Genomic DNA, 57671 nt, shown 5'->3' on the forward strand with positions numbered 1-57671 from the left:
TGGATGCAGTACAGTTTATCCCGCATCAAAAGCCAATGGTTTTTGTGGATCATCTCATTGAAGCTAATGAACATTTTGCCATCGCGGAACTGGTGATTCGACCTGAACTGATGTTTTGTGAAGCTGAAGGTTTACCGACATGGACCAGTATTGAACTGATGGCGCAGACCATCAGCGCCTACGCAGGACATAAAGGTCAAATGCTTGGCTTGACACCAAAAATTGGGTTTTTATTGGGTACCCGTAAAATGCAGTTGCCTGTGCCTTATTTTGCTTTGGGGGAAACCGTGCGGATTAAAGCGGAACAAAGCTATTTGCATGAGGGGTTGGGGCAGTTTAACTGTGAAATCGAATACCGAGAGCATCGTTTTAGTGCCATGTTGAGTGTGTTTGAGCCGCCGGAAATTGAAAAAAATATTGGGAAGTCACAGTGAGTAAAAGAATTTTAGTAACCGGTTCAAGCCGTGGCATTGGTAAAGCCATTGCCTTGCAATTGGCGCAATCCGGCTTTGATGTCACCGTACATGCGCGATCCAGACAGCAAGAAGCCGAGCAGGTGGTACAGGAAATTCAGGCCTTGGGTCAATCCAGTCATGCGCTTTTATTTGATGTTAATGACCGTGAAAACGTCATGCAATTGCTTGAGCAGGATGTGGCGGAACATGGTGCATTTTATGGGGTGGTATTAAATGCCGGTTTAACCCGTGATGCTGCCTTTCCAGCTTTAACCGACCAGGATTGGGATGAAGTCATCTCGACTTCGCTGGATGGTTTTTATAATGTATTGAAACCACTGGTAATGCCGATGATTCGCTTGAAACAGGGTGGACGTATTGTGACCATGTCTTCTGTTTCAGGGTTGATAGGCAACCGCGGTCAGGTCAATTACAGCGCGGCAAAAGCCGGTTTAATTGGCGCGACCAAAGCTTTGGCGCTGGAACTGGCGAAACGAAAAATCACCGTCAATTGTGTAGCCCCGGGCTTGATTGAAACCGAAATGGTGACTGAAGAAGTTAAAGAGCATGCATTGAAGATGATTCCGTTGCAACGCATGGGACAGGTCGATGAAGTGGCCAAAGTGGTGAAATTTTTATGCAGCGATGATGCCAGTTATATCACTCGACAGGTGATTTCAGTCAATGGGGGATTGATTTGATGAAGCGTGTTGTGGTCACGGGTATGTCAGGCATTACTTCTTTAGGTGAAACGGCAGATCAGATTTTTACTCAGTTTGAACAGGGTAAAAGTGGCATTCGCTATATGCCGGAATGGGAAGTCTACACTGACCTGCGCAGCAAACTGGGCGGCCCAGTCAAATCCTTTACCATCCCCAAACATTTTAATCGTAAAGTGACACGCGGCATGGGCCGAGTTGCCCTGATGTCGACGGTGTGTGCTGAAAAAGCTCTTGAAGATGCAGGCCTATTAAATGATCCAATCTTAAGCAGTGGTCAAGCAGGTGTGGCATTCGGCTCATCGGCCGGGAGCATCGATGCAATTGGCGAGTTTGGCAGTATGTTGCTTGATAACAACATGAATAGAATGAATGCCACCACCTATATCCGTATGATGTCGCATACCAGTGCGGTAAACATGACCGTGTATTTTGGCTTGAAAGGCTTGACGCTACCGACCTCAAGCGCCTGTACCTCGGGTTCCATGGCTATTGGTCAGGCCTATGAAGCAATTAAATACGGCAAGCAAACCGTGATGCTGGCAGGGGGTGCCGAGGAACTCAGTGCCGCAGGTTCGGCGGTGTTTGATGTTTTGCTGGCCACCAGCGGTCAAAATGAACATCCGGAAAAAACACCACGTCCATTTGATGCCAAACGTGATGGCCTGGTGGTGGGTGAGGGTGCAGGCTGTTTAATTTTAGAAGAATATGAACATGCCAAAGCTCGTGGTGCCAAAATTTATGCAGAAATCATTGGCTATGGCAGCAATACCGATGGTCAGCATGTCACACGTCCAGATTCAGACATGATGGGGCGCTGCATGCAACTGGCATTGGCTGATGCGCAAATTCCGGCAGACCAAATTGACTATGTCAACGCGCACGGCACATCGACCGATCAGGGTGATATTGCAGAAACTCAGGCTACTGCCAGAATTTTGGGCAAGAAACCGATCAGCTCACTCAAAAGCTATTTTGGGCATACTCTAGGAGCGTGTGGCGCTATAGAAGCTTGGCTAAGTATTGAAATGATGCAACGTAGCCAGTTTATTGCGACCTTGAATTTAGAAGAACTAGATGCAGCATGTGGCGATCTGGATTACATCGTGAATGATGCTAGAAATATGCATGCTGACATTATTATGAGCAATAATTTTGCTTTTGGAGGAATCAATACCTCACTTATTTTTAAACGGATTTAATAACAAAAGAGTAAAAATCATGCTGATGAAAAAATGAATACTTATGGCAGCATTTTATTTAGCTGAGATCGTTTCAGCTCAGGCTGCCGATATTGCAGATAATCTGGATGTTAAAAGTGCAGTTGAGCGTGCTGTTGCAGATGGTATCTTGGATGGTAAAGATGAATTAATTTTCGAGACCATTTTTACTTTAATATCAAAAAGCCCATCCGAAGATGGGCTTTTTGATGGCAATTCAAAGCTGATTAGCTGTCATAGCAGGACTATTTAGGAATTTCTTCTTCTTCTTCTTCTTCAAATTCAGGTTTAACCTGAACAATGAAGTCCTGACGGTTCAGACCACGCCAAAGGGCAAAGGCTGTACCAATGTAAATTGAAGAATAGGTACCGACAAATACCCCAATAAACATCGCGACAGAGAACCAGTGTAAACCATCACCACCTAAGAACATCATTGCAAGAACCACGAGCAATAAGGTCATTGAGGTATGAATGGTACGGCGTAAGGTTTCAGTCAAAGAAATATCAACAATTTCAAGCGGACTTGCACCACGGATCTTGCGGAAATTTTCACGAATACGATCCGATACCACAATATTATCGTTTAGCGAGAAGCCTAAAAGTGCCAGAATGGCAGCCAGTACGGTCAAGTCAAACGGCCATTGCATCAGGGCAAAAATACCCACTGTTACAATGATGTCATGGAATAATGAAAGCACCGCACCTAAAGCCAGCTTGAATTCGAAACGAATGGTGACGTAAACCAGCATTAATAACATTGCCAATCCAACAGCACCTGCAGATCTAATATATAGCTCATTGCCGACTTGGCCACCGACCGAGTCCACTTTATGTACTTCAGCAGTATTGTTCGGTAATTGCGCGGCTTTGGTAATTGCGTTACTCAAGTCTTCCACTTCAAGATCTTGCGGAGGCATACGCACCAAAAGGTCTTTGTTGCTGCCGAGGGTTTGCACCACGGCATCTTTAAAACCGGCTTGATCTAAAGCTTTAACCACGTCAGCCTGGTTGGCAGGCTGTGCATAGTTTAATTCTGCAGAAACACCACCGGTAAAGTCTAAACCGAGGTTTAGACCTTTGGTCACAATAAAGAACAGGCTTGCAATCGTCAGGATGATGGAGAAAATTGCCGCTGGTTTGGCAATTTTCATAAACGGAATTATCCGTTCATCATCAGGACGACCGTATTTTTTTGAATCAGGTTGAGTCATATCAGTCATCATAGATCTCCTTAAATGCTCAACTTCTTCAAGTTGCGTTTTTTGCCATAAATGAGCTGTACGATTGCACGGGTTACTGTAATTGCAGTAAACATCGAGCAAATAATACCGATCATTAAGGTTACGGCGAAGCCTTTGATTGGACCTGTACCGATGGCAAAAAGAATAAACGCAACCAGGAACGTGGTTAAGTTGGAGTCAAAAATGGTGTTATAGGCTCGATCATAACCCGCGACAATTGCCTGTTTGGGCGAGGCTCCCCATTTCATCTCTTCCCTTATTCGCTCACAGATCAGTACGTTGGCATCGACCGCCATACCAATGGTGATCACGATACCGGCAATACCCGGAAGGGTGAGTGAAGCACCAATCCACGACATGACAGTCAGGATCATGGCTAAGTTGGCAATCAGGGCAAAGTTGGCGATGACACCGAACAGGCGGAAGAACACCACCATCCAGATTGCAACCAGAAGGAAACCGATTTGTGTCGATAACACACCTTTGTCAATATTTTCTTGACCCAGGCTCGGACCAACCACACGTTCTTCAACGAAGTACATCGGTGCAGCCAAAGCACCCGCACGAAGCATCAGCGCAAGTTCAGCCGCTTCTTGTGGCGAATCCAGACCGGTAATACGGAATTGTGAACCTAATACGGCTTGAATGGTTGCTGCATTAATCACGACAGATTCTGCATAAGGCGTACGTACTTCAGTTTGTGCACCGGTTACAGGATCGGGTACATAGCTGATTTTCTGCTTGTTCTCGATAAACAATACTGCCATGCGTTTACCAACCGCAGTGCGTGTTGCATCTGACATCAGCTTGCCGCCAGCGCTGTCTAAAGTAATATTCACTTCAGCACCACCGCCATCTTGGCTAAAGCCACTTGATGCATTTTGTACACGTTCACCAGTCAGAATACGGTTGCGGTTAAGCAGTAATTCGCGACCACTATCCAGTGATTCATAAGCAAAAAGTTCTGTACCCGGAGGTAATGCCTGACCTGTCGATTTACCGGTATACGGATCGATATATTGGTCATTCAAATCAGACACCAGACGGAATTCCAGGTTCGCTGTACGACCCAAGACACGTTTTGCTTCAGCAGTATCCTGAACACCCGGAAGTTCAACCACAATGCGGTTGCTACCTTGGGTTTGAACCAATGCTTCCGCTACACCTAACTCGTTAATACGGTTACGTAAGGTGGTTAAGTTTTGATTCACCGCATACGACTGAATTTCTTGCTTGCGTACATCGGTATAGTTCAGGCGTAAAGTTGAACCCGAGCTTGATGCAATCGCCTGCTGAGTATACTCATTGCCATTGCGACGCAAGAAGTCCATGACCGCATCACGATCACTGTTGCTGGCAAACTGCACAGTAATGGTGTTGGTATTCAAAGCCAGGCTATTGAATTTCAGTTTGTTGTCACGCAGTTGACGACGCAAATCAGTCGCAGATGTTTCCATACGCTGACTGATGGCTTTGTCCATATCCACTTCTAATAAGAAGTGCACACCACCACGTAAATCCAGACCCAACTTCATTGGTTTAGCACCAATTTTTTGCAGCCATTCAGGAGTGGTTGGAGCCAGGTTTAATGCAACAACATAATTGTCACCGAGTCCACGACGCAATACTTCTTTGGCTTTTAACTGGGCTTCTGAAGAATCGAGACGCAAAAGGGCAGCATTATTGCTAAAGCTGTTGTCATGGCTTGGAATTTTTTCACTTTCTAATAATTGCTCTGCTTTTTGTACGATGCTTTGGTCAATTTGGGTGCCGGCTTTGGCACCCGAAATTTGAACAGCAGGTTCATCGGGATACAAACTAGGCAGGGCATATAATGTACTGATCATCAAAACCACGACGATCAGCAGATATTTCCATGCTGGGTAACGCATTTATTTTCTTCTTAAAATGAAAAAGTCGTGCGAGAGCACGACTATTTTTGATTAGAGATTATTTAATGTGCCTTCAGGAAGAACTGAAATCACACTGGCACGCTGAATTTTTACTTCTACGCCACGACTTAATTCAACCACTGCAAAATCACCTTCAAGTTTAGTGATTTTGCCCATTAAACCACCGGCAAAAACCACTTCACTGCCTACACCTAGGCTTTCAACCAGCGTACGGTGTTCTTTAGCACGTTTTGCTTGAGGGCGCCAAATAAGGAAATAGAAAATTGCGACAAATACTGCAATCATCAAAAGATTAGTGACCAAACTTGGCTGGGTTGCAGCTTCACCCGCTGCGTGAGCAGTAGAAATAAAAAGGCTCATTTCATTTTCCTAAAATAAAAAAACTGTATATCAACAAATATGATGATAAATAAAATAACTTGTTCAGCAATTTACCCTGTCTTTTTCTTCAGCGCAAATACTGAAAGATTAATCTTCAGGGCAAGGAGGAACTTCTAAACCGCGACAGGCATAAAATTCTTGGACATATTGATCAAAAGTACCATTATCCAACGCATCACGGATGTCTTGTGTAAATCTTTGGTAATAACGCAGGTTATGAATGGTACCCAGCATAGAACCGAGCATTTCACCGCATTTTTCCAAATGGAATAAGTACGAGCGAGTAAAATTCTGGCAGGTATAACAGTCGCATTGTGGATCAAGCGGACTTTGGTCATGACGATATTTGGCATTACGAATACGCACCAAACCATCTGTCACAAAATAATGACCGTTACGTGCATTACGGGTGGGCATCACGCAGTCAAACATGTCGACACCACGACGGATCGCTTCTACGATATCTTCAGGTTTACCCACGCCCATTAAGTAACGCGGTTTGTCTTCCGGCATTTTCACCGGAAGATAATCCAGTACCTTAATCATTTCTTCTTTCGGTTCGCCGACCGAAAGACCGCCAATGGCAAAACCGTCAAAATCTATTTCTTTTAAACCATTCAGGGATTCATCACGAAGGTCTTCATACATGCCACCCTGAATAATACCGAACAGGGCATTTTTATTTTTAAGCACATCGTGATGTTGGGTTTTACAACGTTTTGCCCAACGTAAGGATAGCTGCAATGATTTTTGCGCTTCTTCATGCGTTGCTGGATAAGGCGTGCATTCGTCAAAAATCATCACGATGTCTGAATTCAAGGTATGTTGAATATCCATTGAAATTTCAGGAGACAAGAAGACTTTAGAGCCATCAATCGGCGAGCGGAAAGTCACACCATCTTCTTTGATCTTGCGCATTGCACCCAAACTGAACACCTGGAAGCCGCCTGAATCGGTTAAAATCGGTTTATTCCATTTCATGAACTCGTGTAAACCACCATGTTCACGAATCACATCTAAACCTGGACGTAAATACAGGTGGAAGGTATTACCCAAAATAATTTGCGCTTTAATATCTTCAATATCGCGTGGCAGCATGCCTTTTACGGTACCGTAAGTACCGACAGGCATAAACACAGGCGTTTCAATCACGCCGTGTTCAAGTGTTAACCGACCACGACGGGCACGACCCGACTGACCTAGTTTTTCAAACTTCATAAAATATCCTGAACAAGAGCAAAGCACTGCGTGCAGTGCAAGAGCGAATAAACAGTTCGCCGCTAAAAGTTGGCTATTTTCCTAGATTACGCACATAAACGCCAGTGTTGGCGAATTTTAACTTGATACTTTACTTATAAAGCAATGTTGGAAGAGTGAGGCTGCTCCAGCAAAGTCTAGGTGGGGCTGGCATGATAAAAATGTTCAATCCGTTCTAATCTTTCATTTTTTAAGGTAAAGCGCTTCAAGCAATGCATATTTGAGAAGAACCTATGTTCTAACATGATGATTATTTTTTTATGTGAAGCTCGTATTTTTTAATGAATGTTTTTTTAGTTATAGATTTGGACTTCTTGCCGTTATTGCTAGATGGCGAATGCAAGAAGTCCTGATGGATTAAAAATTAGGACGATAGTCAAAATTTTGGGTAACCGCTTGATCGCGAAAGGGACGAATGGCTTTTTTACCCAGGGTCATGGTGTTGACGATGTTATTGGGGAAAATCTGAATATGGTTATTAAACAGCTCTACATTACGGTTGAAAATGCTAATCGCTGCACCGACATTTTCATTTTGTTCCTCAATTTCATTCATCATTTTTAGATAAATTTCATTGGCTTTCAGTTCGGGATAGTTCTCAACTACTACATTTAGACTACGCATCAATTCTTTATTCAAGCTTTCGATGCGTTGTAATTGCGAGACATCGGTATTATTGACATTCAAATTTAAAATATTCTGACGCAATTCAGTCACTTTTTCTAAAGTGCCTTGTTCAAAACTTGAATATTGCTCAACCAAGGGTTGCAGACCATCCAGAATTTTAATTTTCTGACGTTCATAGCTGGCCACATCTGACCAGGCACGGATAGACGCATTGTGATGACGAACAATATTATTGCGAATCATGATACATGCGACGACCACGGCAATAATCAATAGCAAAAAAATTAACAACCCCATGTATATGTCCCCAAAACATTCATTATTGCTATTTTAAAAAGTGCGTTAAATCACGCTGTAAGTTCTCTAAATAAGGTAATTTAAAAGTACGTAAGTGTCCACGTAATACAGAAATATCTTGAATGTTTTTGGCTTGGGTCGATATTTTAAATAAATCGGCAGGGCCTAAAAAGCATAAGGTATGACTGGTCGGATGGAACATTAAATCGCCCTGACGCTGGGCAAAAAAATCAGCCAGTTTCAGTACAAATGCCGGTGAAAGTAATTTAGCAGTTTGCATTTCATTGCTGCCAAAAATATTTAGTTTTTGATTGGTCTGAATATCACTGGTGTGCCAGGGAAAGCTATAAGGATAATAAAAGTTCTTGCGTGCCGTGGTAATTGCAAGTCCCTGGATTTCTACATCGAAAACAAAGACACCCCATAAATCCTTGTGTACTTCTTTAACTTTGACATCACTGCCATCTTTATCACGGACGCGAACCTCATTAACATAATGGTATTGAAATACCATGACCTGATGTTGTTTGCCTTCCTCATCTGTCCAGACTGTGCTGGCATAATAAGGAATATCGTTAGCGAGGGTGCCCTGATTAAACAACGGAAACAGCTGTTTTAAATGCGCAATAAATAATAGTGGTTGCAGCGGAACAGAAATATGTTGCGGTTGCTGCCGGAAGCCGAGCTGGTATTTTTTAGCAATGGTCTGTTGTTCTAAATATTCAATCACATCATCAATCGGTTTTTTATCTTCATAACTAATATAAGCCCAGAACATCATCAATAGTCCGCTCACCAGACAAAGCTGGAGCCAGATATTGGTCGGGCCAATAAAAATCAGCAGCATAAAAAAAAGTCCTAGCGCAGCCAACAACAGCGGTAGAACATTTTCAAATTTAAGCACAATCGGTGCATTCCACGGATGCAAACGATCTAAGATATCTTGCTGGGTTTGAGCCTGACGACCAATTTCCCAGAGCCGCGCAATATTCTGAAAAACCCGTTCATTTTTTTTACGTCGAATATGAATCGAATGTTTAACAGTATCGAGCGGCATGGTGTGCTTCTTTTATGGGTAAATATTAAGACGTAATTTTATCAATCAGCATGGCATCGCCATAACTAAAGAAGCGGTATTTTTCTTCCACAGCATGATGATAGGCATTTAAAATATTATCACGATTGGATAATGCTGAAACCAGCATCAATAAGGTGGATTCAGGTAAATGGAAGTTGGTAATTAAACGATCAACCACTTTAAAGTCATAACCCGGATAGATGAAAATTTGGGTATCACCTGTCCAAGCATTTAATGTTCCACCATGCGCTTGAGCTGCACTTTCAACGGCACGGGTTGCTGTGGTTCCGACCGAAATGACTTTATTGCCACGGGCTTTGGTTTGAAGAATCAGTTCAACCGTATGTTGTGGAACATCACACCATTCGCTGTGCATGATGTGATTTTGAATATCATCTGTACGTACTGGTAAGAAGGTGCCTGCCCCGACATGGAGGGTCACAAAGGCTTTTTGAATACCTTTAGCTTCAAGTTTTTCTAACAAATCTTGGTCGAAGTGCAGGCTAGCCGTGGGTGCTGCGACACTTGCCAGTTTGGTCGGATCATTAAATACCGTTTGATAGCGTTCGGTATCAATGGCTTCTGCTTCACGGTTGAAATAAGGGGGAATTGGCAAAGCACCGTATTGATCCAGAACATCTAGAATCGGTTGTGAAAACTCGACAATAAACAGGTTCTCGTGACGACCTTGCACCGTTACTTTTACCGCATCTTCACCCATAAAAAGTTCAGCACCTGCTTTAGGCGAGTTGCTGGCTTTAATGTGACAGTGGGCAATAAATTTGTCCTGCATCCGTTCCACTAAAACTTCAACAGCACCACCAGAGGCCCGTTTACCTTTTAAGCGTGCTTTCATCACTTTGGTGTCATTTAAAATCAGTAAGTCACCGGCATCGAGTAAATCAAGAATGTCAGTGAAATGACAATCGTGGTATTGCCCTTGATGATCCAGGTGTAAAAGGCGTGAAGCACTACGGGTATTTAAAGGGTAGCGCGCAATGAGTTGGTCAGGGAGATCAAATTTAAAGTCGGAAAGTTGCATCTTCAATGTATAAAAATAAGAAAAACGTCCGCATTATAGTCCTGAAAAGGGCAAACGAGATGATATCTGATGCTTTTTAAGACAAAGTTTTTGTTTTTGCTATAAAAGTGATCAATTGAATGAATTAGATAATTGACAATTCAGAGTTTGATAGTAATATAGCCACCACAAGCTAATGCGCTTGTAGCCCCTTTCCCGAGGTGGTGAAATTGGTAGACGCGGCGGACTCAAAATCCGCTGTCAGAGATGACGTGTCGGTTCGAGTCCGACCCTCGGGACCAGATTCAAAAGACCCCAAGCCCATATTAAAAGCTTGGGGTTTTTTATTGGCTTAAGAAATTTTTACTTACATTTAAATACGGCATTCGTAGGATAAAACAAACAAATGTGGCTTAAATAGTCATATTTGTTTTTTTTATGCACTTTTCCATTGTGCAAATTGTGAAAATTTGTTAATAAAGTTAGGCGTGATAATTAATTTTTACAACAACAACAATAGTGATTGGATGACTCTGATATGAAAATGCAATTGCTTGAAATAGGCTCGGAAACTGAGCAGCTTAGTGCATGTAAGCTTTCACTATTGTTAGGTGTTTTTACAGCAACCAATCAGGTTGAGCGTTTTTTAAGATTTTCACGCAAGATACTTGGTGCACAGCAGGCTGTGCTGGCTTTCCATAATGAGCCTTATATTTGGTATTCCTCAAACCATGGTTTCAAGGCGTTCTGCTCACCGGGTGAAACTTGTCTAAGTCCTTATTTTGAAGGACGGGCTTTTATTGATCATCAGCATGCTCAATATCCGAATCTGGTACAGCATGTGAGTCATTTTGGGGTCGAGGCTAAGCGTTATGTGGCTTTTGATCTGCGTCTCAGTGATGGTGTTTCAATTGGTCAGGTACTTTTTTTTGATTTACATCAAGAATGTTTTAATCTGGAAGATATTATCGCTGTTCAGGATTTTACCAATAGCCTGACCCATCTCGTTGAGCTGAAAGCAGATTATACCGAACTCAAAGAAATGTATGAGCAGCAAGTTGCACTCAATTTCAGTAAAACCAAATTTTTCCAGATTATTGCACATGACTTGAGAGCACCCTTTCACGGTTTACTCGGGTTTTCGGAAGTGTTGGCGCAAGAACGTGAAACACTTGATGAATCCAGTGTGCAGAGTATTTCTGAATATTTGTACGAAACGGCACAATCGACCTATAACCTGCTAGAAAGTCTGCTGAACTGGGCAATGGCGGAAGGCGGGCGTTTTATTTATCATCCAATTAACTTTGAATTAAAACAGTCGACCAAAATTGTCTGTGATGTCTTAAATAGTCTGGCTATAAAGAAAAATATTCAGTTAATTGACCAGATTGAAGAAGATCTCAAAGTCTATGCTGACATCAACATGATCACTTCAGTGATTCAGAATTTGGTGTCGAATGCGCTTAAATTTACCCCAATCGATGGCACTGGAAAAGTGACCATTAGCGCAAATAAATCTGATACCGGTGTACATATTGCTGTTCGCGATACAGGTCTGGGAATGAGCCAGATACAAATTGATCAACTGTTCCAAGAGTCTGTCACTGCCAGTATCAAGGGTACGGCGGGAGAAAAAGGTACAGGGCTCGGTCTGGTATTGTGTAAGCGATTCATTGATCTAAACCATGGTGAAATTTGTGTGGAGTCTATAGAAGGGCAGGGAACAGTTTTTAATGTCACCTTGCCGATAGCCACCAGTACCCATCAGGCTTTAGTTCAAGATCCGGTGCATATTGAAAAAGTAAAAGTATAGAAAAATAAATTTTCTTTTCCCCTATTTATCTTCAGCTGATATAACTAGAAAAAACTCGGCTGAAGGTTTGAAAATGAATGCGGAACAATTGCAAAAAATATTACGTGCTAGCCAATATGCAGAACAGGTATTGGCAAATCATGCAGAATTACTTGAACAAGATTATGCAATTGACCAATTTCTCGTTCCTTTAAGCACCACGCAAATCCAGAACTTTATTGATGCTGCCTTAGATCATATCAGCGATGAAGCAACATGGATGCGTGTGCTTCGTGTACTGCGTGCACGTTTGATGTTTCGCTGGATTTGGCAAGATGCCAATCAACTCACCGATGTGGTGACCTTAACGCGTGAGCTTTCAGACTTTGCCGATGCATCCATTTGTGCAGCCAAAGATTTCGCACGCGTCCCTCTGGTTGCAAAGTACGGTGAACCGATAAGTTATAACGGTACGGTGCAAGATTTAATTGTGGTCGCCATGGGTAAACTGGGTGCTCAAGAGCTTAATCTTTCAAGTGATATAGACCTTATCTTTGCCTTTGATGAGCAAGGTGAAACCACTGGTCGTAAATGTATTGATGTGCAGCAGTTCTGCATTCTGTGGGGGCAGAAACTGATTTATCTACTAGATCATATGACTGCTGATGGTTTCGTATTTCGTGTCGATATGCGTTTGCGTCCATGGGGGGATGGTTCAGCTCTTGCCATTAGCCACGTGGCGTTGGAAAAATACTTAAGTCAGCACGGGCGTGAATGGGAACGATATGCCTGGATTAAAGCGCGTATTGTGACTGGTGGAAAAGAAGGCAATGAATTGCTGGACATGACCCGGCCTTTCGTGTTTCGTAAGTATGTCGATTACACCGCCTTTGAAGCCATGCGTGAAATGAAAGCCATGATTGAACGCGAAGTGCTGCGCCGTAATATTGAAGATGATATTAAACTCGGTGCAGGCGGTATTCGTGAAGTCGAATTTATTGTGCAGGTTTTTCAACTGATTTACGGGGGATCCAAGCTTGAATTGCAAGATCGCCAATGTTTAGTCAGCCTGCATCATTTGGGTGAGGTGGGGTTGCTTGAAATGCAGGCCGTGGCTGAACTGGAAGATGCTTATTTATTCCTGCGCCGTGTTGAACACGCTATTCAGGCGTTGAATGACCAACAAACCCAGTCCTTGCCAAGTGAGCCTGATTTACGTCAGCGTATGATTGAAACTTTAGGTTTCGCTGATTGGGAGGTTTTCATCGCATACCTGAATCAGAAACGTGCCAAAGTTATTTTTCAGTTTGAACATCTGATTAAAGAAAAAGAACCCGATCCTCTGATTGAAAGTTTTAGCTTGCTGGAAAAACGGCTGAATGAGGTGTTGGATGAGAATGCAAAAAATCTCATCCATGAATTTTGGTATGGGCATGCGCTAAAAAAATTGCCAGCAAAGGCCGTACAGCGTTTAAAGACCTTTTGGCCGCATCTGATTGAAGCTATTTTACAGTCGGACAAGCCGCAAGTAGCACTCTTGCGTTTAATGCCCTTGGTCGAATCAGTGATGCGCCGTACCGTATATTTGGTGATGCTGATTGAAAGCAAAGGGGCACTGCAGCGTCTGGTGAAAATGTCTACCGTGAGTCCGTGGATTTGTGAGGAACTCACCCACTATCCAGTTTTGCTTGATGAATTTTTGTCGATGGATTTTGAATTGCCGAAACGTCAAGATTTGGAAGATTCACTGCGCCAGCAACTGCTCCGTATCGAAATTGATCAGGTTGAAGATCAAATGCGGGTACTGCGATTATTCAAAAAATCCAATGTGCTGGCGGTTGCCGCCAGCGATGTTTTAGCCGAAAGTCCACTGATGAAAGTATCGGATGCACTCACCGATATTGCAGAAGTTTCGGTCAATGCAACCTTACATTTGGCATATCAAATTACAGCGAAAAAACATGGTTATCCGCTGGATGCTGAAGGTCAGCGTTGTTCGCTCGATCACATGGCATTTGTGGTTGCCGGTTATGGCAAAGTGGGTGGAATTGAACTGGGTTATGGTTCGGATTTAGATCTGGTGTTTATTCACTATATGAGTGAGCAGGGCGATACTGACGGCACCAAGCAAATTAGCGGTTTCGAATTTGCCATGCGTGTCGCACAAAAATTTATGTCACTGATGACCACGCAGACATTAGATGGCCGTGTCTATGAAATAGATACCCGTTTACGTCCTTCAGGTGAAGCAGGTTTATTGGTCACCAGCTTAAAAGCTTTTGAGCAATATCAACTGAAAAGTGCATGGTTGTGGGAACATCAGGCTTTGGTGCGTGCACGCTCCATTGCCGGTGAAAAAAGTTTACGTGAAATATTTGAAGCATTACGTTGCCGTATCCTGACTCAACCACGAGACGAAGCCAAAGTTCGTGAAGAAGTTTTAAAGATGCGTCAAAAAATGAAAGACCATTTGGGTTCATCTAAAGAACAGCAAAAAGATGGAATTTTTCATTTAAAACAGGACGCAGGTGGTATCGTTGATATCGAATTTATGGCACAGTATGCGGTGTTAGCCTGGAGTGGGTCGAATCCCGATCTCGCCCATTACTCCGACAATGTACGAATCCTTGAAGATGCCGCAAAAGCAGGTTGCTTATCCAGCGACGACGCGACAGCATTGATTCAAGCTTATCTCAGTGAACGAGCCGAGAGCCACCGTTTAGCCCTTGCAAATCAATCCATGCAAGTGAATGCTGCGGACTGGCACGATACCCGCGTGATCGTTTGCAAGTTATGGCAAAGATTAATTGATCCAACTGCAAATATTTGTATTGGATAAAGATGACTGTGTATAAAAATTTGGAGAGTGCGCCATGAACTTGGCTGATCGTGATGGTTTTATTTGGCAAGATGGACAAATGGTTGATTGGCGTGAGGCTAAAATTCACGTCTTAACACATACCTTACATTATAGTATGGGTGTGTTTGAAGGTGTCCGTGCTTATGAGACTCCGAATGGAACTGCAATTTTCCGTCTTCAGGATCATACAAAACGTTTGCTTAACTCTGCAAAAATTTATCAAATGAAAGTTCCATTTGATCAAAAAACTTTAGAGCAAGCTCAAATTGATGTCGTACGTGAAAATAAATTAGCGTCTTGCTATTTGCGTCCAATTATCTTTATTGGTTCTGAAAAACTGGGTATCGCTGCAACTGACAATACCATTCATGCCACTGTTGCTGCATGGAGCTGGGGTGCTTACCTTGGCGATGAAGCGATGGCAAAAGGTATTCGCGTTAAAACGTCATCCTTTACCCATCATCATCCTAATGTGACCATGTGTAAGGCAAAAGCATCGGGTAACTATACTTTGTCGATTCTTGCACACCAGGAAGTGGCGCATTCTGGTTACGATGAAGCAATGTTGATGGACCCACAAGGCTATGTATGTCAGGGTTCAGGTGAAAACGTATTTTTGGTAAAAGATGGCGCTTTGCATACACCTGATATCTCGGGTGGCGCATTAGACGGGATTACCCGTCAAACCATTATTACCATTGCCAAAGACTTGGGCATTGAAGTATTCGAACGCCGTATCACCCGTGATGAATTCTACATTGGTGATGAAGCATTCTTTACCGGTACTGCCGCTGAAGTCACCCCAATTCGTGAATATGATGATCGCGAAATTGGTTGTGGTTCACGTGGTCCAATCACTACACAAATTCAAAAAGCATTTTTTGATGCAGTGCAGGGTAAAGACCCTAAATATGCACATTGGTTGACTTACGTAAAATAAGTTGATCAGGTAAGATCAAAAGGCGAAAACTCGGTTTTCGCCTTTTTTATTGATCAAGATTTGAGTTTATTTTCTTTTAAGGACACTTTTTATGCATATTGTCTATGTAAGTGATGGCAAAGCAGGACATCGCTCGCAAGCAGTCGGCTTATATAAAGCAATGCAAAGACAAAGTGCAGATGAAGTCAGCTTTGAGGAAGTCTTAATAGATCAATTGCCAATTTTTAGCCTGTTTTCAGGAGTTTTAAAAAAGAGCATAGCCACACTAAAGCAACCACCAGATTATATTTTTGGGGTGGGCAGTCATACTCAATTGCGTGTTTTACTGCTAGGGAAAGTATATCCTCGAGCAAAAACGATTATCTTAATGAAACCTAATTTTCCGGTGACTTGGTTTGATTATGCGATTATTCCTGAACATGATGGTGTTAATGCATCGGAGCATGTAATTAACACGCAGGGTGCACTAAATCCGATTATCAATGAAGGACGGCATCAAGCTAACCGAATTCTGATAGCTCTAGGTGGTTCTTCAAAAAGGCATCAGTGGAACGAAACGAAAGTTTTAGATGTAATTCAACAAATCGTTAATCGACATCCTCTAGCTGAGATTATTCTGACCACTTCACGACGTACACCGAAAGAGTTTTTGGCTCATTTAAATGAAAAATCATTTAAAGGTCAGCTGAAAATATTTCCTGTTGAGCAGACCCCACAAGGCTGGATTTTTGAAGAAATGCAGAAGGCAGAAGCGGTTTGGGTAACTGAAGATAGTGTTTCGATGATTTTTGAGGCACTGACAGCAGGATGTCGGGTGGGTATCATTGAAATAGACCGGTTGAAATCTGATAGAATTACCCAACTGTTAGATCAGCTTTTAACCCAGGCGTTATTGGGTGAGAATAAAGTTAAATTGTTAAATCTAAAAATGGATGAGGCAGCGCGAGTTGCTGATATATTATTGAAAAAATAGAGTTTTTATGAAAATTTTACATATTGCGAATTTTGGTTTTAATAAGCAAGGCGCACATTTTTATTGTACAGACCGTAAAATTTCTGCAGGTCTGATTGAAAATGGTCATTTTGTTTATGACTTTAGTTTTCGTGATATGGCGCGCATGGGCACAGTATTTAAAACTAAAAAACTGGGTGCAAGTTGGGCCAATAAAGAAATTTTAAAAATTGTGGATAATATTGAGCCAGATTTAGTTTTGATTGGTCATAGTGATTTGATGAGTCCGGATGTACTCAAAGAAATCAAACAGCGTTATCCGCAAACTAAAATTGCCTTTTGGTATGTTGATCCATTGTATTTAGAACATAAACTAGGTTTTGTACGTGAATTTTCACCTTATCTAGATGCAATTTTTTGTACTACTGGTGGTGAATATCTTGAAAAACTCAAACAACCGCATTTAAAAGTGGCTTATATGCCTAATGTGGGACACCGTAATGTTGAACAATTAAAACAGTTTGAATCAAACAATATAGATAAAGAATTTATTTTCTGTGGCGTGGTTTATAAAGAACCGGAACGTGAAAAGTTCTTAAAAGATTTAGCTGAGACTTTAAAAAACAACCATGTGCAATATCAATATTATGGCTGTTTTCAACAGCCAGGTGTTTATGGTAAAGGTTATTACAAGGTACTATCCCAATCCCGCATGGGCTTAAACTATTCACGTAAAAACGATGTGACTTTATATAGTTCAGACCGAATTGTGCAGCTTACAGGAAATGGGCTGCTGACTTTTAGTCCGCGTATTCCGGGTTTCGATAAACTCTATACCGAACAAGAAGTAGTTTATTTTGATGATCAGTTCGACTTAGCTGAAAAAATTCAATTTTATGCAACCCATCCACAAGAGGCAAAGCGTATTGCTGAAGCAGGTTGGAATAAAACACGTACAAGTTTTAATGGCAAACGAATTACACAGTTCATGGTTGAGGTGACTTTTGATCAACCTTTGTCTGAAGCCTATGAATGGGCAAATGAGGTTTATGTATGATCTGGCTACTTTATATGGTGATTGGCATAATTGCTCTGGCTGCGGTGCTCTATCTATTAGGTAACTATACTTTTTGGTTACCTTTTCGCGGTGCAAAATTGCCTAGAATTGTAATGTTGCATCAAGTGACACCACATGAAGCCGCCTCCGGGATGAATATGCCCCCCCAAAAGTTTGAACAGCTACTGCAATACCTGGTTAAAAAACGAACTCATTTTTGTTTTGTCTCTGAACTAGATCAGTATCGGGGAAAAAAAAATGTTGTAGCGTTATCTTTTGATGATGGATTTTTAGATAACTATCAATATGCCTATCCATTAATAAAAAAGTATAAGGCTAAAGCCACGATATATCTTGCGACACAAATTGAAGGAATTGATACATTAAATGCTCAGCAGATTCATGAAATGTTTGGTTCTGGTGTAATCGAGTTTGGCGCGCATACGCAACATCATGTGAATTTACTTAAACTGGATGATGAAGAAGCCTATCAAGAAATACAAAACTCTAAACGTGATGTTGAGGCATTAGTCGGGCGTTGCCCAAGTTTTGCTTATCCTTTTGGGCGTTTTAATGTAAAACATCAGCAAATGGCAAAAGAAATTGGTTTTAAAAATGCAGTATCCACACGTAAGAAAGTTGAAGCCTACACCGAATTAAATCAATTTAATATTCCCCGAGTCAGTACGCATGGGGCGATGAATGCTTTACAAATGCGTATTGCGTTAGCTAAAGGACGTTATAAATTATGAGTATTCCATGTAGTGTTTATATCGTTACTTTGAACTGTGATGCATGGTTGGAAGATACCTTGAACAGTGTTGCTGATTTTGCGGAAGTGATTATTTTAGATTCAGGCAGTACCGATCATACTTATAAAATTGCACAAAGCTTTCCCAATACACGAATTTCTCATCAGGACTGGCTGGGTTATGCAGCACAAAAAAGTCTTGCTTTAGCCCAGTGTCAAAACGACTGGGTGCTTAATTTAGATGGCGACGAAGTGCTGTCTGATGAACTCAAACAAGAAATAGCCAAAACCATTCAAGCCAATCAAATTGATGCCTTAATTATCCCAATTAATGATGTTTTTTTAGGGGTACCGAACAGTAAGCATACTAAAAAACATGCCAAAGTCCGTTTTTTTCGTAAAAATAAAGGCCAATATGACCTGGAAAATAAAGTCCATGAAAATGTGATTGTGGATGGTCAAAGTATTCGTGCCGAAGGTGATATTTACCACTATGGCGAATCAAGTATTTTTGTCAAAGTTGAAAAAAATAATCAATATTCAAACTTGAAGGCAGCAGAGAAATTTCAGAAAGGTAAAAAGCCAAGTCTATTGAAATTAACGTTGGTCATGCCAGTAACTTTCTTAAAGTCTTATTTTATTCGTCGTAGTTGTTTAAATGGTTGGCGTGGCTTTGTAAACAGTATGATCAATTCTTTTTATGCTTTTCTAAAAGAAGCCAAGCTTTTCGAACAGTATTTGCAGGCAAAAAAGACCAAGCGGGATGATGCATGAAGATTGTTCAAATCCTTGCAAGCAGTGGCGGTATTGGCGGTTTAGAGCAGCATACCTTTAATTTGACCAACCAGTTGGCCGAATCCAATGATGTTCAGGTAATTGCACATCCATGCTATGCCGAAAAGTTTAATGAAAATGTCCAATTTCATGCGATCGATTTTTCTAGAAGCCGCTGGAATATAAGGTTGCTTTGGCAGCTAAAGACACTGATCGCTGAAATCCAGCCCCAGATTGTACATGCCCAAGCGGGTAAAGCATCTGAGCTGATTGCTAAAATTCGTCCATTTTTAGCGGATATTAAAATTGTGACGACCGTACATGGAACTAAAAAGAATAAGTCTGCTTATTTAGTCGGAGATGCGGTGATTGCAGTCAGCCAAGCACTGACCCAAGGTATTCCAGAAGCGAAAGCATATGTTGTTTATAATGGTGTTTATCCGCAAACAGCATTGTCTGTAGATGCAAAGCAGAGCTTAAAATACAGTATTGACCAACAATTTCCACGTTTGGATTCAACCAAAAAAATAGTAATGTGCATTGGTCGCTTAGAGCCGGTGAAGAATATTGCTTTACTGATCCAAGCAATGCAGGGCATTGATGCAAACTTGTGGATTATCGGTGAGGGTTCGTTGCGACAATCACTTGAAGCCCAAGTCAAACAACAAAACATGCAACATCAAGTGGTATTTTTAGGTTTCAGAACGGATGCTCGTGATTTAGTCCAGCTTGCAGATGTGGTTACTTTATCTTCAGATCGTGAAGGTTTTCCTCTGGTGATGGTGGAAGCCTTGCAAGCGGATAAAGTTATGGTATCCACCAAAGTAAATGGCGTAATTGAGTGGTTACCAGAAGCCTACCTTGCAGAAATTGGCGATAGTACAGCATTGCAGCAAGCACTCAAGAAGGGTTTGGAAAGTAGGGCACTTGCTGATTTTGAAAAGTTATTTACGCGCGCTAAAAATGAGTTGACTGTGGATGCTATGGCGCAGCAAACGCTTCAAATATATGAGCGTTTGCTAAATAAATAATTAATTATGCTTTGGGTGATAGTCGAATGGCGTCAAGAACCACAAAGTCATGTTCAGCATTAATGGTATGACAGCCATCATCCTGATTATTCCAATGGGGTAAAATCACTTCTAACAATTGTTCCTGATATTCTGTGGGGCTTAATTTGATAATTTCTTTAAGCTCAATATTGCCGCCATAGCGTTTCAACGAGTCCTGGCTTGGGCGAACCAGTTTATTTTGATAAATAAAAGGCTTACCAGCCATTCGAAACTGTTGATGTCCTTTACATACAGGGTTTTGTGGATGTTCTCTCCAGTCAGGTTGTAAAATATCTTCGGTGTAAAATAAATCTAGGCGATCACCAAATTTTTTACAGTTGCGACGGGTGGAGGTAAATAAATACCACATGCCTTCATGATAAAAAGGCGTTGTATCAACAGCTTCCATGTCCTCTAAAAGGTTGGAATGTTTTTCCCAATGCGTCGGAAACTCAGTGCATTTCCATAGCTCAACAGTTTTATTGGCGCTGGTTTCAGGAATCATGTACCAATCATTTTTAACTTTGAATATACAGGGATAAGACAGATGATAATCCAGTTTTAAAATGGTCTGTGGTTCTGTGTAGGTGCCATCTTTAAATATTTCTAAAACAGATAAAAAACCAACGGGGTGTTGCTCATCGACTTCTTCAAAGAAAATGAAATGTCGCTCATGATCTTCCACATAAAAACAATCGGCAAAAGTAAACTTTTTAGGCGAATGGATTTCAAATAAATGAGTTAACTGACCTTGATTGGTCAGTGGCTCATTCAGCCAGCCAAAGCGAATATACCAATGAGAGTCAAACTTTTTGGCCTGTTGATTTTGTTGGTATTTGTACCATTTTTTGAGAACTGTACGAGATAAAGACATGATGGCTTACTCAAATCAAAGGTTTAAATATAGGGACTTATAATTCTTCAAAAGCCTTTGCCATTTCTGTAATATTCAGGCGTTGTATGTCTTGCTCTTGAATCGCATAAGGCTGAGTGACCACTTGGCGAAGCCTTTTAGATAATGCTTCAATATCGTTTAAAGGGACCAAACCTTGAGAAAGCTTTCCAGACGAGAGTTGGTACGCCACGCCTTCACAGCAATTAAAAGCAACCACAGGAACATACAAAATAATGGCTTCTGCAACAATAAGAGGGGAGCCTTCAGTACGCGAAGGTAAGATCAAGCAATGACTTTGTTGAATAAAATGGTTGGGTTGATCTTGCCAGCCTAAGAAATCAATACGCTCAGTCAGCCCAAATTGTTCTGTAAGAGTCACTAATTCATCTAATAACGGGCCGTCACCGACAATTGCCATACGCCCCGTTAAACCACTTTTAGCAAAAGCTTTAATCGCTATATCAGGTTGTTTTTCTTCAGATAAACGACCTACAAAAATGGTATCCCATTTTTTATTAATATTAATTTTTTCATTTACCAAGTTGCTTTTGAGCCGTTTAAAATCAATCCCGTTATGGATGACTTTTACTGTTGCATCTTTAACATGTTTATGAAGAAGTGCCGCAATATCTTGGTTAACAACAATCAGTTGTTTGCCTTTAAAAAGATAGTTACAGGCTTTTTTACATTGCATAAACTTTTTAAGGGCTTCCAAGTATTTAAAAAAACCTAAATTTTGTTTTAGCACCAAACCTAATGAGTCGCCATGTACCCAAAACCAGATATTGCCCGTCAGAATAGGTGATAACCAAAAAGCATGTGAATGACCCACAATAATAGTATTAGGTGCTAAGTCATTAATGATTTGTGTCAGTTCAGATTGTTGCTCTAAAGGAACACTTTTTAACTTATTTTTTTTGATACTGCCTTGCATGAAAGCCGGTGCTATATCGAATTTAATTAGATTCAAGTCTTCAGGATAGGCTGTGCGTATATTGTTTGAATCTAATAACAATACAGTCACATCATGACCTTTTTCTTTAAGCGCAACAGCAGTATCAATACATATTTGTTCTGCACCGCCACCATATAAATGATCTTGAATAAAAAGGTATTTTTTCATTTTAATGATCACTCTTATTATTTTCTGATGTATTTAAGCTGTTTTTATGTGTTGTGATAAAAGTAGAAAGACGAATAATTTTTTTAAATAAAAATAAAGAAATAATACGAGAAACGAGGTCATTACGAATCTTTCGATAATTTTTCTTAAACCGATTTGGCTTTTTCATAAAAATTTTACGGTCACCGGCAATATTACTTTGCACTTCATCATCATGTTCAAAACAATAGTAATAAGGGATAGTGGTTGATGACTTAAGTAAATAGGTCCAATCATCCAAGTAGGTTAATTTCTTAATTTGTTTTTCGATAAAAAACTGTGCTTTTTCTGGGGTGAGGGAATAGGCATATGCTCCAGTGTAAAGATCTTTCGGTCCAGTCAGATTGAAATATAGATTATCTTCACTGTTAAAACCGCGAATACGCCGACGAGAAGGTTCTGTATTGCCACTTAGAAAGGCAAAATCAGGATTGAGGGTGATTAAGGAAGTTAGCTTTTCTGTAATATGATTAAGATTGACGATGACATCATCTTCTAAAATGATAACGCGGTCATATTCGACATAATCACCTTGTGCTAAACGTTGCCATAACGTCATGTGGCTTAAAAAGCAGCCGAATTCGCTAGGTCCTAATGCATGTTCACATTGTCCTGAAATTTTTCTTCTGAGATCTAAAAAAACGATGTATTCAGGCGGAAGTTCTTTTCCATACACTCCTTCAAAAAACTGAAAATCAATTTGAATATCGGATACAGCTTGTTTGAGGGCTTGTATTTGATGAGATATGTTGTCTTGTCTTGCTTTGCTATCTTTTAAAGATATGCATAAGATTAAGATTTTCTTCATGTAGATATTCAAAAAATAATTATAGCTGCCGCTATTCTATAAGTTTTGCCACTAAAATTAAACTAAATAGCTGCTAACTAAAGTCTTGATTTTATTTATTCAATCTTTGATTACTCTCCATTATATTCTTGTATATCTCTAATTTTTTTCACTAAAAAAACGAAGGAATTAAATTAACGATGTTGTTAAAATTTATATCTATCGTAGAGTTATCTTCTACAATAAAGTAGGAACCAAGAATAAAAAGTAATAGAATGCGGTTCTTAGCTTTAAACAAATATGCTTTTTATCAATATTAAGGTCACTAAAGCACTATGAAGTATTTAATCACTGGCGGCGCAGGCTTTATTGGTTCTGCGGTTATTCGATATATTATTCAAAATACTCGAAATGAAGTACTTAATATTGATAAATTGACCTATGCAGGTAATTTGGAATCTTTATCTGAAGTTGAGCAAAGTCCACGCTATTACTTTAATCAAGTCGATATTTGTGATGCGGTTGCTTTGGATGATGCAATAACAGATTTTCAACCCGATGTGATAATGCATTTAGCGGCTGAATCTCATGTAGATCGATCGATCGATGGTCCAGCAGCATTTATTCAAACCAATATTGTGGGAACCTATACCCTTTTAGAAGCTACTCGAAAATATTGGTTAGCCTTAGATGAAGAAAAAAAGCAGAGTTTCCGCTTTCATCATATCTCTACCGATGAGGTTTATGGTGATTTAGAAGGAACCACGGATTTATTTACCGAAAAAACCTCCTACCAACCAAGTTCACCTTATTCTGCAAGTAAAGCCAGTTCAGACCATCTGGTTCGGGCATGGTATAGAACCTATGGTCTACCGACGATCGTGACCAATTGTTCAAATAATTATGGCTCCTACCATTTTCCAGAAAAACTGATCCCTCTGGTAATTTTGAACGCTTTAGAAGGTAAAGCATTGCCGATTTATGGAAATGGCCAACAAGTACGCGATTGGTTGTTTGTTGAAGATCATGCGCGTGCCTTATATACGGTAGCTACCCAAGGTCAAGTCGGGGAAACTTATAATATTGGTGGTCATAATGAAAAACAAAATATTGAAGTAGTCAGAACCATTTGCCAAATATTAGATGAGCTTCAGCCACGAAGTGATGAACAGTCATATGCATCTTTAATTACCTTTGTTCAAGATCGTCCAGGTCATGATCATCGTTATGCGATTGATGCAAGTAAAATAAAAAATGAACTGGGATGGGTACCGCAAGAATCTTTTGAAACAGGCATTCGTCTAACGGTAGAATGGTATTTGAGTCATTTAGACTGGTGTCGTAGAGTTCAAGATGGTAGCTATCAGCGTGAGAGATTAGGGGGTGCATAAATAATGAGTACGAAAGGAATTATTCTCGCAGGTGGGTCAGGTACACGTTTATATCCAATTACCAAGGGAATATCAAAGCAACTGCTGCCTATTTATGATAAGCCGATGATTTATTATCCATTATCAGTTTTGATGTTGGCCAGTATTCGCGAAATTCTTATTATTACTACACCCGCCGATGTGGAAAGTTTTAAGCGTTTACTGGGAGATGGCTCCCTTTTGGGGATTGAGCTAAGTTATGCGGTACAGCCAAGCCCAGATGGTTTGGCACAGGCATTTATAATTGGTGAAGAGTTTATTGGTCAGAGCAATGTATGTTTAGTCCTTGGCGATAATATTTTTTACGGTCAAGGCTTTACCCCTATGCTGAAACAGGCCATTGCTCGTGAAAAAGGTGCAACGGTATTTGGTTATCAAGTCAAAGACCCTGAACGGTTTGGTGTGGTTGAGTTTGATCAAAATAAGTGTGCGATTTCCCTTGAAGAAAAGCCAAAACATCCGAAGTCTAATTTTGCGGTGACTGGCTTATATTTTTATGACAATGACGTTATTCAAATTGCCAAACAGGTGAAGCCATCTGATCGTGGTGAGTTAGAAATTACTACTGTAAATCAGATGTATCTTGAACGTGGTGATTTAAATGTAGAGTTATTGGGTCGTGGTTTTGCATGGCTAGATACGGGTACGCATGAAAGTTTATTAGAAGCAGCACACTTTGTTGAAACCATTGAAAAACGTCAGGGTTATAAGGTTGCGTGTTTGGAAGAAATTGCATTTAACAATGGCTGGCTGACTGCGATACAAGTTTTAGAAATTGGTCAAAGCATGAGTAAAAATGACTACGGTCAATATTTAATTTCGTTGGTAAGTGAATAAAGATGAGTTTAGTTCAGTTAATCGACTTGCCAGATTTAAGTGACCATCGTGGTGGCTTGATTGCACTGGAGTTGAGTCAATCCATTCCATTTGAATTAAAACGTATCTATTACATTTTTAAGACTATTGATAACCAGGCTCGTGGTTTCCATGCACATAAAAATTTAAAACAAGTGGCGATCTGCCTACACGGAAGCTGTAAGTTTATTTTGGATAATGGTTATCAAAAAGAAGAAGTGGTTCTGTCTTCACCTGCACAAGGCTTATTGATTGAAAGCTTGATGTGGCGTGAAATGCATGATTTTTCAGATGATTGTGTATTACTTGTGCTTGCAAGTGAACACTATGATGAATCAGATTATATTCGTGATTATGCTGATTTTATCAAAGTGGCCCATAAACCCTTTATCCACCCTTTGGCTGATGTGCAAAGTTCTCAAATAGGTGAAGATAGTCGTGTTTGGCAATATAGCGTGATCCTAGCACAAGCCACCATTGGGAAAAACTGTAATATTTGCGCCCATACACTTATCGAGAATGATGTGGTTATTGGTGACAATGTAACTGTGAAATCGGGTGTCTTTATTTGGGATGGGATTACCGTTCAGGATAATGTATTTATTGGTCCCAATGTTACATTTACTAATGATAAGCATCCACGTTCTAAACAATATCCTGATGAGTTTTTAAGAACAATCATTGAGGAAGGGGCGAGTATTGGTGCAAATGCCACTATCCTGCCCGGTATTAGAATTGGAAAAAATGCCATGGTTGGCGCAGGCGCGGTTGTGACAAAAGATGTGCCTGAAAATGCAATTGTTGTAGGTAATCCCGCTACTGTAAAAGGTTTTATAGAAGAATGATCCCATTTTTAGACTTAAAAAAAGTAAATCAACAATATCAAGATGAATTAAAAGCAGCATGTAATCGTGTGATTGATTCGGGTTGGTATATTGGTGGTCAAGAACTCGGAACATTTGAACAAAATTTTGCAACTTATTGCGGTACAAAGTTTGCGATTGGCGTTGCAAATGGACTGGATGCACTTATTTTGATACTTCGTGCATGGAAAGAGTTAGGCAAGTTACAAGATGGGGATGAGGTCATTGTTCCTGCGAATACTTATATAGCAAGTATTTTGGCTATTACCGCAAATAATTTAAAAGCTGTATTGGTTGAACCTGACAGCAAGAGTTTAAATATTTCTGTAGAAGCGCTTGAGCAAGCTATTACACTGAAGACGAAAGCGATCCTAGCCGTACATTTGTATGGACAGCTAGCAGATATGCCAAAAATTATGCAGATTGCTAAACAATACAATTTATTGGTAATAGAAGATTCAGCACAAGCTCATGGTGCTGAAATAGACGGTATTCGTGCTGGGAATTGGGGTGATGCTTCTGGTTTTAGCTTCTATCCAGGGAAAAACCTGGGTGCCTTAGGGGATGCTGGGGCAGTAACAACTAATGATATTGAATTGGCAAATATGTTGAAAGCCTTGAGAAATTATGGCTCGCATGAAAAATATAAAAATTTGGTTCCTGGAGTAAATAGCCGTTTAGATGAGATACAGGCCGCAATGCTGGATGTAAAATTGACCTATCTGGATCAAGAGACAGCTCATCGTCGTCAGATTGCCAGTTTATATTTATCTAAAATAAAAAATTCATATATCACATTGCCTTTGAGCCAGACTGAAGTACGCGAATATAAGCAACACGTATGGCATTTATTCGTGCTTCAAACTAAATATCGAGATGAACTACAACAGTATTTACTTGAAAATGGCGTGCAAACCTTAATTCATTATCCAATTCCTCCCCATAAGCAACAAGCTTATAAAGAATGGAACGATTTGAGTTTCCCTTTGACTGAAAAAATCCATCAGCAAGTTTTAAGTTTGCCAATGGGGCCGACTCAGACTTTAGAAGAAACAGAAAAGGTTGTTGAGCTATGTAATATTTTTATACCTCAAGGACTAGATTAATGCAGCCATTGGTTTCTGTAATTATTCCTTGTTATAACCATGAAGCTTATATTCAAGATAGTATTCAAAGTATTATTGACCAAACTTATGCCAATATCGAATTAATTGTGATTGATGATGGTTCTAAAGACCAATCAGTTGCTAAAATTAAGGAGATATTAGAGCAGTGTCAAACTCGTTTTGTACGTGTTTATTTTAATACACGGGCGAATAAAGGTTTATGTTCGACATTAAATGAAGCATTAACACATTGTCAGGGAAAATATGTCAGTATCATTGCCTCTGATGATATGATGCTACCGCAGAAAACTCAGATACAAATAGACTATCTAGAATTAAATCCCAATATAACGGGAGTCTTTGGCGGTATAGAGTTAATCGATAAAAATAATCAAATTACGGAACAGCGCGTATCTGAAAAAACAGAATATAGTTTTAATGATATTATTTTAAATCATCATGATTTACCAACTTTAACTCAGATGTTTCATTTAGATGTAATCCAGGAAGTGGGGGGCTATGATGAAAATATTAAAGTTGAAGATTGGTATATGTTGTTAAAATTGACCAAGAATCAAAAAAAATTAATTTATATCCCCACTGTTTTGTGTCAATACCGTATTCATGAAGAAAGTTTTTCGCAAGATGGCTTGAAAATGGCACTTGAGATGAAAAAAGTGATCGCACCGTATAAGAATGAAAAAGTATATCTTGATGCGGAGTTTAAGATTAATCGATTAATTCTAAAATATTATTATAAGAAAAAAAACGTCTTTATTTATTATCCTGTTAAATACTATACATTTTTGAAGTATTGGATCAATAAAATAATTCCATAAACTATTTCATGTCATCGTAACTAAATTATACCAAGTTACTATGACTTAAAATTCAGAACTCATGATCTTATATTTGATAAATATTTTCTTGACCTTCAACTTTACGAAACCGCTTATAAGACCAGATATACTGCTCAGGTGTGACATTAATCATATGTTCTAAATTTTGATTCAAGCTATCCACAGAAGTCTGCAGATCTTTTGATAAAATATTATCCGATAAAGGTAGGCAATGTACATTAAATCCTGATATTTCATCACGGATACAACTGAGTCCAATCACATTACATTGTGTTTTACTGGCCAGTTTTGAAACCAGAGTAGTGGATAAAGTTTTTTGCCCAAAAAAATCTGAATAAATACCGCCTGATTCTTTAGGGAGATGATCAGGTAATATCACGGTCAAGCCACCTTGTTTTAAATGTTTAAAAATCGCACGTACACCATTTTCATCCGTTGGAACAAGAGTCGCATTCACGCGTTGTCTTGCTTCCAAGATAAAACGGTTTATTGCTTTATTTTTATGGGGCTTATACATAATCATGGGGGAGCTATACTGATTAAGCCATGCATTTAAAAGTTCCCAACAGCCAAAATGGGCAACCACCACAATTACGCCCTTTTTATTGGCTAAGGCTTCAGTAAAGTAGTGTTCACCATAAATATTTTTCAACAGCCCCAAATTATATTCAGGCGACATACCCCAACATTTAATCGACTCAATGTAGGTCATACATTGGCTTTTTAAACTGCTTTTGGTTAAAGCTTGATGTTGCTGAACCGTTAAGTGCGGATAAGCCAATAGCAGATTAATCTGGGTAATCCGTTTCATGGATGAATTATAGCTATTGAGGAGGAGTGCAATGCAAGATGCAATCCATTGCAACACACAGAGCGGAAGTAAAGAAACCACTTTAAATAAAAAATACATAGAAACGCACCGCTCTTTATAGCCAAGATCATTATAAAAAGAAAATTTTGGAAAGAGTTTTATTACATCAACGATGCTGCGCCATTTCTAAACCACAGAAAATGAGGTCAAAAGTCTTGAGAACAAAATAAATAAAATCACTGGAAGACGAATTTTATCAGTCCAGGAAAAATATAAAAAGAATGACTAAGGTTTGTCGGCATTGCCTTTTAACACCATATAAATCAAACTCACAAAAATAATGAGCGCTCCACCTAAACTACTTACACAAAAATAGAGAATACGTTGATTAGTATCCATATTGAATAAACCATTGGCCAAGATATAACGCATAAACAACCATTGAGCTATAGCAAATACAATTAACACAAGTGCACGACGACGGACGGCAGGACGCATAGCCATAAAGTTGCTCACCACAAAGCAGAAATAGGCAGTTATTATGCCATTCTCAAGTCTTGATCTCAATGCAATAAAAAACCCTGCACAAGCAGGGTTTTTTATCACTGAATTAAAGTATTAATCTTCTACTTTAACTTCCGCTTTAGGTTTTTCACGTAAACGAATGCCTAAGTCACGCAATTGATTTAGTTCAACTGGCGCAGGCGCTTGAGTCAATGGACATTCAGCAGTCTTGGTTTTAGGGAACGCAATCACTTCACGAATTGAAGTCGCGCCAGTCATTAACATGACTAAACGGTCAAGACCAAATGCCAAACCACCATGCGGAGGTGCACCGAATTTCAAGGCATTTAACAAGAAGCTAAATTTCTCTTCCGCTTCTTCTTCAGAAATACCCAAAGCTTCAAAAATAGCTTTTTGCATTTCTAAGTTGAAGATACGTAGTGAACCGCCACCCACTTCAGTACCGTTTAATACCATGTCGTAAGCAACAGACAATGCAGCACCTGGGTTATTCTTCACTTCTTCAACGCTTGATTTAGGCAGCGTGAATGGGTGATGTACAGAGGTCCATTTACCGTCATCAGTTTCTTCAAACATTGGGAAGTCAACCACCCAAAGCGGTGCCCATTCGCAAGTTGACATTTTCATGTCGTGACCGATTTTGATACGTAATGCACCCATCGCATCGTTCACAACTTTGGCTTTATCTGCACCGAAGAAGACGATGTCGCCATTTTCAGCGCCAACACGTTTCAATAAATCAAGCACGATTGGCTCGATAAATTTAACGATTGGAGATTGAAGGCCTTCAATGCCTTTTTCAAGTTCGTTGACTTTGATGTAAGCCAAACCTTTCGCGCCATAAATGCCAACGAATTTAGTGTATTCGTCGATCTGGCTACGTGGAAGTGAACCTGCACCCGGTACGCGAAGCGCAACAATACGACCTTTAGGATCTTTAGCAGGACCTGCAAATACTTTGAACTCAACGTCTTGCATCATGTCTGCAACGTCAACCAGTTTCAAAGGAATACGCATATCCGGTTTGTCAGAGGCATAGTCACGCATAGCGTCTGCATAAGTCATACGCGGGAATTTGTCGAATTCAACGTTAAGAAGCTCTTTGAACATCTTGATCGTTAACGTTTCCATCAAATCCATAATGTCATCGTCACTCATGAACGATGTTTCAACATCGATCTGGGTGAATTCTGGTTGACGATCGGCACGCAGGTCTTCATCACGGAAACATTTTGCGATTTGGTAGTAACGATCAATACCACCCACCATCAACAATTGTTTGAATAATTGTGGTGATTGTGGAAGGGCATAGAAACTACCGTTCGACACACGACTTGGCACTAGATAGTCACGTGCACCTTCTGGGGTTGCACGTGTCAAGATCGGAGTTTCAACATCCAAGAAACCATTTTCTTCGAAGTAGTTACGAATAAGGTTGGTGAGTTTAGAACGGAAACGTAAACGATCAATCATTTCAGGACGACGAATATCAAGGAAGCGATATTTCAAACGTACTTCTTCAGAAATATTGGTGTTTTCGTCATTCAATGGGAAAGGAGGTGTTTCAGAAGCAGCTAGAACTTCGATGTCTTTGGCTAGAACTTCGATTTGACCGCTGATCATGTTGGCATTTTCTGTGCCTTCATAACGACGACGCACACGACCTGTAATTTTTAATACGAATTCAGAACGTACTTTGTCAGCAGTCGAGAATGCTTCGGGAGTATCTGGATCAATCACGACTTGAACAAGACCGTCACGGTCACGCATGTCAAGGAAGATCACACCACCGTGGTCACGGCGACGGTGTACCCAACCGCATAATGTTACGGTTTGGTCAATTTGGGCTTCGGTTAAAGTACCGCAGTAATGAGTTCGCATCATAGCGTAAAAAATCCAACTATATGGGTTAAGGTCAGCGTATACGTAAACAGCGTACCGCTTTTGAATAGTGAATTATGCCTCTTTGAGGATTTTGTCACAAGAACTAGATCAAGAATCACCACAATTTCAATGCTGAGATTGCCTGATCGGGATAATATGCTTTAACTTTTGATGGTTTATTTATTTAGACGATGATTTTTGTCTAATATTAAAAAGAGAACACAGCCCAGACTAAATACAATTAAAAATGCACTGGCAAATTGATTGACGGATCGGCCAATAAATGAATATAGGTCAATTGACCCTAGAGTTGATCCAAGAGTCTGTAAAAATTGCAGATAATAATAAGCAGCAGTGAGCAATGAAATCAGCACAATGCATAAAGCAGAAATTTTTATTTTGCTGGAAATCGGTTTTAACTGCCTATATTTAAAATAATAGTGGATTCCCATCCAGAGCATAAATGGCAAAGCCAGGATTGAGGTGCCAATCTGTAATACCCGGTGCATCGGATAGATGTGGTTTAACAATGAAACCGGTCGATTCAAAAAATGATCAAAGGCAAATGTTCTAAAATCTGAATGGGTCAGTCCGTCCCAAATTAAATGGCTAGAAATCCCAACAATTAAAGCCATAATCACACTGAGAATAAATCCCATCATTTTATCGAAAGAATCACAATCCAGTGGCTTTGTTATTCCGATCCATCGAAAAATCACTGGTCGATACAGAGCATACCACAGCAAGCAAAAACCTAAACCAATCAACAGATTTGGGAAAATTAAACCTTGCCATTGATGCGCTATTTCATAGCTTTCAGAAGTAAATAGGCGGTAAAGGTCAGGTGTCATACTGCCAATGGCCAGGGCCGAAATGGGCAAGCGGTAGCCGGTGAGTTTGGCAAGAGGCGGAGCCAAAACAGCATGTGAGATCGTAAAGGGCATATTTAAAGAGGTGACTGAAGAGGGTTAAAACAATGTGAAGCACCATAGCAAATTATTAAAAGTAATATGTTTGAGAAAGCAGTTGTTTTGTAAAAAAATGATAAATACCGATGCCTTAAAATGAGAGGTATTTTTGATTAATTGGAAGATCGATATTGCAAAAATAATGAAATGTTATACTATAACATTATTCAGAAATTGCAGCTTTGAGCCAGTTCCATGTCCTTTCATAAGAATTTAATTACACTCTCTATTTTTGCCGCCATCACACCTGCTGTTTTTGCAGAGGACTCGAGTCAAAACCAACAATTAGAAACGATCAAGTTACAAGCGCATCCTTTGGTGCAGTCTGCTGCAGATTTTGCAGTGGCCGATCAGGTGATTGATCACAAAAAGCTTGCCCAAGGTGGAGTGACCATTGGGGATGCATTAGCGGGTGAACTGGGAGTCTCTTCAAACCAGTATGGTGCTGGTTCAAGCCGTCCAGTGATCCGTGGACAAGATGGTCCACGCGTGAAAATTTTACAACATGCTTCTGAAACGGCCGATGTCTCCACCCTTTCACCGGATCATGCGGTAACGGTGGATCCTATTTTGGCCAAGCAGGTGGAGATCATTCGCGGACCATCGACTTTACTGTATAGCGCAGGCACTGTTGGTGGATTGGTCAATGTGACCGACAATAAAATTCCGACCCAAATGCCGGAAAAAGGGTATGAAGGGCAAGTCGGTTTACGCTACAACTCGGGCAGTGATGAAAAATTAGCCAGTGCCGGGGCGACCGTGGCTTTAAGCGATCAAGTGGCTTTACGTGTTGAAGGTTCAAAACGTGATGCCAATAACTATATTGCTCCGAATTATATTCATGAAGGTGAAAAAGAACGTCGTGTAGACAATACCTTTGCAAAAGGCGAAACGGTGAATGTGGGGTTGTCTTGGATTCATGATCGAGGCTTCAGCGGTATTTCATATAGCAATCGTCAGGATCAGTATGGTTTGCCCGGACATAGCCATGAATATGAAGACTGTCATCCGCATGGCAATAACTTGCATTGTGGTGACCATGACGACCATATGCTGGACCACAATGGACATGATCATGATGAAGAGCATGAGCACGCTGCTGGGCCGTGGGTCGATTTAAAATCAGAGCGCTATGATTTTCGTACCGAACTGAATAATCCTTTTGCCGGTTTTCAAAAACTGCGCGCCCATGCCAGTTATACCGACTATAAGCATGATGAAATTGAAGAAAACTCAGTCATGACCAATTTTAAAAGTCAGGGCTATGATGCACGATTGGAACTGGTGCATAACCCTGTTGCCAATTGGGAAGGGGTAATCGGTGCTCAATATAACCAGCAAAAGCTCGATATTACGGGCGAAGAATCTTTGCTGGATCCGACTAAAACTCAAAAGTGGAGCCTGTTTACTTTAGAGCATAAGCAGTTTAACGATGTTCATGTTGAGCTGGGTGCACGTCTGGATCAGCAAAAAATTGCAATTGATTCCAATAAGAAAGATTTTGATGATTACGGTTTTTCCTATTCTGGCGCTGTGAACTGGGAGTTTGCACCGAGCTATAAATTATCGCTGGTTGGTTCTCACCAAGAACGTCTGCCTTTGGCGCAAGAACTGTATGCCAATGGCAAACATTTCGCGACCAATACTTATGAGCGTGGCAATGAAAATTTAAGTGCAGAAAAATCTAATAATCTTGAGCTTGGCTTGCATTATGAAAATGGTCCTTTGGATTACCATGTACATGTCTATCACAACTGGTTTGATAATTACATTTATGCAGATACCACGGCATACTACAAAGATTTCCGCTTGGTGGATTACACCCAAGATAAAGCCAAGTTTTATGGTACAGAAGCCCAAGCCTCTTATACCTTAAACGATACTTATAAAGTGGGGGTGTTCGGTGATTATGTCCGTGGCAAAATTGACGGTGAAAATGCACCCCGTGTTCCGGCAGGTCGACTCGGTACCAAAGTCGATGCGAATTTTGATGACCACTGGTCGGGTCTGGCCGAGTATTACCATGTGTTTAATCAGGACGAAATCACCAGTTATGAGCAGGAAAGCGCTGCTTATAATATGCTGAATCTGGGTGTCTCTTATGCTGGACAATATGCTAAAAATAACGATTACCGTGTGTATTTTAAAGCCAATAACTTGCTGGATGAACAGGTCTATTCACATGCTTCATTCCTGTCGAATATTCCGCAAGTCGGACGTAACTTTAGCGTCGGTTTAGAGTTTGGTTTCTAGGCAAAAGTTGGATTAGATGAATTTGTTCAAGATATAGTCACAGAAATCCTCTTGAAAAATAAAGCAATAAAACCTAGTCTGATACCATTGGACTAGGTTTTTTGTTATGCGCATTTTTCAACGAATTCATCAGAAACTGCATTGGTCACGCCGCCATTATGTGAGCGTGATCGTCGGTTTATTGGCTTTGGGATATCTCTCCTCTGCAATTTATCATACCTATAAACCTTTGCCAGAAGGCTTGAATTTTACCGGTAAGTTGCGGCATGCCGAGGTAAAGTTTTTAGCAGATCAAACCTATATTGATGCAAGTGGCAAACAGCAACAAAACCATCATATTTTTAATGAAATGTTAAAAATGATTGATGATGCGCAAAGCACAATTGTACTGGACATGTTTTTATTTAATAAAGAAGTCGGGGAATCGAGCTTGGTACATCGTCCACTGACGCAACAGCTCACTGATGCCTTAATTGCAAAACGCGGTGTTCAGCCCAATATTGACATTAAAGTCATTACCGACCCGATTAATTCCGTTTATGGCGGTGTTGCACCAGCACATTATCGTCAGTTACGTGCAGCCGGTATTGATGTGATTGAAACCGATTTAAGACCGTTACGCGCATCTAATCCTTTATGGTCGGGTTTCTGGTATCTCTGCTGTCAGGATGCGGGCAATAATTCTGAAAAAGGCTGGCTTGCCAATCCATTTGGCCATGAAAAAATCACTTTGCGCAGTTATTTCAGTCTGTTTAATTTTAAGGCCAATCATCGTAAAACTCTGGTCGTCGATACGGCTCAGGGCTGGAAGGCTTTAGTCACGTCTGCAAACCCGCATGATGGCAGTTCACGTCATTCCAACGTCGCATTGGTGGTTTCAGGCAATACTGCCATTGATGTATTAAAGACCGAACAGGCTGTGGGACGAATGTCCAAAGGCGACATTCCGATGGTAATTGTTGGTGAGTTTGAAGGCGAAAAATCGTTGCCGCAAGTTCAGGTGCTGACTGAAAAAGCCATTTTTGATGAAACGATAAAACTGATTGAAACAGCCAAGCCACAACAGCAGATTGATCTGGCGATGTTCTATTTGTCTGAACGTCATATTGTAAAAGCTTTGATAGCAGCGCATGAACGTGGGGTAAAACTGCGTGTGTTACTCGATCCCAATAAAGATGCTTTTGGTCGTCAAAAGAATGGCATTCCCAACCGCCAAGTGGCTTCTGAATTGAACGCTGCAGGTGTGCCTGTACGCTGGTGTAATACCCAAGGGGAGCAGTGTCACAGCAAGATAATTGTGAAGCGAGATACACAGAACTCGGAATTGATTTTAGGTTCCGCGAATTTCACCGCACGCAATCTTAAAAATTATAATCTGGAAACCGATTTGCATGTTGTGGGTGCATTAAAAGCGCCAGTCTTTACCGATGCCAAGCAATATTTTGAGAGCGCCTGGTCAAATCTGGACGGTAAAAATATGAGTGTCGATTACAGTCAGTATGCAGATGAATCGAAATTCAAATATGGCATTTATCGCTTTATGGAGTGGAGTGGGTTGTCTACGTTTTAAATCAGTTTCATCTCCTTGCGGAATATATTCCTTATCCAGAGGAGGAATATATTCCCTCTCTTTTTTTAGAAGAGAGCTAGGGAAAGGTGAATAAAAAAATTATAAGGGATTTGGTGGAATTAATTTATCCAGATCGGCATCTTTCATTTTATCAAGTTCTTTTAAGTCCGTCTTGATTGTCCACTGACTTTCATCTTCAATCGGTTGCGGTAAACGTGCTTCTAACCAGTCACAGACCACATCGGGTGAAAAGTCAGGATGATTGCATTGAATCACCCAAGCCAAAAATTCTTTCGCTTCACCGTTCATATACGGCGGTGGTGAAACAGGCAAAAACTGGGTTGGAAGACGTTCATTCTTGGAAATGTAATTCAACACATGACCCAATTCCTGAACAGTTTGCCATGCAAGCGGGTGTTCCACATTGATTTGAAATTTAAACCACCATGCATGTTGACCATCTGAACCATAAGCATCAATCAATGCTTCTTGTACGCTCGGTACTTTGCAAAAAAATTGATGGAGGCGGTCAAAACTTAAATCAGCCACTCTGTTTGATCCAATAACAAAAAAGAATATCTTAGCATAAACATAACAACTGCCTAGATGCACTAAAGCATCCAATTACCCGATGATTTAATTTACAAAACATTGCGCTAGATGGTTTTTTATTCATTTTTTATCCTAAACTAGGGACTAAAATAGGCTTTATAAACTATATACGATGTATGTCGTTCGGAGGCTCTGATGAAAATAGCAGTTATTTGTGCTCTTGGGGGCATGGTGCTCTTGGGGGCTTCTGCGACTACGCAAGCGGAAAATCAATGGTCTAATTATCGCGGTGTGGAGACCAACAAGTATCAACACCGGCCTAATTATCCGCAAAATAACTATCCACAGCAGCATCCTGCCTATCCACAAAATAGTTATCCCTATAATAATTACCCGCAAAATCGCCCCAATTACCCGCATTATCCATCACGTCCCCCACATGGTGGATATCCGCCGATACAAAATGGCCTAAGTATTCAATATCAGGCGCCAACGACGATTACCCAGAATTCACAAAGTTATAGTTGGGTAAATGGCGATCCGAATACAACACGGATTGAAAGTTCAAACTATACTTTAATCAACGATTGGCGCCGTATAGGCTTACCTGCTCCGCCGAATGGAACGTACTGGATCTTTGAAAATGGGCGTTATGTGTTAGTACCGAATCGTTAAAATAAAGATTAAAAAAGCAGGCGGAGGCCTGCTTTTATTTTGTCTTTATATTCAAATTGGAATTTAGCCTGTCCCTTGCGAACTCAGAATATATTCTGATGATTCTCATCTCCAACAAGGAAAGGGAATGAAAGGACATTAGGCCAACTCGTCATCTTGTGGACGTGGCGTTTTACCTTCTGGTAATGAATTCTCACTATGTTTGTCACGAATCACCGATGGATAGGTCCAAGACGCATAACGCACCACCAAAATTGCAAACGCCATAATCAGAATTGAACCGGTAATAATCAGCAGATCCATATCTGCTTTATGGTCGTGCTGAATATCTGAAATGAGCAAGCGAGTGAGTGCTGTAATGGCAATATAAATCAGAAAACGAACAGGCATATGATTGGTTTTAAAATAAATACCCACCATGGCACCCAGTTCAAGATAGATAAAAAGCAGCAGAATATCGTCAATGGTGGCGAATTGTTTTACAGTTAAAATGTGGAATACGGTATGACCTGCAGACCAGATCACCATACAGCCAATAATAAACAGCGAAATATAATGAAAACTTTCTACAGCCCTATTTCCGAAACGGTCGAGGAGGGTTTCAATTCTTTCAACTTTAGCATCACGTTTTTGCATGCTCTACCTCCTTTATATTAGATCAGTATTCGTGTGAAACTGCTATTAAACAGTATGCAAGTTTCATGCACATTGAAAGTTAAAAAATTGAAAGTTATAAATAATTCAATGGAGTGTGTTTTTTTTATACCGAATTGATATATTGTAGGGGTGGTTATTCATTAATCAGGGAAACGAAAATGTTAGAAACAATTCAAACAAAAATTAATAGTCTACAAAATGGAAAAAAACTCATTCTAGGTTCGGGTATTAAAGTTGATGAAATGCAGAAGGTGATTGCATTATGTGAAAACTTACAATCCGAGGGAGTGATTAAAATTGTGAAAATTCATCAAGATGCACAAAGCAGTAAAAAAATCTCAGATTCCATCATTGTTGAAAAGATCTGATTTATTTTGATAAAAAACGCCTGACAATGCAGGCGTTTTTTATTGCATTTAAATTAAGACTGGTTGGTAAAGTAATCTTCACTAAAGTTCATGATCACTTCCGAACCTGCTTTTACTTTGGTAATGCGTAGTGCAAGTTCAGGCAAAATACGTTGCGCAAAGTATTGAGCAAGCGACACCTTGTTTTGATAGAATTCACCATCTTTGGCTTTCGCCGCATTGGCAATTTTTGCGAACATGTAAGAGAAGCTTAAAAGACCTACGACATGTAGGTAATCTACCGCAGCAGAGTTCGGGAATTCAATATTTTCACGCGCTGCTTCAATCACGTATTGAGTTACCGATTCAACTTCAGTGGCTGCATCTAATGTTGCATCTTTAATGAAGTTAAGATCTGCATCTAAACTATTTGCGAAGTCACGGATTTCCTGAATATATTCAGCAATAAATTCACCATTACATTTAATGGTTTTACGACCAATCAAATCTTGCGATTGAACACCGTTGGTGCCTTCGTAAATTTGTGCAATACGTAAGTCACGTACGCATTGTTCCATACCCCATTCACGAATGTAACCATGTCCACCAAATACCATTTGCGCATCAATCACGGCATCAAAAGCCGTATCGGTTAAATAGGCTTTTGCAATTGGGGTAAGTAGGGCAACGCGATTATTGGCAGCTTTTACAGCTTCAGGATCGGTAGAGAACTTGGTGATATCCAGTTGTTGACCGACATAAACTGCGAAAGCACGTGATGCTTCATTGTTGGCACGGGCATTGAGCAACATGCGACGTACATCACCATGGACCAAAATACTGTCCGCTGCTTTAGCTGGAGATTTCACGCCAGATGCACTACGACCCTGAATACGATCAGTCGCATATTGTGCAGCATTTTGGTAAGCAAATTCAGAAGCGCCCAGACCTTGAATTCCCATGGATAGACGTTCGTAGTTCATCATGACGAACATTGCAGCCAAGCCTTCGTTTTCTTTACCCACGAGGTAACCTTTGGCACCGTCGAAGTTCATAACACACGTTGCAGAGGCTTTAATCCCCATTTTGTGTTCAATTGAACCTGGACCTGCATGATTACGCTCACCTAGTGAACCATCTTCATTCATCAGGAACTTCGGTACAATGAACAACGAAATCCCGCGTGAACCTGCAGGTGCATCCGGGGTTTTTGCCAAAACCAAGTGAATGATGTTTTCAGCTAAATCGTGGTCACCGCCAGTAATAAAGATTTTAGTACCCGTGATGTTATAGGTACCATCTTCAGTACGTTCAGCTTTGGTTTTGATAATGCCTAGATCAGTCCCTGCATGTGGCTCAGTTAAGCACATGGTGCCTGACCATTCGCCAGAATAAATTTTAGGTAAATAGGTTTGTTTTTGCTCTTGAGATGCATAGCTGTTAAGCGCCATACCTGCACCGACAGAAAGAAGCGGGTAGAGCAGGAATGATGGATTGGTTGCGAACAGCATTTCATCTGCAAGCACAGTCAGCATTTTAGGCATGCCTTGACCGCCCCATTCTTCGTCTGCACCTAAGCCGATCCAGCCACCATCTGCATATTGTTTGAATGCTTCCTTAAAGCCCGCAGGCGTGGTTACATTGCCATTTTCAATTTTAGCGCCTTCTTCATCACCGCTACGGTTAATCGGTAAAGTGACGTTTTGTGCAAATTTCGCCATTTCTTCAAGAATAGCTTCAGCTGTTGCAGCATCGACGTGGGCAAGGTTTTCATTGGCTTGCCAGAATTGCTCTGCATTAAAAACATCATTCAGGATGAATTTCATGTCTGCAAGCGGTGCATTATAAATTGGCATAAGGTGTTACCTGTTTATTGTTTGAGTCAGTTCGGTTTAGTTGAGTCTAAGCGATGAAAAGTATTGTTGTTAGACGACTAAAGATTAATTTTTGCATCTTTTATAAAGAAAAAGGACTGCCAAATCAATGACCGTCCTTCTCCTGTTGATCAAGTTAAAACTTGATATAAATTAAAATGCGAAATGTTCAGCATCTAAAGCAAGTAATGGGTCTACACCACCTGCAATCACGTCTACGTGTGAACGTACGCGTGGAAGGATTTTTTTGAAGTAGAAACGCGCAGTGGTTACTTTAGCGTTGTAGAAGTCAACTTCAGTGGTACCTGCAGCAAGCGTTTCTTGAGCGAGAAGCGCCATACGAGCCCATAGATAAGCGAGGGTTACATAACCCGAGAAGTACAGGTAATCCACCGCAGCTGCACCGACTTCATCCGGATTTTGCATTGCACGCATACCAATTTGCATGGTCAAGTCGCCCCACTCTTTATTTAGAGCAGCAAGCGGTTCAATAAATTCTTTCATTGCAGCATTGTCTTTGTTTGCTTCAGCAAATTTGTGGATGATCTTGGTGAAGTCTTTCAACATTGCACCTTGAGTACCCAAAACTTTACGGCCTAACAAGTCAAGCGCCTGAATTTCAGTCGTTCCTTCGTAAAGACATGCAATACGTGTATCACGAACAATCTGTTCCATGCCATGTTCAGAAATGAAGCCATGACCACCGAATACCTGTACACCATGTTTTGCAGATTCAGAACCTGTTTCAGTCAAGAATGCTTTAGCAATCGGGGTAAGAAGAGACAACAGGTTGTCCGCAGATTTGCGTTCTTCTTCAGTGGTAGCGTGTTCAACCACATCGGAATATTGAGCTAACAGGTAAACCAGTGCACGACCACTTTCTGCATATGCTTTTTGAGTTAAAAGCATGTTACGCACAGCAGGGTGAACAATAATCGGATCAGCTTCTTTTTCTGGCGCTTTAACACCTGAAAGTGAACGCATCGCCAAACGATCTTTGGCATAGGCAAGGGCACCTTGGAAAGATGCTTCAGATGCAGCAAGACCTTGTACAGCAGTACCAATACGGGCACTGTTCATAAAGGTGAACATACAGTTTAGGCCACGATTTTCAGGACCAATCAAGAAGCCTTGAGCTTTATCAAAGTTGATTACACACGTTGCGTTACCATGGATCCCCATTTTGTGTTCGATTGAACCACAACGTACAGGATTACGTTCACCCATTGAACCATCTGCATTTACAATGAATTTAGGAACAATGAATAACGAGATGCCTTTCGTGCCTTTTGGTGCGCCAGGAAGGCGAGCAAGAACGATATGGATGATGTTATCCGCCATGTCGTGTTCACCAGCAGAGATAAAGATTTTCTCGCCAGAGATTGCATAGCTGCCATCAGCATTTGGTTCAGCTTTGGTACGGGTAATACCCAGGTCAGAACCTGCATGAGATTCAGTCAAGCACATGGTGCCTGTCCATTCACCTGAAACAAGTTTAGGCAGGTAAGTGTCTTTTTGTTCTTGAGAACCGTGGTGTTCCAAAGTACGTACCGCACCATGGGAAAGACCCGGATACATGCCCCAAGACCAGTTTGCAGTACCGACCATTTCAGAAATGGTAATGCCTAAAGAATTCGGTAAAGCTTGACCGCCATATTGCTCTTCAGCAGATAACGATGGAAAGCCAAGTTCGATATATTTTTTATATGCTTCTTTAAAGCCGGTAGGCGTTGTTACAACACCGTCATTCCAAGTACAACCTTCACGGTCGCCCACTTGGTTAAGAGGAGAAAGTTCATTTTCACAGAAGTCAGCAGCAGCTTCTAAATATTGATCAACCAACTCACGGCTTACGGTTTCTTGAAATGCAGGGAGTTTTGCATAATGTTCTTCAGAATTTAGTAATTCATGGAGAACGAATTGCATATCACGTAAGGGCGCTTTGTATTGTGGCATATCGGTTTCCTCAATACTGGTTTAACCAGCTTATAATCCTAATCAACATTTGAACGTGCCTTCTATGACACGTATTTGTATGGCTTAATCGTGCAACATCTTCTGGGTTGGTACAAGCGTTTACATGCTTTTTCTTAGTGACTGTAAAGTCAAAGATTTCTGCCTTGAAATTGCTAAGTATCTTGAGTGTAAATGCTTTTATGCTTTATTCGATGTCATAAATAGTCAAATAGATACATTTTTATGTCCAATAAAAAAGACGCTTGAAAGCGTCTTTATAAATTTAGCTAGAACTATTTATGCGGCAGATTTAACTGGAGCAGCTGCAGCAGCTAGGGGTGCCTTAGGCTGGAAGCGAACTTCGCATTTACCATTGATGGTTTGAGTACCCACTTTAATTTGAACCGCTTTGCCATTTGCTTGACCTTGACAGGCTTTTAAGATGGCCTGTTGTTTGGCTTGACGTTCAGCCAGGCGTTGATCGAATTGCTTGGTCAATTCTGCACGTTTGGCATCCGTCAACGGCTCACCCTGTTGCATACGCATGCCTTTCATGTCGCCACGCATTGGGCGATGTTCACCTTTCATTTGATCGTGTTCAGCACGCATTTTTTTCATTGCTTGCTGGTCAGCTTTAAAAGTCATCACGCAAGTACCGGCAATGGTTTTATCGCCAGCATTGATTTGCACTGCGCTACCTACAGCTTTGCCATCACATGCCTGTTTGATTTGTTCACCGATTTGTTTGCGTTCTGCACGCACTTGCTTGAACTGTTCACGTTGTTCTGGCGTCATTTTACGCTCATGCTTTTGCTGATGGCCGTGCATCATGCGAGCTTGGTCGCTATCTTTATCTTTCACCGTATTTGTAGACTGACAGGCAGTTAAAGCACCGATACTTAGAACACTTGCACTTACTAAAGCAATTTTTGTCATGGAATTCATTGTTTTTATCTCCAATGAAAAATAATGTAATTTCGATAGGTTAATAATAAATAATAATGATGTAGAAACAATGAAGAGTTTTTTGGGACAGTGTTGGTTACAATAATCAATTGAGAAGAAATATTGAGACTTTGCTTTTGAATATTCGCCGTGTTCCGATCGCCTTACGCCTGTTTTTGACCGTATTACTCACCACTTTAGTGATTACGACTGTCAGCCTGGGGGTATTGCACTGGACCATGCAAAAGAATTTTGCCAAATATGTGGCGGATGTCGAAATGCAAAAGCTGGATCATGTCATTGATAATTTGGCTGGGGTGTATACGGTTTATCATGACTGGGGCAACGCGATTCAGGCTCAAATTTTGCAGATTGAGGGCAAGGCCGATCCTGATGATTATGACAAGTTGTCACGCTGGTGGTTACGCCGTCAATATGACATTGCTATGCAACAGCGCTATTTTCAGGACAACACCTTAATCAATGCTTCATCCAGTTTAGATAAAGTTGGGCAAACTAAACCTATTTTAACTGCAGAAGAACTGCGTTTAATAGAATTGAATTTACCTTCTGAATATCAGCCCTTTGAAGGCCTTAAATTTCCCCTAAGTTCTAATGAAAATTTGTTTCGGTCTCCTCAAAAAAATGCAGGGGCGCAAACAAATTCAACAACTAATTCAAAACAGAAAAAGCAATTTGTTTCCATGCCTGACCGTTTGGGCCTAAGTTCCCGATTATCCTTATATGATGCCAACAAACAGTTTGTGGTGGGTGAACCATCCGATATTCCTGTGTCCTATCGTCCAATTATGGTGAACAATAAAATTGTCGGTTATTTGGGATTAAAACCGGTACTGGATCAAGATGATGCACTCAGTATCAATTTCTTTAGCAATCAAAAACGCTATTTATTACTGGTGTATGGCTTAACTTTTTTAAGCAGTTTAATTGCCGCGTTATTGTTGGCAACCTATTTTAAAAAGCCGATTCAACGCTTGCTCAATGCGACCCGTGAATTGACCAAAGGGCATTACCAGCATCAGGTGAAAATTAACCGTAATGATGAGCTGGGTGATTTATCCAATGAAATTAACCAATTGGCGGTGATTTTAGATCAGCACGAACAGTCGCGCCGTCAGTGGGTAGCCGACACCTCGCATGAATTAAAAACACCATTGGCGGTACTGCAAGCACAAATTGAGGCGATGCAGGATGGTATTCGTAAACCAACGCCGGAACATTTTGAATCCATGCTGCGTCAGGTGACCAGCCTGAAAAAACTGACTCAAGATCTGGCAGATCTGGCACAGGCTGAAGCCATGCAGCTAACCTGCTATATGGCTGAAATAAATCCCTGGAATGTCGTACTCCAAGAAGTGGAAAACTTTAAACCCAAATTTGCTCAAGCCGATCTCTCTATTTTCGTTCAGGGAGAAGGTGTAAATTTACAATTAGATATAGATCGTTTTAAACAAATTATGGTCAACTTACTCGGCAACAGTATTCGTTATACTGAAGCGGGTGGGGAAGTTCGTGTGCATACCGAACAATCCGCGACCCATTGGAGCGTGATTGTCGATGATAGTCCGTTTGGACTGAGTGATGAACAACTGGCACGTTTAGGCGAGCGTTTTTATCGCGTTGATGATTCGCGTACCCGTAGTACTGGCGGTACAGGGTTAGGTTTAGCATTATCTGGTAAAATTGCGCAGGCATTGGGTGGGAAGTTGAGTTTTGAACATTCTCCATTAGGTGGTTTGCGTTGCAAATTGACTTTTCCAAAACAGTTAAATAAATAAAAGGATGAGATTCATGAAACATGTCATGCTGGTTGAAGATGAAGTTGAACTTGCACAACTGGTGCGAGACTATCTGGAAGCGGCTGGTTTTGAAGTCAGTATGTTTCATGATGGTCAAGAAGCGTATGACAGCTTTATTCAGCGTAAACCAAGTTTGATGATTTTGGACTTGATGGTTCCACGCATGGATGGTTTGACCATTTGCCGTAAAGTACGTGAACAATCTGATTTGCCAATTATTATGGTGACTGCACGTACTGAAGAAATTGACCGTGTTCTGGGCTTGAACATGGGGGCTGATGATTATATTTGTAAACCTTTTAGCCCGAAAGAACTGGTGGCTCGGGTACAAGCCGTGTTGCGTCGTTTGGACCGTCATGCAGAACCTGAACAAAACAGCTTGTTCCGTATGGATAAAGCCCAGCAACGCATTTGGTATCAACAAAAAACCTTGAATTTAACACCAACTGAATTCCGCTTATTAGAATTATTTTTGGAACATGTCGGACAAGTTTATTCACGTGCGCAATTGCTTGATCATATTAATCCTGACAGTTTTGATGTTGCAGATCGCGTGATTGACAGCCATATTAAAAACCTGCGCCGTAAAATTTCCGATGCCGCTGAAACCGGTAACCGTCATGAATGGATTCAAGCAGTGTATGGAGTGGGTTACCGTTTTGAATATCCTGAAGATTGATTCAGAATAAAATGTAAAAAAGCGAACCAGATGGTTCGCTTTTTTTTATGGAGCTGTTTTTAATAGAGTGATACGTTTTTGCTGCATTTTATTCAATTTGCTTACCACTAAATCATATGAGTTCAGTATTAAATCCTGAACCAAAGCTTTATCCATATTTTCATCTTCATAAACCGAAATCCAATGCTGTTTATTCATATGCCAACCTGCACGAATATAGGGATAAATATCTCGCAGCATTGCACCATCATCCGGAATGACTTTTAAGTTAATGGCTGCTTTACCCTCTAAATGAAAACTCAGCATAAAGACTTTATCCATGACCTTAAATACGTCACAGTCATCTGAGTCACAGTAACCTCAGGAAATTGGAGGGCAGTCTGGCTAGCAAGAAGGTGTAAGCACATGGTTAAATACTTGATTTGATTTTTCTATTTTAAATAGCACTGTGGATAATGCTGAAATTATCCACAGTTCACAGGTTTTTGTTGATCAATCTTAAGATGAACAACTCACCATCACTTCCGGTACATCACTCGGCAAGGGTGCTAAATCTTCAGGCTGCTCTAAATCAGGCTGTTGAGTATAAGGATGGCTGAGCAATTTAAACAAGCGATCTACTTCCGAAAAATCATCCCGTGCAGCCAGCTCAATCGCTTTCTGCGCCATATGGTTGCGTAAAATATATTGCGGATTGGCGTTAAACATTTCAGCATCCAATTCATCAGTATTCTGATGTGCTCGAATACTTTCATACTGAGCCAAGAAACTGTCAAACTGGTGTCGGTCTAGACAGTCATCTTTAATCACTTCAAATTCTTTGTTCTGAAGTCGAATAAAACTTTGGGTGTAGTCGAGCTGTTCACTTTGCAGAATTCGCAGGAAAACCATACCACAATCAAAACTGTCTTTATGGAAGTTAGGTAGTCCCATCTTTTGACATAGCCTAAGAGTATAATGTTCCAAAAAAGTCGCTTCAAAATGTTCCAGACATTGAGCTAAATCTTCTTTGAACTGTTGTTTCTCACTAGAATCTTTTTTTAGCGCAATAAGGTTGTTTAGCCAAGTCCATAAATTCCAATGACCAATACTAGGTTGTTGCTGATAGGTATAGCGTCCTTGATAATCTGAATGATTGTTAATCCAGTTCGGACGGAAACGCTCCATAAAACCATAAGGTCCGAAGTCGAGCGTTGATCCTGTAATATTCAGATTATCCGTATTCATCACACCATGCGCAAATCCGACCAGTTGCCATTTGGCAATCATCACTGCAGTACGCTGGATGACTTTAGTTGCAAAAGCCAAAACAGGCTGTTCAGCCTCGAGACATTCTGGATAATGCCATTCAATACATTTTTCCACGAACTGAGGCAGTAACTCAGGTTGATACTGATTAATCCATTCGAAATGACCAAAGCGGATATGGCAGTCTGAAGTACGCAGCATCATTGCCCCAGCTTCCATTGTTTCGCGCTGTATGCCTTGGGTTGAAGAGGTGAAGCCAACGGCATTGCTGGATGCAACACCCAACGCATTGAGTGCATGACCTGCCAGATATTCACGAATGACTGAACGTAAAACTGCACGACCATCGCCCATACGCGAGTAAGGTGTTGAACCTGCACCCTTTAAATGCAGGTCGATGGTTTGATTGTTTTTATCTAGAATTTGTGCAATCAGTAAACCGCGCCCATCACCCAGTTGTCCTGCCCATTGTCCAAACTGATGTCCTGCGTAAACCATCGCCAGAGGTTCAAATTCAGCAAAAGTTTTTTGTCCACTACAGATTTCAACCCATTGAGCTTTATCTTCATCTGACCACTGTAATTCGTCCGCCAGCGCCTCATTAAAATGACCGGCTTTTGCTCCTTTTAAGGGAACCGGCATTTGATGGTGGAAAAGCTTGGGATTGAGCGAGGAATAACGCGGATTAAATTGCATAGGACAATCTAAATAGTGGGGAGAGATGAGATCACTATAGCAAATTTAAACGGTCAAAATAAATAAAGCCCCAAGAATGGGGCTTTATATTGAATCAGATTTTACTCGGAAATAGTGTTCTTTTTAATATTGCGCATCAGAATTTTTAAGGTATTGCGATGATGTGAAAGACGCTGTTCAACCAATTGAAAATCAACTTTAAGTTTGCTGTCGATTTGGTGAATTTTTTCAGCAACGGAGGCTTTTTTCGCTTGAATTTCTTGTTCTTTCAGCTTTGCCCAGTCATTTAATGTGTGGGTAAATGCTTCATATTCCTGTGCAATACGGAGTTTTGCTGTCGCCATATCTTCATTGACATTATGACCATAAACTGCCAAATCCTGTTCAGCATATTTAAAGCGCATCGCCAATTCTGCTTTTTTAATATTAAAGCTTGGAATACGACGTAAGTTCTTGGCTAAACCAAGTTTTGAACATGACCAGATCAGCCATTTCGTTGGATCATACTGCCACCATTTCACACCATTTCGGTAGTCATACTGGAAGATGTGATGATAGTTATGATAACCCTCACCCCAAGTTGCAATCGCTAAAACGAAATTGTCACGTGCAGTATTTTCGTCAGTATATGGACGTTTGCCCCACATGTGGCAGAGTGAGTTAATGAAGAAGGTGACATGATGGCTCAAGATCAGGCGCAGTAAACCACCCAGTAACAATACGCCCCACATATCGCCAACTGCCCAGCCTACAGTAGTAAGAATCACGGCATGTACAGCAATAACCAAAGGAACATAATACTTGTCTTGGAACATCACCACTTTGTCATTTAACAGATCTGGTGCATTTTTATAGTTTGCTTCTGCTGCGGGATAGTTGCGAAGCATCCATCCAATATGCGCATACCAAAAGCCGTTATTAATTGAATATGGGTCTTGTTCGATATCATCAACGTGACGATGATGGGTACGGTGACCTGAAGCCCAGAACAAAATGCTATTTTGGACGGCAAAAGTACCCATAAGCATTAAAATAATTTTTAATGGCAAGGTTGCTTCATAAGCACGATGTGCCCATAAGCGGTGGTAACCCGCAGTAATCCCTAAACTACTCACACCGAGTAGTACAAATAAGCTGATCCATGCGCCTAAGCTAAAATCATGATGATAAGCATATAGAGGAATAGCGATTGCAGCCACAATGGGTAAAAGTACCAGTGCGAACATTGCAATCCAGTTAATTGGGGCTTTGGGTAGGGGAGCATTCATCTCCAACAGCACTCCTAGAACCTTTTAAAAAGGTAAAAGTAAAGTATAAGAATTTCTTAATTCAATACAGTTTGTAAGGATTAAGATTTTTTCAATATTAGCATGAGCGAACAAATATTAACTAGCATTATTCTACAGGTGTATTGTACTAAACAGTAACAGAATACTGGTTTATGTTGATTGATTTTATCGAAGACTTAGACCTCTTATTTATAGATCTACGATAAAGTTTAAAAAACGATATTTGAACAATAGATTAAGAGATTGTTCTGCTTGGAATTATCAAATTCCCTCCATTTTTTTGCTTCAATTTGAGGACACTATTTTCTTCTCTTGTGACCTTATCCTGATAAGTGTTGCAGCATCATTTTAGGAAAATCAGTAATCAATCCCTCAATGCCTAAGCTTTGCAGATGCCGGGCGCGTTCAATATCATTCACCGTCCATACACTGATGTTTAAATCCGCTTTTTGGGTGGCTTGAATAATTTCATCTGTAGCCAATTGATTCATCCAGCCAATTTGACAGCAACCCAGTTCCAAAGCCTGCTCGATGGCACGTTCTTTAATGTCTTCTTCAACCAGTAGACCACGTTTAAAGATCGAGTACTGCTGTTTTAAGGCCTGATGAATTTTTAAATCGAAACTGGTGATCACTGCAGTTTGTTCAAAACCCTGTAATTGTTTTTGTAATTCTAAAACTAGTTTCTCAGCTTCCGCCATTGTTGCAACCGCTTTGACTTCAACTTCAATATGCTCAAAATCCTGCATAATTTTAAGCGATTGTTGCAGGGTGGGGGTTACTTCAAAGTTTTTCCAGTCTAACCAAATCGACGCTTGGTTATAGGACTGTAATTCAGAACTGGAACATTGGTAAATATTTTTATCGATGCCTGTGGTACGCAGAAAATTGTCATCGTGCATGATCACAAGTTCGTCATCTTTAAGCTGGCGAACGTCAAATTCAACGGCCCAAACTCCCAAGTCATGAATATATTGAAAGCCGCCAAGTGTGTTTTCGGGGGCTTCACCACGTGCACCACGATGTCCGATGATTCTCATTCAATATTCTCGATATGCTTTCTTTTAACCTCAGATATTACAGCGGCGTCTTACTCTTTGTAATAGTGGGAAAGGAGTTCATAGCTTACTTTTCTTTCGGAAAAACCAGAAGCAACACTGCGCAAGGAAATCATCTTGCGGAATATTGCTCCTCAGCGCTGAACTCGTTCACTTCCGGTGCAAATTTATAGCGTCACAGAAACAAGGCTTTTAAGAGAATGTCCTGTCTCGATCAGCAGCGTATGATATTTTCGCCTATCAGATTGAATATCAATCCAACAATGAATTATTTTATTTAACTATATTTATGAAGCGAAATTCAGATCGTCTCATTAATATTTTTCTGCCACAGTACTTCAGATCCGCCTTCAGCACGTTGCAAAGTACGCGAGGCTACAAATAACCAGTCAGAAAGACGGTTTAAAAGTTGCAATGAAGTGGCCTGAATATTTTGATCGCGGTTCTGTACCGTCAACAGGCTACGTTCAGCACGGCGGCATACGGAACGAGCTTGATGTGCATAGCTGCATGAAAGTGTGCCGGCAGGTAAAATAAAGTCTTTCAGCATTGGTAAAGCTTCATTCATCCGGTCAATTTCATTTTCCAGAAATTCAACTGAAACAGGTAGCACCATGTTGTAGTTTGGAATACAGACTTCCCCGCCCAAATCGAATAACCAGTGCTGAATCAGGCTAAGCGATTTATCCCACGGTGCTTTATCTTCTATCGAGCTAACTGCAATTTGTGAACGTAAGATCCCGATGCAAGAATTCAGTTCATCGACATCGCCTAAAGCAGCAATACGTAAATCATCTTTGGCGACACGAGAACCATCGCCTAGTCCAGTTGTGCCAGAGTCGCCGGTACGGGTATAAATTTTACTTAAACGGTGGCCCATTTGAATTCCTTAAATTTTTGATCTCTGAATATAAAAAGGATAATGCCATAGGCATGACATTATCCTACAAAAGTATTTACTTAAACTTGGCTGAAATTAGTATTTGAATGTCAACCCAGCAGAAGCTAAACGGCCACCGTTGACATAAAAGTGATTACCGCCATATGACGCATTTTTATATTGCACATCACCAATATTTTCAATGTTTGCAAATAGTTTCACATGAGGATTGATATTCCAGTAGGTATTTACATCTACAGTGGCATAACCTGTTACACCTGATCCATTTTTAGGTTTAGATTTGGCAGATAAAGATGTACTAATGCCATAAACCTCGTTTTGTAAACCTGTAGTTAAGGTCAAACTTTGACGTGAGCGACGGCTTAAATCTTGTTCGTTACTTTTATCTTTAGGCTGAACATAAGCATAAGAAAGATCTAAAAGTAGATCATCTTGTGTCCAGTTTAAATTGAATTCACCACCGGTAAAAGTCGCTTTTTTAACATTAAATAATTGACCTTCAAATGTTACTGGATCAGTAATATAAGTAATTAAGTCTTCAACTTCATTGCGATATGCAGATAGTCCCACTGTAAGATTATCTGTAATTTTTTGGTCTAAACCAATTTCATAAGAAATACTTTCTTCGGGTTTTAGATCAGGATTTGCTCCCCAACCAATCGCATAAAGGTCATTATTTGTTGGAGCGCGGAAAGCTGTCCCAATATTGGTATAAATGCTTGTTACGGGGAGAATTTGATATCGTGCTGCAACTTGACCCACAGTATGTGTGCCAAAAGTTTCATGATCTTCTACACGAAGACCTGCTTGAGTACTCAATTTATTGTTTTGATATTGATGTTGGATAAAATATCCCGTACTGCTCACATCTTTATCATATTGAACTGTAGTCCAACCTTCAGAAAGTAAATCAGTTTCAGTATCTCGATGTGAAACACCAGCCATCACATTTTGATGAGGTGTAAATTGCCATTTAGAATATAATTCTGCTTCTTGAGTTTTATTATGAATAAAATCAGCAGCTTCATTTTGAGAAAGCTCATCTTTAAACTGCGAGACACGAGCATTGACTGAAATTGTATCGTTGAGATTTACCCGACCTTTTAAATTAATACTTTCATTTTTAAAATCTTGTGATTTATTGATTAAACTAAGTAATTGAGTATAGGAAGGATTAAAAATACCATCTGTATAGATGGAAGTACCTTCATTTTGTGAATAATCTATAGATGCAGCATATTGCTTTTGTTCAATACCAAATTTTGCACTAAAACCTTCTTGATCATATGCACCAGTTTTGACATTCGAATTTTTAAAATCCGTAACTTGAGTGCCATCAGATTCCAGATGTTGACCACGAATTTGTGCATAGACACCATTTTCAGCCAGATCAGCACCAACTACAGATTTATAGGTTTTATGCTCGCCGATTTCACCAGTAATAAAAGCCCCTGTTTTTTCTGGAGTCTTAGTGACCAGGTGAACGACACCACCAATCGCATCTGTCCCATACAATACAGATGCAGGGCCTTTGAGGACTTCAATTTGTTTAATATCGGTAGTATCAATAAAGGCTAATGAGGCAGAACCAGCAGACCCGGTATTTAGACGGACGCCATCACGTAGAACGAGAGTGTGGGTAGAGTTTGTACCACGAGTAAAAATTGAAGCAGCTTGGCCATAACCACCATACTGCATCATATCAATAGATGCATCACTCATAAGTAAGTGCGGTAATTCAGCGATCGGTGATTGTTCTATTTTTTTAGGTTCAATAATTGAAATACGTGCAGGCACATCTTTAATCTTTTGTTCAGAGCGTGTTGCAGTAACCACTAACGTGTCTAAAGAAGCATTCACTGTTGTCGTGTTGTCTTGTGCAGAGACAGATGCAGAGAAACCCATCGCAATAGCGATTGCGCCCACTAAAGCTGTAGGCTGAAATTTAATCGTCATAATTTAAGCTCCATACATTCACCCCCCGTGAATGATTGAGTTAAAGGAGCAACAAGCAGGTTTCCGGACTTAAATATAAATATTGATATTCAATATTGGCATATCCACCTTCCCACATTTCTGCAGTGGTGTAAGTGAGAGCTTATAAAGATATGTTGTTCATTTTACCGTTGCGGGGGCAGTGTTGGATTCTCACCAACTTCCCTAAAGCCTGAGCTTGGACTCGTTGCAATTGCGCGCAGTATAAGGTTTGTGTATGCATTAGACAATCATGTCAATATTATTCCGGATGAACTTTACTCAAGCTTTTAAAATTGCATTACAATGATTCGGCCCATATTTATAGACTGTTTATGAATCGGGTAAAGTTTAAGCCCAAGAATTAGAGCGAAGTGTATGCGAACCCGTGCCAAAATTTGTGGAATAACACGAATAGAAGATATACATTCTGCTGTCAATGCAGGGGTGGATGCGATTGGATTTGTCTTCTATGCACCCAGTCCACGAAGTGTAACCATCGAACAAGCGAAAGAATTGGCAAAGCATGTCCCGGCTTATGTACAAATTGTAGGATTATTTGTGAATGCAACCGCTGACGAAATTACACAGGTTCTAGAACAAATACCTTTGGATATGGTGCAGTTCCATGGGGATGAAACCGCAGAACAATGTCAGCAGATTGCAGTACAATTCAAATGCCGTTGGTATAAAGCCATTCAGGTTAAACCTGAGCTAGATATTATAAAAGCCATAAAAAACTATCAACATGCAGGTGCAAGCGCAGTATTATTAGATGCTTGGCATCCTGAGCTAAAAGGTGGAACAGGGCACCAGTTTGACTGGTCGCAGTTCCCGAAACTGAATGTTCCTTTAATTTTGGCAGGTGGTTTAAAACCTGAAAATATTGAAGACGCTATAAAGACGACTAGGGCTTATGCAGTAGATGTCAGCGGAGGCGTAGAATCCGCTAAAGGTATAAAAGACCAACAACTCATTGAACACTTTATGCAAGGAGTCCAGCGTGGATCAGCAAACTGTTAATCAGAAAGATCAGGTGACTGACTATACCCAATTCCCCGATGAGCGTGGGCATTTCGGTATCCATGGCGGACGTTTTGTGTCAGAAACACTGATGGCAGCATTAGAGGATTTAGAAAAACTCTATTTCCGCATGAAAAATGATGCACAGTTTTTGGCAGAATTCGACCGTGATTTAGCCTACTATGTAGGTCGTCCTAGTCCACTTTATCATGCTGAACGATGGTCAAAAGAGTTGGGTGGTGCGCAAATTTATCTAAAGCGTGAAGACCTGAATCATACCGGTTCGCACAAAATTAATAACACCATCGGTCAGGCATTACTTGCCAAACTTTCTGGTAAAAAACGGATTATTGCAGAAACTGGCGCAGGTCAGCATGGTGTAGCAACTGCAACCATTGCTGCACGTTTAGGGCTTGAGTGTGTGGTATTCATGGGTGCAGACGACGTTAAACGTCAGGCCATGAACGTGTACCGTATGCGTTTGTTGGGTGCGACTGTCATGCCTGTACAAAGCGGCTCAAAAACCCTTAAAGATGCCATGAACGAAGCAATGCGTGATTGGGTCACCAATGTAGACAGCACTTATTATATTATTGGTACTGTTGCGGGTCCACATCCGTATCCGCAACTGGTTCGTGATTTCCAGTCGATTATTGGCCGTGAAGCGCGTAAGCAAATTCAGGAACAAGCCGGCCGCTTACCCGATGCTTTAGTGGCGTGCGTGGGTGGTGGTTCAAATGCGATGGGCTTGTTCTATCCATTTTTAAATGATGAAGATGTGAAAATGTATGGCGTGGAAGCAGCAGGAGATGGCATTGAAACGGGTCGTCATTCTGCACCCCTCAATGCAGGTCATGTTGGCGTACTGCATGGTAATCGCACTTACTTGATGTCGGATGAACAAGGTCAGATTATTGAAACGCATTCGATCTCTGCGGGCTTGGATTATCCGGGTGTCGGTCCTGAACATAGCTTCTTGAAAGATATGCAACGGGTCAATTATGTGCCAATCACCGACAATGAAGCGCTGCAAGGTTTCCGGGATTTAACCCAGATTGAAGGGATTATTCCGGCGCTTGAAAGTGCACATGCCATGGCGTATGTGACTAAACTTGCGCCAACGATGTCTAAAGATCAAATTATTATTGCGACTGTTTCAGGTCGTGGCGATAAGGACTTGATGACTGTTGCGCGTATTGATGGTGTTGAGATGGTTGAGATGTAAATTCTTTTATAAGCCTCTTCCTTAGGAGGGGTTTGCAGAGTATGAATTATAGAATCGTGTTGGATTAATTCAGCACGATTTTTTTTACTTAAATCAGTATAAAATTTAGAATACTTGCCTTTCAATAAAATGGTTTTGTTACTTTTGTCGAAACCAAAGTAATCTACTCGCTAGGACTGAAAACTCAAGTCAAATTCAACTTTGTGGTTATGAAGATCTCTATATTTGGAGTTCGCAAGAAAGGCACCTTACGGCTCAGTACACCTCATCGCAAAACCCGTCATAGACTTGGAGAGAAATAATGCTTCGCAGCAACATTTTTAGCAGATTAAGGTTGGACTCGAACAATTGCGAATAACACTAACGTGGATCAAATAGAAGTTTTAAGTAATTAGATTATTTTAGGGAATGTTATGCCTAGCTTATTTATCGTCATGCTTGGCGGTCGTCATACACGTGCCAATACTGAAGTTCATGATGTGGTACTCGCCGTGGGAGACTCATTAGAAGAGACCTATCCTCAACTTAAAACTGCATGGTTCGGGGAACAAAAAGGCTTGCATATTGATGCTTGGGCACAAATTAATGGCGTGGAATTTGAGGGTGAAAAATATCAAATCCAATTCAGTAACGCACAGCCAAATTCATCCGAACAAAAGCTGTTTTTAATTAATTTGGGTGGGTATGATGCGCGTGAATTTGGTGAATTGCATCGCTATATTTTAGTGGTGGCACAAAATGCCATGCTGGCAAAACAACGTGGTAAAGCTTACTTTGCACAGCATTGGCAAAAACAGCATACTGACCGTGTTTTAGAGGTAGATGACTGTATTGCAATCGATCAGGTGCATGGTCGTTATGTACAATTGGTGCAAGGTGAATTTAAAGGGAACAGTTGGGAAAATACCTATTTAATGTTATCTGCTTACTGATTTATATCTCTTTGATTAATAAATTATATTTATAAAATATCAAACATCTGGGAATAATATAATTTTTTGTATATTTTCGATGAAAAGATGCTTTTGATACTTTTAAGTTCGAGTTATATAGGCATAATAAGATTAAGGATTTGTGATCTCTTGGCTAGATGGAATTTGATAAATGGATTTGATTCAATCAAATGGACAACCGCATTATGGACGTTTTAGTACTCTCCCAAAGACCATTGATTTAAATAAATACCAGTATAAAACACCTTATGGAAAGGTTTTAACGGGTTGGCGCAAGCGATTAAAGTATAAAAAATTTAAATTCTGCTGCATTCAACATGAACATTACACCATTGGTTTGGCCATAGCTGATATTGCATGGGCAGGGCATGGTTTTTTCTATATCTATGATCATCAGCGCGCTGAAGTTTTAGAATGGAACGCAATTAATCTTTTGTCACGGCATACTGCGGTTGATGAGCAGCCGCTTTATAACCAAAGTTTTTTCTCCAAATCACCTTTTCAAATTGATATTCAGCATGCCAATGGCGTGCGTTATATCCATGTGACCAAACATGGTGAAATTAAGCTGAGTGCACGAATCTTTTGTGCAGGCACAGATCCTTTAAGCATGTGTAGCCCGACGGGAATTAATGGCTGGACCTACACCCAAAAACTCACGACTTTGGGCTGTGAAGGCTTTTTTATTAATAAACAGGGTCAAACCATACAGTTTCATGAAAAAACTTTTGCCTCACTCGATGATACCTGTGGTTTTTTACGTCCAGAAACAGCTTGGTTCTGGTTATCCTGTAATTTTTGGGATGCCCATAATAATCGTATCGGATTGAATTTGGCTTCAGGCGTAAATGAAAGTTTTGGCAACGAAAACTGCTTGTGGATCAATGGGGTTTTACATCCGTTAAGCGATATTTTATTTCAGCATCAGGGTGATGATCATTGGACCATTCGCTCACTGGATGAAAAATTGAATTTGGATGTGAAAACGGGCTGGCGACGCTATGAAAATCTGAATTTAAGACTGGTCGGCAGTCAGTTTAGTCAATGGCAAGCCAAAATTAGCGGAACCATTCAGCAGGATGATCAGGAAATTGTAATGTTAAACGAATATGGCTTGTTGGAACAGCATTATGCCAAGTGGTAATAAAAAAGATAAAAACAATTAAACCAAGTCTAGACTCATCTGGACTTGGTCGTTTTTAAACTCAAACAAGACGCTTTAGTCTTTAGCTGCCTGCCAAAAAGCCTCACCCGCTTGGATTGGATCACCGGTTTGTTCCAAGGTTTTGATCCAGATATCATACTGCGCGATAATTGGATGCTGACTTGGATGGAAATCTTTGTTAAACCAGTCACGATATTGCTTGCTCATTTTGCTCAGCTTGCCGTTTTTACCAAAAAACCAGGGTAGGCCGCGAATGTTCATTTGCAGACGCTGCA

Annotated in this window: 52 protein-coding genes, 1 tRNA gene, 1 pseudogene and 1 riboswitch (2 of these 55 cut by a window edge); of the genes and pseudogenes, 28 read left to right on the forward strand and 26 right to left on the reverse strand. The window is 40.5% G+C overall.

Annotation, left to right across the window (positions count from 1 at the left end):
- The 4 genes in view from AY606_RS15265 to AY606_RS16730 are tightly spaced (at most 43 nt apart) and all read left to right on the forward strand, a layout consistent with a single transcriptional unit that may run on beyond the window.
- Positions 1-434: the 3' portion of a hotdog family protein gene (locus AY606_RS15265; RefSeq protein ID WP_067870521.1), read on the forward strand. Its footprint begins 4 nt before the window's first position; only the last 434 of its 438 coding nucleotides appear in the window; the start codon falls outside the window, past its left edge; its stop codon occupies positions 432-434.
- The gene (locus AY606_RS15270) at positions 431-1156 is read left to right on the forward strand and encodes a 3-ketoacyl-ACP reductase FabG2 (RefSeq protein ID WP_067870523.1); all 726 of its coding nucleotides are present in this window, start codon (positions 431-433) and stop codon (positions 1154-1156) included. The genes AY606_RS15265 and AY606_RS15270 overlap by 4 nt, the downstream gene beginning before the upstream one ends.
- Positions 1156-2376 carry a beta-ketoacyl-ACP synthase gene (locus tag AY606_RS15275; RefSeq protein ID WP_067870525.1) on the forward strand — a complete coding sequence of 407 codons (1221 nt, stop codon included), beginning with the start codon at positions 1156-1158 and terminating at the stop codon, positions 2374-2376. The genes AY606_RS15270 and AY606_RS15275 overlap by 1 nt, the downstream gene beginning before the upstream one ends.
- Positions 2377-2419: 43 nt before the next feature.
- Positions 2420-2647 (forward strand): hypothetical protein, encoded by a 228-nt coding sequence (locus AY606_RS16730; protein WP_067870527.1) that lies wholly within the window; start codon positions 2420-2422, stop codon positions 2645-2647.
- Here AY606_RS16730 and secF read toward each other — a convergent pair.
- The 7 genes from secF to queA all read right to left on the reverse strand — a co-directional run bounded on the left by secF (position 2640) and on the right by queA (position 10233).
- The gene (gene secF / locus AY606_RS15285; RefSeq protein WP_155858240.1) at positions 2640-3620 is read right to left on the reverse strand and encodes a protein translocase subunit SecF; all 981 of its coding nucleotides are present in this window, start codon (positions 3618-3620) and stop codon (positions 2640-2642) included. The two genes, AY606_RS16730 and secF, sit on opposite strands and share 8 nt — an antisense overlap.
- 8 nt (positions 3621-3628) lie before the next feature.
- The gene (gene secD / locus AY606_RS15290; protein WP_067870531.1) at positions 3629-5530 is read right to left on the reverse strand and encodes a protein translocase subunit SecD; all 1902 of its coding nucleotides are present in this window, start codon (positions 5528-5530) and stop codon (positions 3629-3631) included.
- Positions 5531-5581: 51 nt separating this feature from the next.
- Positions 5582-5911 (reverse strand): preprotein translocase subunit YajC, encoded by a 330-nt coding sequence (yajC, locus tag AY606_RS15295; protein WP_067870533.1) that lies wholly within the window; start codon positions 5909-5911, stop codon positions 5582-5584.
- A gap of 108 nt (positions 5912-6019) precedes the next feature.
- On the reverse strand, positions 6020-7150 hold the full coding sequence (tgt, locus tag AY606_RS15300; protein WP_067870535.1) for a tRNA guanosine(34) transglycosylase Tgt: 1131 nt from the start codon (positions 7148-7150) through the stop codon (positions 6020-6022).
- 396 nt (positions 7151-7546) lie between these two features.
- A complete protein-coding gene (locus tag AY606_RS15305) occupies positions 7547-8113 on the reverse strand; it encodes a LemA family protein (RefSeq protein ID WP_067870537.1) in 567 nt (188 codons plus the stop codon).
- 28 nt (positions 8114-8141) lie between these two features.
- Complete coding sequence (locus tag AY606_RS15310) at positions 8142-9170, reverse strand: hypothetical protein (RefSeq protein WP_067870539.1); 1029 nt, start codon at positions 9168-9170, stop codon at positions 8142-8144.
- A 25-nt stretch (positions 9171-9195) separates the two neighbouring features.
- Positions 9196-10233, reverse strand: a complete 1038-nt coding sequence (queA, locus tag AY606_RS15315; RefSeq protein ID WP_067870542.1) for a tRNA preQ1(34) S-adenosylmethionine ribosyltransferase-isomerase QueA — start codon at positions 10231-10233, stop codon at positions 9196-9198.
- 194 nt (positions 10234-10427) lie between these two features.
- On the opposite strand from queA, the gene AY606_RS15320 reads away from it, so the two are divergent.
- The 9 genes from AY606_RS15320 (at position 10428) to AY606_RS15360 (ending at position 20369) form a co-directional block, all read left to right on the forward strand.
- Positions 10428-10514, forward strand: a tRNA-Leu gene (locus AY606_RS15320).
- Positions 10515-10750: 236 nt separating this feature from the next.
- On the forward strand, positions 10751-12025 hold the full coding sequence (locus AY606_RS15325; protein WP_067870544.1) for a sensor histidine kinase: 1275 nt from the start codon (positions 10751-10753) through the stop codon (positions 12023-12025).
- 73 nt (positions 12026-12098) lie between these two features.
- Positions 12099-14843, forward strand: a complete 2745-nt coding sequence (gene glnE / locus AY606_RS15330) for a bifunctional [glutamate--ammonia ligase]-adenylyl-L-tyrosine phosphorylase/[glutamate--ammonia-ligase] adenylyltransferase (protein WP_067870546.1) — start codon at positions 12099-12101, stop codon at positions 14841-14843.
- A 34-nt stretch (positions 14844-14877) separates the two neighbouring features.
- Positions 14878-15804: a branched-chain amino acid transaminase gene (locus AY606_RS15335; protein WP_067870548.1), complete on the forward strand. Its 927-nt coding sequence runs from the start codon at positions 14878-14880 to the stop codon at positions 15802-15804.
- Positions 15805-15895: 91 nt separating this feature from the next.
- Positions 15896-16777: an ELM1/GtrOC1 family putative glycosyltransferase gene (locus AY606_RS15340; protein ID WP_067870550.1), complete on the forward strand. Its 882-nt coding sequence runs from the start codon at positions 15896-15898 to the stop codon at positions 16775-16777.
- Between the two features lie 7 nt (positions 16778-16784).
- A complete protein-coding gene (locus AY606_RS15345) occupies positions 16785-17813 on the forward strand; it encodes a glycosyltransferase family protein (protein ID WP_067870553.1) in 1029 nt (342 codons plus the stop codon).
- Positions 17810-18565: a polysaccharide deacetylase family protein gene (locus AY606_RS15350; protein WP_067870554.1), complete on the forward strand. Its 756-nt coding sequence runs from the start codon at positions 17810-17812 to the stop codon at positions 18563-18565. The genes AY606_RS15345 and AY606_RS15350 overlap by 4 nt, the downstream gene beginning before the upstream one ends.
- Positions 18559-19338 carry a glycosyltransferase family 2 protein gene (locus tag AY606_RS15355; protein ID WP_155858241.1) on the forward strand — a complete coding sequence of 260 codons (780 nt, stop codon included), beginning with the start codon at positions 18559-18561 and terminating at the stop codon, positions 19336-19338. The genes AY606_RS15350 and AY606_RS15355 overlap by 7 nt, the downstream gene beginning before the upstream one ends.
- Positions 19335-20369 (forward strand): glycosyltransferase, encoded by a 1035-nt coding sequence (locus AY606_RS15360; RefSeq protein WP_067870558.1) that lies wholly within the window; start codon positions 19335-19337, stop codon positions 20367-20369. The genes AY606_RS15355 and AY606_RS15360 overlap by 4 nt, the downstream gene beginning before the upstream one ends.
- 4 nt (positions 20370-20373) lie before the next feature.
- Here AY606_RS15360 and AY606_RS15365 read toward each other — a convergent pair whose 3' ends face one another.
- The 3 genes from AY606_RS15365 to AY606_RS15375 are packed head-to-tail and all read right to left on the reverse strand — an operon-like array spanning position 20374 to position 23255.
- Positions 20374-21264, reverse strand: coding sequence for a glucosamine inositolphosphorylceramide transferase family protein (locus AY606_RS15365; protein ID WP_067870560.1), 891 nt, complete (start codon positions 21262-21264; stop codon positions 20374-20376).
- Positions 21265-21301: 37 nt separating this feature from the next.
- Positions 21302-22408, reverse strand: coding sequence for a glycosyltransferase (locus AY606_RS15370; RefSeq protein WP_067870563.1), 1107 nt, complete (start codon positions 22406-22408; stop codon positions 21302-21304).
- Position 22409: 1 nt separating this feature from the next.
- A complete protein-coding gene (locus AY606_RS15375; protein ID WP_067870564.1) occupies positions 22410-23255 on the reverse strand; it encodes a glycosyltransferase family 25 protein in 846 nt (281 codons plus the stop codon).
- A 314-nt stretch (positions 23256-23569) separates the two neighbouring features.
- Here AY606_RS15375 and rfbB point away from each other — a divergent pair, with 314 nt between their 5' ends.
- The 5 genes from rfbB to AY606_RS15400 are packed head-to-tail and all read left to right on the forward strand — an operon-like array spanning position 23570 to position 28327.
- Positions 23570-24625: a dTDP-glucose 4,6-dehydratase gene (gene rfbB, locus AY606_RS15380; RefSeq protein ID WP_067870567.1), complete on the forward strand. Its 1056-nt coding sequence runs from the start codon at positions 23570-23572 to the stop codon at positions 24623-24625.
- A 3-nt stretch (positions 24626-24628) separates the two neighbouring features.
- The gene (gene rfbA / locus AY606_RS15385; protein ID WP_067870569.1) at positions 24629-25501 is read left to right on the forward strand and encodes a glucose-1-phosphate thymidylyltransferase RfbA; all 873 of its coding nucleotides are present in this window, start codon (positions 24629-24631) and stop codon (positions 25499-25501) included.
- A 2-nt stretch (positions 25502-25503) separates the two neighbouring features.
- Complete coding sequence (locus AY606_RS16010; protein ID WP_081408426.1) at positions 25504-26364, forward strand: WxcM-like domain-containing protein; 861 nt, start codon at positions 25504-25506, stop codon at positions 26362-26364.
- Positions 26361-27488 carry a DegT/DnrJ/EryC1/StrS family aminotransferase gene (locus tag AY606_RS15395; RefSeq protein ID WP_067870572.1) on the forward strand — a complete coding sequence of 376 codons (1128 nt, stop codon included), beginning with the start codon at positions 26361-26363 and terminating at the stop codon, positions 27486-27488. The genes AY606_RS16010 and AY606_RS15395 overlap by 4 nt, the downstream gene beginning before the upstream one ends.
- Positions 27488-28327: a glycosyltransferase family 2 protein gene (locus tag AY606_RS15400; protein ID WP_067870574.1), complete on the forward strand. Its 840-nt coding sequence runs from the start codon at positions 27488-27490 to the stop codon at positions 28325-28327. The genes AY606_RS15395 and AY606_RS15400 overlap by 1 nt, the downstream gene beginning before the upstream one ends.
- Before the next feature lie 67 nt (positions 28328-28394).
- On the opposite strand, the gene AY606_RS15405 is transcribed toward AY606_RS15400, so the two are convergent.
- From AY606_RS15405 to AY606_RS15420, 4 genes are all read right to left on the reverse strand, one after another.
- Positions 28395-29258 carry a lysophospholipid acyltransferase family protein gene (locus tag AY606_RS15405; protein ID WP_067870576.1) on the reverse strand — a complete coding sequence of 288 codons (864 nt, stop codon included), beginning with the start codon at positions 29256-29258 and terminating at the stop codon, positions 28395-28397.
- A 186-nt stretch (positions 29259-29444) separates the two neighbouring features.
- Complete coding sequence (locus tag AY606_RS15410) at positions 29445-29663, reverse strand: hypothetical protein (RefSeq protein WP_067870578.1); 219 nt, start codon at positions 29661-29663, stop codon at positions 29445-29447.
- Between the two features lie 114 nt (positions 29664-29777).
- Entirely contained in the window at positions 29778-31568 is a 1791-nt protein-coding gene (gene aspS / locus AY606_RS15415; protein WP_067870580.1) for an aspartate--tRNA ligase, read from the reverse strand.
- 176 nt (positions 31569-31744) lie between these two features.
- Entirely contained in the window at positions 31745-32512 is a 768-nt protein-coding gene (locus tag AY606_RS15420; protein ID WP_067870582.1) for a DUF4184 family protein, read from the reverse strand.
- A 219-nt stretch (positions 32513-32731) separates the two neighbouring features.
- Between AY606_RS15420 and znuD the strand changes: the two genes are divergently transcribed.
- Positions 32732-34789, forward strand: a complete 2058-nt coding sequence (gene znuD, locus AY606_RS15425) for a zinc piracy TonB-dependent receptor ZnuD (protein WP_067870584.1) — start codon at positions 32732-32734, stop codon at positions 34787-34789.
- 106 nt (positions 34790-34895) lie between these two features.
- A complete protein-coding gene (locus AY606_RS15430) occupies positions 34896-36359 on the forward strand; it encodes a phospholipase D family protein (RefSeq protein WP_067870586.1) in 1464 nt (487 codons plus the stop codon).
- Positions 36360-36458: 99 nt separating this feature from the next.
- Here AY606_RS15430 and AY606_RS15435 read toward each other — a convergent pair whose 3' ends face one another.
- A complete protein-coding gene (locus AY606_RS15435; RefSeq protein WP_067870588.1) occupies positions 36459-36908 on the reverse strand; it encodes a hypothetical protein in 450 nt (149 codons plus the stop codon).
- Between the two features lie 198 nt (positions 36909-37106).
- Between AY606_RS15435 and AY606_RS15440 the strand changes: the two genes are divergently transcribed.
- Complete coding sequence (locus AY606_RS15440; protein WP_067870590.1) at positions 37107-37586, forward strand: RcnB family protein; 480 nt, start codon at positions 37107-37109, stop codon at positions 37584-37586.
- Positions 37587-37724: 138 nt separating this feature from the next.
- Here the strand turns inward: AY606_RS15440 and AY606_RS15445 are convergent, their stop codons facing one another.
- Positions 37725-38222 carry a phosphate-starvation-inducible protein PsiE gene (locus AY606_RS15445; protein WP_067870591.1) on the reverse strand — a complete coding sequence of 166 codons (498 nt, stop codon included), beginning with the start codon at positions 38220-38222 and terminating at the stop codon, positions 37725-37727.
- 179 nt (positions 38223-38401) lie between these two features.
- Between AY606_RS15445 and AY606_RS15450 the strand changes: the two genes are divergently transcribed.
- Positions 38402-38611 (forward strand): hypothetical protein, encoded by a 210-nt coding sequence (locus tag AY606_RS15450; protein ID WP_067870592.1) that lies wholly within the window; start codon positions 38402-38404, stop codon positions 38609-38611.
- 53 nt (positions 38612-38664) lie between these two features.
- On the opposite strand, the gene AY606_RS15455 is transcribed toward AY606_RS15450, so the two are convergent.
- From AY606_RS15455 to AY606_RS15465, 3 genes are all read right to left on the reverse strand, one after another.
- Complete coding sequence (locus AY606_RS15455; RefSeq protein ID WP_067870594.1) at positions 38665-40446, reverse strand: acyl-CoA dehydrogenase C-terminal domain-containing protein; 1782 nt, start codon at positions 40444-40446, stop codon at positions 38665-38667.
- A 171-nt stretch (positions 40447-40617) separates the two neighbouring features.
- A complete protein-coding gene (locus AY606_RS15460; RefSeq protein ID WP_067870595.1) occupies positions 40618-42420 on the reverse strand; it encodes an acyl-CoA dehydrogenase C-terminal domain-containing protein in 1803 nt (600 codons plus the stop codon).
- Positions 42421-42717: 297 nt separating this feature from the next.
- The gene (locus tag AY606_RS15465) at positions 42718-43365 is read right to left on the reverse strand and encodes a hypothetical protein (RefSeq protein WP_067870596.1); all 648 of its coding nucleotides are present in this window, start codon (positions 43363-43365) and stop codon (positions 42718-42720) included.
- Between the two features lie 137 nt (positions 43366-43502).
- Between AY606_RS15465 and baeS the strand changes: the two genes are divergently transcribed.
- Together baeS and AY606_RS15475 are read left to right on the forward strand one after the other, a co-directional pair.
- Complete coding sequence (gene baeS, locus AY606_RS15470; protein ID WP_067870598.1) at positions 43503-45164, forward strand: sensor histidine kinase efflux regulator BaeS; 1662 nt, start codon at positions 43503-43505, stop codon at positions 45162-45164.
- Between the two features lie 13 nt (positions 45165-45177).
- On the forward strand, positions 45178-45864 hold the full coding sequence (locus AY606_RS15475) for a response regulator (protein WP_081406183.1): 687 nt from the start codon (positions 45178-45180) through the stop codon (positions 45862-45864).
- A gap of 45 nt (positions 45865-45909) precedes the next feature.
- Here AY606_RS15475 and AY606_RS15480 read toward each other — a convergent pair.
- The 6 genes and pseudogenes from AY606_RS15480 to AY606_RS15505 all read right to left on the reverse strand — a co-directional run bounded on the left by AY606_RS15480 (position 45910) and on the right by AY606_RS15505 (position 53012).
- A pseudogene (locus tag AY606_RS15480) lies at positions 45910-46271 on the reverse strand (MmcQ/YjbR family DNA-binding protein).
- Between the two features lie 91 nt (positions 46272-46362).
- On the reverse strand, positions 46363-47808 hold the full coding sequence (locus tag AY606_RS15485) for a protein adenylyltransferase SelO (protein WP_067870600.1): 1446 nt from the start codon (positions 47806-47808) through the stop codon (positions 46363-46365).
- A 101-nt stretch (positions 47809-47909) separates the two neighbouring features.
- The gene (locus AY606_RS15490) at positions 47910-49076 is read right to left on the reverse strand and encodes an acyl-CoA desaturase (protein WP_067870602.1); all 1167 of its coding nucleotides are present in this window, start codon (positions 49074-49076) and stop codon (positions 47910-47912) included.
- A gap of 341 nt (positions 49077-49417) precedes the next feature.
- Positions 49418-50137: a glycerophosphodiester phosphodiesterase gene (locus tag AY606_RS15495; protein WP_067870604.1), complete on the reverse strand. Its 720-nt coding sequence runs from the start codon at positions 50135-50137 to the stop codon at positions 49418-49420.
- Between the two features lie 319 nt (positions 50138-50456).
- Positions 50457-51035, reverse strand: coding sequence for a cob(I)yrinic acid a,c-diamide adenosyltransferase (locus tag AY606_RS15500; protein ID WP_067870606.1), 579 nt, complete (start codon positions 51033-51035; stop codon positions 50457-50459).
- A gap of 96 nt (positions 51036-51131) precedes the next feature.
- Positions 51132-53012, reverse strand: a complete 1881-nt coding sequence (locus AY606_RS15505; protein WP_067870608.1) for a TonB-dependent receptor plug domain-containing protein — start codon at positions 53010-53012, stop codon at positions 51132-51134.
- A 37-nt stretch (positions 53013-53049) separates the two neighbouring features.
- Positions 53050-53254: riboswitch (cobalamin riboswitch) on the reverse strand.
- A gap of 154 nt (positions 53255-53408) precedes the next feature.
- Here AY606_RS15505 and AY606_RS15510 point away from each other — a divergent pair.
- The 4 genes from AY606_RS15510 (at position 53409) to AY606_RS15525 (ending at position 57375) form a co-directional block, all read left to right on the forward strand.
- Positions 53409-54053, forward strand: a complete 645-nt coding sequence (locus AY606_RS15510) for a phosphoribosylanthranilate isomerase (protein WP_067870610.1) — start codon at positions 53409-53411, stop codon at positions 54051-54053.
- Positions 54034-55278, forward strand: coding sequence for a tryptophan synthase subunit beta (gene trpB, locus AY606_RS15515; RefSeq protein ID WP_067870612.1), 1245 nt, complete (start codon positions 54034-54036; stop codon positions 55276-55278). The genes AY606_RS15510 and trpB overlap by 20 nt, the downstream gene beginning before the upstream one ends.
- A 413-nt stretch (positions 55279-55691) precedes the next feature.
- Positions 55692-56210 (forward strand): DUF1543 domain-containing protein, encoded by a 519-nt coding sequence (locus AY606_RS15520; RefSeq protein ID WP_067870614.1) that lies wholly within the window; start codon positions 55692-55694, stop codon positions 56208-56210.
- Positions 56211-56382: 172 nt separating this feature from the next.
- Entirely contained in the window at positions 56383-57375 is a 993-nt protein-coding gene (locus tag AY606_RS15525) for a DUF2804 domain-containing protein (RefSeq protein WP_067870616.1), read from the forward strand.
- 75 nt (positions 57376-57450) lie between these two features.
- Here AY606_RS15525 and AY606_RS15530 read toward each other — a convergent pair whose 3' ends face one another.
- A protein-coding gene (locus AY606_RS15530; RefSeq protein ID WP_067870618.1) for a metal-dependent hydrolase crosses the window boundary here: on the reverse strand, positions 57451-57671 show its final stretch. It continues 658 nt past the right edge of the window; the window shows 221 of its 879 coding nt (coding positions 659-879); its start codon lies off the right edge, out of view — the gene reads right to left on this strand; the stop codon is at positions 57451-57453.

Origin of the sequence: Acinetobacter sp. SFB, from assembly GCF_001647545.1 — a bacterium.
Classification (GTDB): domain Bacteria; phylum Pseudomonadota; class Gammaproteobacteria; order Pseudomonadales; family Moraxellaceae; genus Acinetobacter.

Bases quoted from the DNA above. Each gene is read 5' to 3' on its own strand.
- aspS (WP_067870580.1), bottom strand. From the start codon at position 31,568: ATGATGCGAACTCATTACTGCGGTACTTTAACCGAAGCCCAAATTGAC.
- AY606_RS15455 (WP_067870594.1), bottom strand. From the start codon at position 40,446: ATGCCAATTTATAATGCACCGCTTGCAGACATGAAATTCATCCTGAAT.
- AY606_RS15430 (WP_067870586.1), top strand. From the start codon at position 34,896: ATGCGCATTTTTCAACGAATTCATCAGAAACTGCATTGGTCACGCCGC.
- AY606_RS15375 (WP_067870564.1), bottom strand. From the start codon at position 23,255: ATGAAGAAAATCTTAATCTTATGCATATCTTTAAAAGATAGCAAAGCA.
- AY606_RS15405 (WP_067870576.1), bottom strand. From the start codon at position 29,258: ATGTATTTTTTATTTAAAGTGGTTTCTTTACTTCCGCTCTGTGTGTTG.
- tgt (WP_067870535.1), bottom strand. From the start codon at position 7,150: ATGAAGTTTGAAAAACTAGGTCAGTCGGGTCGTGCCCGTCGTGGTCGG.
- rfbA (WP_067870569.1), top strand. From the start codon at position 24,629: ATGAGTACGAAAGGAATTATTCTCGCAGGTGGGTCAGGTACACGTTTA.
- AY606_RS15275 (WP_067870525.1), top strand. From the start codon at position 1,156: ATGAAGCGTGTTGTGGTCACGGGTATGTCAGGCATTACTTCTTTAGGT.
- AY606_RS15340 (WP_067870550.1), top strand. From the start codon at position 15,896: ATGCATATTGTCTATGTAAGTGATGGCAAAGCAGGACATCGCTCGCAA.
- AY606_RS15410 (WP_067870578.1), bottom strand. From the start codon at position 29,663: ATGGCTATGCGTCCTGCCGTCCGTCGTCGTGCACTTGTGTTAATTGTA.
- AY606_RS15500 (WP_067870606.1), bottom strand. From the start codon at position 51,035: ATGGGCCACCGTTTAAGTAAAATTTATACCCGTACCGGCGACTCTGGC.
- queA (WP_067870542.1), bottom strand. From the start codon at position 10,233: ATGCAACTTTCCGACTTTAAATTTGATCTCCCTGACCAACTCATTGCG.
- AY606_RS15360 (WP_067870558.1), top strand. From the start codon at position 19,335: ATGAAGATTGTTCAAATCCTTGCAAGCAGTGGCGGTATTGGCGGTTTA.
- AY606_RS15350 (WP_067870554.1), top strand. From the start codon at position 17,810: ATGATCTGGCTACTTTATATGGTGATTGGCATAATTGCTCTGGCTGCG.
- AY606_RS15445 (WP_067870591.1), bottom strand. From the start codon at position 38,222: ATGCAAAAACGTGATGCTAAAGTTGAAAGAATTGAAACCCTCCTCGAC.
- secD (WP_067870531.1), bottom strand. From the start codon at position 5,530: ATGCGTTACCCAGCATGGAAATATCTGCTGATCGTCGTGGTTTTGATG.
- AY606_RS15525 (WP_067870616.1), top strand. From the start codon at position 56,383: ATGGATTTGATTCAATCAAATGGACAACCGCATTATGGACGTTTTAGT.
- AY606_RS15490 (WP_067870602.1), bottom strand. From the start codon at position 49,076: ATGAATGCTCCCCTACCCAAAGCCCCAATTAACTGGATTGCAATGTTC.
- AY606_RS15325 (WP_067870544.1), top strand. From the start codon at position 10,751: ATGAAAATGCAATTGCTTGAAATAGGCTCGGAAACTGAGCAGCTTAGT.
- AY606_RS15510 (WP_067870610.1), top strand. From the start codon at position 53,409: ATGCGAACCCGTGCCAAAATTTGTGGAATAACACGAATAGAAGATATA.
- AY606_RS15400 (WP_067870574.1), top strand. From the start codon at position 27,488: ATGCAGCCATTGGTTTCTGTAATTATTCCTTGTTATAACCATGAAGCT.
- rfbB (WP_067870567.1), top strand. From the start codon at position 23,570: ATGAAGTATTTAATCACTGGCGGCGCAGGCTTTATTGGTTCTGCGGTT.
- AY606_RS15335 (WP_067870548.1), top strand. From the start codon at position 14,878: ATGAACTTGGCTGATCGTGATGGTTTTATTTGGCAAGATGGACAAATG.
- znuD (WP_067870584.1), top strand. From the start codon at position 32,732: ATGTCCTTTCATAAGAATTTAATTACACTCTCTATTTTTGCCGCCATC.
- yajC (WP_067870533.1), bottom strand. From the start codon at position 5,911: ATGAGCCTTTTTATTTCTACTGCTCACGCAGCGGGTGAAGCTGCAACC.
- AY606_RS15305 (WP_067870537.1), bottom strand. From the start codon at position 8,113: ATGGGGTTGTTAATTTTTTTGCTATTGATTATTGCCGTGGTCGTCGCA.
- AY606_RS15465 (WP_067870596.1), bottom strand. From the start codon at position 43,365: ATGAATTCCATGACAAAAATTGCTTTAGTAAGTGCAAGTGTTCTAAGT.
- AY606_RS15475 (WP_081406183.1), top strand. From the start codon at position 45,178: ATGAAACATGTCATGCTGGTTGAAGATGAAGTTGAACTTGCACAACTG.
- AY606_RS15505 (WP_067870608.1), bottom strand. From the start codon at position 53,012: ATGACGATTAAATTTCAGCCTACAGCTTTAGTGGGCGCAATCGCTATT.
- glnE (WP_067870546.1), top strand. From the start codon at position 12,099: ATGAATGCGGAACAATTGCAAAAAATATTACGTGCTAGCCAATATGCA.
- AY606_RS15310 (WP_067870539.1), bottom strand. From the start codon at position 9,170: ATGCCGCTCGATACTGTTAAACATTCGATTCATATTCGACGTAAAAAA.
- AY606_RS15440 (WP_067870590.1), top strand. From the start codon at position 37,107: ATGAAAATAGCAGTTATTTGTGCTCTTGGGGGCATGGTGCTCTTGGGG.
- AY606_RS15370 (WP_067870563.1), bottom strand. From the start codon at position 22,408: ATGAAAAAATACCTTTTTATTCAAGATCATTTATATGGTGGCGGTGCA.
- AY606_RS15485 (WP_067870600.1), bottom strand. From the start codon at position 47,808: ATGCAATTTAATCCGCGTTATTCCTCGCTCAATCCCAAGCTTTTCCAC.
- AY606_RS15365 (WP_067870560.1), bottom strand. From the start codon at position 21,264: ATGTCTTTATCTCGTACAGTTCTCAAAAAATGGTACAAATACCAACAA.
- AY606_RS15345 (WP_067870553.1), top strand. From the start codon at position 16,785: ATGAAAATTTTACATATTGCGAATTTTGGTTTTAATAAGCAAGGCGCA.
- AY606_RS16010 (WP_081408426.1), top strand. From the start codon at position 25,504: ATGAGTTTAGTTCAGTTAATCGACTTGCCAGATTTAAGTGACCATCGT.
- AY606_RS15450 (WP_067870592.1), top strand. From the start codon at position 38,402: ATGTTAGAAACAATTCAAACAAAAATTAATAGTCTACAAAATGGAAAA.
- secF (WP_155858240.1), bottom strand. From the start codon at position 3,620: ATGATGACTGATATGACTCAACCTGATTCAAAAAAATACGGTCGTCCT.
- AY606_RS15460 (WP_067870595.1), bottom strand. From the start codon at position 42,420: ATGCCACAATACAAAGCGCCCTTACGTGATATGCAATTCGTTCTCCAT.
- AY606_RS16730 (WP_067870527.1), top strand. From the start codon at position 2,420: ATGGCAGCATTTTATTTAGCTGAGATCGTTTCAGCTCAGGCTGCCGAT.
- AY606_RS15420 (WP_067870582.1), bottom strand. From the start codon at position 32,512: ATGCCCTTTACGATCTCACATGCTGTTTTGGCTCCGCCTCTTGCCAAA.
- AY606_RS15520 (WP_067870614.1), top strand. From the start codon at position 55,692: ATGCCTAGCTTATTTATCGTCATGCTTGGCGGTCGTCATACACGTGCC.
- AY606_RS15395 (WP_067870572.1), top strand. From the start codon at position 26,361: ATGATCCCATTTTTAGACTTAAAAAAAGTAAATCAACAATATCAAGAT.
- AY606_RS15495 (WP_067870604.1), bottom strand. From the start codon at position 50,137: ATGAGAATCATCGGACATCGTGGTGCACGTGGTGAAGCCCCCGAAAAC.